At 68.7% G+C, this 56,697-nt stretch carries 50 protein-coding genes and 2 pseudogenes (2 of these 52 only partly in view); 19 read left to right on the top strand and 33 right to left on the bottom strand.

Annotated features, from left to right (window positions below; translation table 11 throughout):
- Both ACEZHJ_RS07385 and ACEZHJ_RS07390 read right to left on the bottom strand, forming a co-directional pair.
- Positions 1–255, bottom strand: partial view of a hypothetical protein gene (locus ACEZHJ_RS07385; RefSeq protein WP_375036384.1) — the start only. 339 nt of this gene lie to the left of the window's left edge; 255 of the gene's 594 nt are visible here — the first part of the coding sequence; its start codon is at positions 253–255; the stop codon falls past the left edge of the window.
- A 1-nt stretch (position 256) separates the two neighbouring features.
- Positions 257–1,744 carry an IgaA/UmoB family intracellular growth attenuator gene (locus ACEZHJ_RS07390; RefSeq protein ID WP_375036385.1) on the bottom strand — a complete coding sequence of 496 codons (1,488 nt, stop codon included), beginning with the start codon at positions 1,742–1,744 and terminating at the stop codon, positions 257–259.
- A gap of 527 nt (positions 1,745–2,271) precedes the next feature.
- On the opposite strand from ACEZHJ_RS07390, the gene ACEZHJ_RS07395 reads away from it, so the two are divergent.
- The 3 genes from ACEZHJ_RS07395 to ACEZHJ_RS07405 all read left to right on the top strand — a co-directional run bounded on the left by ACEZHJ_RS07395 (position 2,272) and on the right by ACEZHJ_RS07405 (position 4,539).
- Positions 2,272–3,147, top strand: coding sequence for a squalene/phytoene synthase family protein (locus ACEZHJ_RS07395; RefSeq protein WP_018718603.1), 876 nt, complete (start codon positions 2,272–2,274; stop codon positions 3,145–3,147).
- Entirely contained in the window at positions 3,144–3,926 is a 783-nt protein-coding gene (locus tag ACEZHJ_RS07400; protein ID WP_259202183.1) for an SDR family NAD(P)-dependent oxidoreductase, read from the top strand. The genes ACEZHJ_RS07395 and ACEZHJ_RS07400 overlap by 4 nt, the downstream gene beginning before the upstream one ends.
- Positions 3,927–4,080: 154 nt before the next feature.
- Positions 4,081–4,539: a hypothetical protein gene (locus ACEZHJ_RS07405; protein ID WP_018718605.1), complete on the top strand. Its 459-nt coding sequence runs from the start codon at positions 4,081–4,083 to the stop codon at positions 4,537–4,539.
- 10 nt (positions 4,540–4,549) lie between these two features.
- On the opposite strand, the gene ACEZHJ_RS07410 is transcribed toward ACEZHJ_RS07405, so the two are convergent.
- From ACEZHJ_RS07410 to ACEZHJ_RS07435, 6 genes are all read right to left on the bottom strand, one after another.
- Positions 4,550–5,203, bottom strand: coding sequence for an endonuclease III domain-containing protein (locus ACEZHJ_RS07410; RefSeq protein WP_026321138.1), 654 nt, complete (start codon positions 5,201–5,203; stop codon positions 4,550–4,552).
- Position 5,204: 1 nt separating this feature from the next.
- Entirely contained in the window at positions 5,205–6,032 is an 828-nt protein-coding gene (gene rluB, locus ACEZHJ_RS07415; protein WP_018718607.1) for a 23S rRNA pseudouridine(2605) synthase RluB, read from the bottom strand.
- Entirely contained in the window at positions 6,029–6,619 is a 591-nt protein-coding gene (scpB, locus tag ACEZHJ_RS07420) for an SMC-Scp complex subunit ScpB (RefSeq protein WP_163138919.1), read from the bottom strand. The genes rluB and scpB overlap by 4 nt, the downstream gene beginning before the upstream one ends.
- Positions 6,612–7,451 carry a segregation and condensation protein A gene (locus ACEZHJ_RS07425; RefSeq protein WP_375036386.1) on the bottom strand — a complete coding sequence of 280 codons (840 nt, stop codon included), beginning with the start codon at positions 7,449–7,451 and terminating at the stop codon, positions 6,612–6,614. The genes scpB and ACEZHJ_RS07425 overlap by 8 nt, the downstream gene beginning before the upstream one ends.
- 16 nt (positions 7,452–7,467) lie before the next feature.
- Complete coding sequence (locus ACEZHJ_RS07430) at positions 7,468–8,661, bottom strand: tryptophan--tRNA ligase (RefSeq protein WP_018718610.1); 1,194 nt, start codon at positions 8,659–8,661, stop codon at positions 7,468–7,470.
- Between the two features lie 103 nt (positions 8,662–8,764).
- Positions 8,765–9,391, bottom strand: coding sequence for an L-threonylcarbamoyladenylate synthase (locus tag ACEZHJ_RS07435; RefSeq protein ID WP_018718611.1), 627 nt, complete (start codon positions 9,389–9,391; stop codon positions 8,765–8,767).
- A 128-nt stretch (positions 9,392–9,519) separates the two neighbouring features.
- Between ACEZHJ_RS07435 and ACEZHJ_RS07440 the strand changes: the two genes are divergently transcribed.
- Genes ACEZHJ_RS07440 through ACEZHJ_RS07450 form a run of 3 tightly spaced genes read left to right on the top strand, consistent with a single transcriptional unit; the run spans position 9,520 to position 10,965 of the window.
- The gene (locus ACEZHJ_RS07440; RefSeq protein ID WP_018718612.1) at positions 9,520–9,819 is read left to right on the top strand and encodes a YciI family protein; all 300 of its coding nucleotides are present in this window, start codon (positions 9,520–9,522) and stop codon (positions 9,817–9,819) included.
- On the top strand, positions 9,816–10,103 hold the full coding sequence (locus ACEZHJ_RS07445) for a BolA family protein (RefSeq protein ID WP_163138921.1): 288 nt from the start codon (positions 9,816–9,818) through the stop codon (positions 10,101–10,103). The genes ACEZHJ_RS07440 and ACEZHJ_RS07445 overlap by 4 nt, the downstream gene beginning before the upstream one ends.
- A 37-nt stretch (positions 10,104–10,140) precedes the next feature.
- Complete coding sequence (locus tag ACEZHJ_RS07450) at positions 10,141–10,965, top strand: peptidylprolyl isomerase (protein WP_018718614.1); 825 nt, start codon at positions 10,141–10,143, stop codon at positions 10,963–10,965.
- A gap of 52 nt (positions 10,966–11,017) precedes the next feature.
- Here the strand turns inward: ACEZHJ_RS07450 and ACEZHJ_RS07455 are convergent, their stop codons facing one another.
- The 14 genes from ACEZHJ_RS07455 to leuS all read right to left on the bottom strand — a co-directional run bounded on the left by ACEZHJ_RS07455 (position 11,018) and on the right by leuS (position 27,984).
- Positions 11,018–11,368, bottom strand: coding sequence for a hypothetical protein (locus ACEZHJ_RS07455; RefSeq protein WP_018718615.1), 351 nt, complete (start codon positions 11,366–11,368; stop codon positions 11,018–11,020).
- Between the two features lie 134 nt (positions 11,369–11,502).
- Positions 11,503–12,855, bottom strand: coding sequence for a metalloprotease PmbA (pmbA, locus tag ACEZHJ_RS07460; protein WP_018718616.1), 1,353 nt, complete (start codon positions 12,853–12,855; stop codon positions 11,503–11,505).
- A 13-nt stretch (positions 12,856–12,868) separates the two neighbouring features.
- Positions 12,869–14,326 carry a metalloprotease TldD gene (tldD, locus tag ACEZHJ_RS07465; RefSeq protein ID WP_375036387.1) on the bottom strand — a complete coding sequence of 486 codons (1,458 nt, stop codon included), beginning with the start codon at positions 14,324–14,326 and terminating at the stop codon, positions 12,869–12,871.
- Positions 14,327–14,385: 59 nt separating this feature from the next.
- A complete protein-coding gene (locus tag ACEZHJ_RS07470; protein ID WP_163138922.1) occupies positions 14,386–15,222 on the bottom strand; it encodes a carbon-nitrogen hydrolase family protein in 837 nt (278 codons plus the stop codon).
- The gene (locus ACEZHJ_RS07475; RefSeq protein WP_018718619.1) at positions 15,191–18,949 is read right to left on the bottom strand and encodes a YhdP family protein; all 3,759 of its coding nucleotides are present in this window, start codon (positions 18,947–18,949) and stop codon (positions 15,191–15,193) included. The genes ACEZHJ_RS07470 and ACEZHJ_RS07475 overlap by 32 nt, the downstream gene beginning before the upstream one ends.
- A 45-nt stretch (positions 18,950–18,994) precedes the next feature.
- Positions 18,995–20,449 carry a ribonuclease G gene (rng, locus tag ACEZHJ_RS07480; RefSeq protein ID WP_018718620.1) on the bottom strand — a complete coding sequence of 485 codons (1,455 nt, stop codon included), beginning with the start codon at positions 20,447–20,449 and terminating at the stop codon, positions 18,995–18,997.
- 14 nt (positions 20,450–20,463) lie between these two features.
- Positions 20,464–21,069 (bottom strand): nucleoside triphosphate pyrophosphatase, encoded by a 606-nt coding sequence (locus ACEZHJ_RS07485; RefSeq protein WP_018718621.1) that lies wholly within the window; start codon positions 21,067–21,069, stop codon positions 20,464–20,466.
- Between the two features lie 30 nt (positions 21,070–21,099).
- The gene (gene rlmH, locus ACEZHJ_RS07490) at positions 21,100–21,567 is read right to left on the bottom strand and encodes a 23S rRNA (pseudouridine(1915)-N(3))-methyltransferase RlmH (RefSeq protein WP_375036388.1); all 468 of its coding nucleotides are present in this window, start codon (positions 21,565–21,567) and stop codon (positions 21,100–21,102) included.
- A gap of 9 nt (positions 21,568–21,576) precedes the next feature.
- On the bottom strand, positions 21,577–21,951 hold the full coding sequence (gene rsfS, locus ACEZHJ_RS07495) for a ribosome silencing factor (RefSeq protein ID WP_240466082.1): 375 nt from the start codon (positions 21,949–21,951) through the stop codon (positions 21,577–21,579).
- Between the two features lie 81 nt (positions 21,952–22,032).
- On the bottom strand, positions 22,033–22,689 hold the full coding sequence (gene nadD, locus ACEZHJ_RS07500; protein ID WP_018718624.1) for a nicotinate-nucleotide adenylyltransferase: 657 nt from the start codon (positions 22,687–22,689) through the stop codon (positions 22,033–22,035).
- Positions 22,686–23,969, bottom strand: a complete 1,284-nt coding sequence (locus ACEZHJ_RS07505; RefSeq protein ID WP_018718625.1) for a glutamate-5-semialdehyde dehydrogenase — start codon at positions 23,967–23,969, stop codon at positions 22,686–22,688. The genes nadD and ACEZHJ_RS07505 overlap by 4 nt, the downstream gene beginning before the upstream one ends.
- A 6-nt stretch (positions 23,970–23,975) precedes the next feature.
- Positions 23,976–25,022, bottom strand: coding sequence for a DNA polymerase III subunit delta (gene holA, locus ACEZHJ_RS07510; protein ID WP_018718626.1), 1,047 nt, complete (start codon positions 25,020–25,022; stop codon positions 23,976–23,978).
- A 2-nt stretch (positions 25,023–25,024) separates the two neighbouring features.
- Positions 25,025–25,537, bottom strand: a complete 513-nt coding sequence (gene lptE, locus ACEZHJ_RS07515; RefSeq protein ID WP_018718627.1) for an LPS assembly lipoprotein LptE — start codon at positions 25,535–25,537, stop codon at positions 25,025–25,027.
- Complete coding sequence (leuS, locus tag ACEZHJ_RS07520; RefSeq protein ID WP_375036389.1) at positions 25,534–27,984, bottom strand: leucine--tRNA ligase; 2,451 nt, start codon at positions 27,982–27,984, stop codon at positions 25,534–25,536. Before leuS ends, lptE begins: the two co-directional genes overlap by 4 nt.
- 155 nt (positions 27,985–28,139) lie before the next feature.
- Here leuS and ACEZHJ_RS07525 point away from each other — a divergent pair, with 155 nt between their 5' ends.
- The gene (locus tag ACEZHJ_RS07525; RefSeq protein WP_018718629.1) at positions 28,140–28,658 is read left to right on the top strand and encodes a zinc ribbon-containing protein; all 519 of its coding nucleotides are present in this window, start codon (positions 28,140–28,142) and stop codon (positions 28,656–28,658) included.
- 15 nt (positions 28,659–28,673) lie between these two features.
- On the opposite strand, the gene lnt is transcribed toward ACEZHJ_RS07525, so the two are convergent.
- From lnt to ACEZHJ_RS07560, 7 genes are all read right to left on the bottom strand, one after another.
- Entirely contained in the window at positions 28,674–30,179 is a 1,506-nt protein-coding gene (lnt, locus tag ACEZHJ_RS07530; RefSeq protein WP_375036390.1) for an apolipoprotein N-acyltransferase, read from the bottom strand.
- 2 nt (positions 30,180–30,181) lie between these two features.
- A complete protein-coding gene (locus ACEZHJ_RS07535) occupies positions 30,182–31,090 on the bottom strand; it encodes an HlyC/CorC family transporter (RefSeq protein WP_375036391.1) in 909 nt (302 codons plus the stop codon).
- A gap of 90 nt (positions 31,091–31,180) precedes the next feature.
- Positions 31,181–31,654: an rRNA maturation RNase YbeY gene (gene ybeY / locus ACEZHJ_RS07540; protein WP_259202176.1), complete on the bottom strand. Its 474-nt coding sequence runs from the start codon at positions 31,652–31,654 to the stop codon at positions 31,181–31,183.
- Positions 31,655–31,677: 23 nt separating this feature from the next.
- On the bottom strand, positions 31,678–32,673 hold the full coding sequence (locus tag ACEZHJ_RS07545; RefSeq protein ID WP_018718633.1) for a PhoH family protein: 996 nt from the start codon (positions 32,671–32,673) through the stop codon (positions 31,678–31,680).
- Between the two features lie 22 nt (positions 32,674–32,695).
- Positions 32,696–34,063: a tRNA (N6-isopentenyl adenosine(37)-C2)-methylthiotransferase MiaB gene (gene miaB, locus ACEZHJ_RS07550; protein ID WP_018718634.1), complete on the bottom strand. Its 1,368-nt coding sequence runs from the start codon at positions 34,061–34,063 to the stop codon at positions 32,696–32,698.
- Between the two features lie 139 nt (positions 34,064–34,202).
- Entirely contained in the window at positions 34,203–35,537 is a 1,335-nt protein-coding gene (locus tag ACEZHJ_RS07555; protein ID WP_018718635.1) for a UDP-glucose/GDP-mannose dehydrogenase family protein, read from the bottom strand.
- A 92-nt stretch (positions 35,538–35,629) separates the two neighbouring features.
- Entirely contained in the window at positions 35,630–36,631 is a 1,002-nt protein-coding gene (locus ACEZHJ_RS07560) for an AraC family transcriptional regulator (protein ID WP_018718636.1), read from the bottom strand.
- Positions 36,632–36,863: 232 nt separating this feature from the next.
- On the opposite strand from ACEZHJ_RS07560, the gene ACEZHJ_RS07565 reads away from it, so the two are divergent.
- From ACEZHJ_RS07565 to ACEZHJ_RS07595, 7 genes are all read left to right on the top strand, one after another.
- Complete coding sequence (locus tag ACEZHJ_RS07565) at positions 36,864–37,649, top strand: SDR family oxidoreductase (protein ID WP_163138931.1); 786 nt, start codon at positions 36,864–36,866, stop codon at positions 37,647–37,649.
- Positions 37,650–37,769: 120 nt separating this feature from the next.
- On the top strand, positions 37,770–38,999 hold the full coding sequence (locus ACEZHJ_RS07570; RefSeq protein WP_018718638.1) for a styrene monooxygenase/indole monooxygenase family protein: 1,230 nt from the start codon (positions 37,770–37,772) through the stop codon (positions 38,997–38,999).
- Between the two features lie 3 nt (positions 39,000–39,002).
- Positions 39,003–39,632, top strand: a complete 630-nt coding sequence (locus tag ACEZHJ_RS07575; protein WP_163138932.1) for a flavin reductase family protein — start codon at positions 39,003–39,005, stop codon at positions 39,630–39,632.
- A 36-nt stretch (positions 39,633–39,668) separates the two neighbouring features.
- Entirely contained in the window at positions 39,669–40,601 is a 933-nt protein-coding gene (locus ACEZHJ_RS07580; protein ID WP_163138933.1) for a transporter, read from the top strand.
- 26 nt (positions 40,602–40,627) lie between these two features.
- A complete protein-coding gene (locus ACEZHJ_RS07585) occupies positions 40,628–42,223 on the top strand; it encodes an NAD(P)/FAD-dependent oxidoreductase (protein ID WP_163138934.1) in 1,596 nt (531 codons plus the stop codon).
- 76 nt (positions 42,224–42,299) lie between these two features.
- Positions 42,300–43,244 carry a LysR family transcriptional regulator gene (locus ACEZHJ_RS07590; RefSeq protein WP_259201673.1) on the top strand — a complete coding sequence of 315 codons (945 nt, stop codon included), beginning with the start codon at positions 42,300–42,302 and terminating at the stop codon, positions 43,242–43,244.
- A 183-nt stretch (positions 43,245–43,427) separates the two neighbouring features.
- Positions 43,428–44,648 carry a hypothetical protein gene (locus ACEZHJ_RS07595; RefSeq protein ID WP_375036392.1) on the top strand — a complete coding sequence of 407 codons (1,221 nt, stop codon included), beginning with the start codon at positions 43,428–43,430 and terminating at the stop codon, positions 44,646–44,648.
- Positions 44,649–44,680: 32 nt separating this feature from the next.
- On the opposite strand, the gene ACEZHJ_RS07600 is transcribed toward ACEZHJ_RS07595, so the two are convergent.
- From ACEZHJ_RS07600 to ACEZHJ_RS07610, 3 genes and pseudogenes are all read right to left on the bottom strand, one after another.
- A complete protein-coding gene (locus ACEZHJ_RS07600) occupies positions 44,681–45,526 on the bottom strand; it encodes a hypothetical protein (protein WP_259201675.1) in 846 nt (281 codons plus the stop codon).
- Positions 45,527–45,828: 302 nt separating this feature from the next.
- Positions 45,829–46,761, bottom strand: a complete 933-nt coding sequence (locus tag ACEZHJ_RS07605) for a zinc ABC transporter substrate-binding protein (RefSeq protein ID WP_375036393.1) — start codon at positions 46,759–46,761, stop codon at positions 45,829–45,831.
- A gap of 303 nt (positions 46,762–47,064) precedes the next feature.
- Positions 47,065–48,290, bottom strand: a pseudogene (locus tag ACEZHJ_RS07610) (IS3 family transposase).
- 236 nt (positions 48,291–48,526) lie between these two features.
- On the opposite strand from ACEZHJ_RS07610, the pseudogene ACEZHJ_RS07615 reads away from it, so the two are divergent.
- The 5 genes and pseudogenes from ACEZHJ_RS07615 to ACEZHJ_RS07635 all read left to right on the top strand — a co-directional run.
- Positions 48,527–48,658, top strand: a pseudogene (locus ACEZHJ_RS07615) (transposase); the annotation flags it as partial.
- 2,157 nt (positions 48,659–50,815) lie between these two features.
- A complete protein-coding gene (locus ACEZHJ_RS07620; RefSeq protein WP_371807612.1) occupies positions 50,816–51,247 on the top strand; it encodes a hypothetical protein in 432 nt (143 codons plus the stop codon).
- A gap of 215 nt (positions 51,248–51,462) precedes the next feature.
- Positions 51,463–53,346, top strand: a complete 1,884-nt coding sequence (locus tag ACEZHJ_RS07625; RefSeq protein ID WP_163139906.1) for a DEAD/DEAH box helicase family protein — start codon at positions 51,463–51,465, stop codon at positions 53,344–53,346.
- A complete protein-coding gene (locus ACEZHJ_RS07630) occupies positions 53,333–53,527 on the top strand; it encodes a hypothetical protein (RefSeq protein ID WP_163139904.1) in 195 nt (64 codons plus the stop codon). Before ACEZHJ_RS07625 ends, ACEZHJ_RS07630 begins: the two co-directional genes overlap by 14 nt.
- Positions 53,527–55,464: an AAA family ATPase gene (locus ACEZHJ_RS07635; RefSeq protein WP_163139902.1), complete on the top strand. Its 1,938-nt coding sequence runs from the start codon at positions 53,527–53,529 to the stop codon at positions 55,462–55,464. Before ACEZHJ_RS07630 ends, ACEZHJ_RS07635 begins: the two co-directional genes overlap by 1 nt.
- A gap of 444 nt (positions 55,465–55,908) precedes the next feature.
- Here ACEZHJ_RS07635 and ACEZHJ_RS07640 read toward each other — a convergent pair.
- Positions 55,909–56,697 (bottom strand): IS3 family transposase gene (locus ACEZHJ_RS07640; protein ID WP_163139900.1); it runs 332 nt beyond the window's last position. Within the gene, positions 55,909–56,697 belong to an annotated coding region that runs on past the window's edge; the region does not span the whole gene.

Consider the following 56,697-nt stretch of genomic DNA (forward strand, 5'->3'; position numbering starts at 1 on the left):
CTGCGTACGGACCTGCCCGGAGCGGGACCGGTTCCAGGCCTGGAACGGTTCTTCGACCTCTTTGACGTAGGCGGGAAGGAGAACCTTGAGGAGGAGTCTGGAGAACCAGACGGCGTCTTGCCGGGAGAGCAGCGCCGCATCGTCAGCCGCCAGCAGCGGCGACGACTCGTCGATGCGGTCGAACACGCGCTCCGCCCGGTAGCACCCGTCGGAGACATAGTACTCGTCGCACAGCGCCTTCACATCAGCCTTCAACTCACCCAGCCCGCTGAGAAGGCGGCGGTCGTACCGGCGCATGAGCGCACGCTGGTACCGCGGCAGGTCCACGTCCTCGGCGGGACTGCCGGTATAGAGCCTGAAGATCGCCTCCTGCAGACGCTGGAGCTCGGGCGAAACCGTCACCTCGGGCAGCGCCCGCGCCGGCGCCCCCCCACACCAGGCGCGAGCAGTCGAGCATCGAGGTCACCGCCGAACTCGGGCTGCTCAGCCGGCAGCCCGCCTGCCCGGAGATCGCCACAGTTTCCCCCGGCCACAGCGTCACGTCGCGCAGCGCCTGCGGCCCGTCGGCATCGATCTCCTCCGGACCGCTCAGCAGATTCCAGGCCATGGGAAGGGAAACGCTCAGCGGCGAGGCGAGCACCCAGGCCAGGATCAGCAGCAGGGCGGCACCGATGGCGAGAACGGCATGGCGAATCCAGTGGTGGATGGGGAAACGCCGTCGCTGTTCATACAGTGACAGCGAGCCGTGCTGGAGCACGTGCCGTTCCGCGTCGACCTCGACCTCCGCCGCCGTCATCGGTAGGCGCTCCCACAGCGGCGGCAACCACGAACCCGGGTAGGTCAGGTCGAGATACTCCATGCGGGGAACGGCAACACTGATGTTCGTCTCCTGGACGGTCTGCCGCGTCATCACCCGCTCGAGCGGCCCCCTCAGGCGCTTCACGTCCACCGCTTTGCCGCCGATGGGCCACTTCGGCGCGGCGAGATAGCGCCAGACGCCGAGCAGGGCCACGACGAGCGAGGCCGCACAGCCCCAGGCCAGATCGGCATAGGCGAAAACGAGCGCCCCCAGCATCCCCAGAAGACACACAAGCGCGCCCGCGCTGCCGCGCGTCTCGGCGTCCAGTCTCAGCCGGGCCTCCTCACGGGTTTCACGACGCTGCCCGAGCAGGGTCACCGCGCTCTCTTCGGCGCCGTTCCCTCCGTCCCGCGAAGCCGTCGCCGAAGCGCTCGCACCCGTGGTCGCCGTCGCGGAGGAGGAGGAGGAAGAGGCGGCGGAGAAGTCGTCGGAGGCCACGCGGGCCTCGGCGCGCTCGCTGCGCCGGTCGAGCTCGACGGCCTCGGTCAGCGTCCGGCCATTGAGCTGCACCACCAGCGCCGTCCGCTTGGCCAGGACGACCTCCGCCTTGTTGTAATTCGCAAGGACGTTGCGCAGCCGCTGATGCAGCTCGACCTCGACGCCGTCGATGAGGTCGTGATACTGCCCCTGACCGGCATTGTTGCCCGTGATGCCGTGGCGTGCGTACAGCCCGTTGAGCTGACGAACCTCGCCGCCGTACTTGCGCCCGCTGTAGACCTCGCCGAGCGCCGCACGCTCTTCCTCGCTCAGCCCGCGGGAGGGGGCACTGTCCTGAAGCACACGGAATCGGCGCTTCGACGCCCGTCGCCGGCCTTGGTAACTGATCACGCTGACAATCGAGACAATCAGCACGACCCCGAACAAAAGGATCTGTAACCCTTCCATGAGACATCCTGCATCATCGAACGGGGGGACCGTCCACGAACCTGCAAACGGACGAGGCACCGAGGTCCGGCCCGGGAGGTCGACGAACGATAACCGGGCCATAAACCGACGCCCCGCCCTGTTCACGACGGCACGCAAAACACGAAGACAGGCTGCATCTCCTCCTTTGAGAACCATCGTCGCGGGTAGAAACGACGCTGCCGGAGAGGAACGCGCGCCAAGCGCGAAACTCTATCTTTCCCGATGCCCCCCCGCAACGGCGCCCGCCCGCGATGCACACGTCCCCGTCGCACGTCCGCCATCGCCTGACAATCGCCCGTGCTCGCCGCTGCCCGCGGCGACCGCCATACTGCAAGACACGCCTCCCGGCACGGGCCTCCGGGTTTCCCGGTGCCGCCGGCCGCCCCCGGGAGGGCACTCAAAAGCACTGGACCGGGAGGAGTCGGGACGCAGCGACACCCGTGCCTCGCTACGTGGCCGCCTGGCCCGGTATACTCCCCGGCCACCACGCCGCAGCCCTTGGACCCATGCAGCCCCAGCAGTACTGCCGCGACAAGGCCGCCCCGCCGGGCTCCAGCCTCCACTACGCGCTGCTGTTCGCCGACGACGCGGACAGCCGCGAGGCGCTGCTCGCGGTCAACGCCGTGCACGCCGAGCTCACCGCCATCCCCCGCGAGGTCTCCGACCCCGGGGTCGCTGCGGCCAAGCTCGCGTGGTGGCGCGAGGAGGTGGGACGCGCCCTCGACGGCGGCGCCCAGCATCCGGCCGCCCAGGCACTGGCCGCGGCGAATGCGCGCCGGGCCCTGCCGCGGGACGATCTGGAGGCGCTGCTCGACGGGGTCGCCATGGATCTGGAGTACGGCGGCTACCCGAGCTTCCGCGAGCTCAGTGTTTACTGCCACCGCCTCGGCGGCGGGTCGGTACGGCTCGCGGTCGCCGGGTGCGGCGCTGCACCGGACACCGCCGCGACCCTCGCCCACGACCTGGGCATGGCCCTACCCCTGCTCCGGGGCCTGCGCCGGCTGCGCCCGGAGCTGGAGGCCGGACGGCTGCACCTCCCGGAGGACGAGCTGGCGCAGGCCGGTCTGGAGCGTGGGCAACTGCTGCGCGAGCCCGACAGCGAACCCGTGCGCGCCTTCCTCGACGGGCAGGCCGCCCGGATCATGGACTTTCTCGACAACGCCCTAGCCGCGGTCCCCGACGCGGAGCAGCGGCGCCTGCTGCCGCTGACCGTCCACGCGCGGCTGTACCGTACCCTGCTGGAGCGCCTGCGTGCCGAGGGCATGCCCGTGCTTCAGCAACGCCACCACCTCACGCCCGTGCGCAAGCTCTGGCACGCCTGGCGGCACGCCCGTCGGGCGCGGGCCGCACACCGGCGACACAGCAACGGAGACACACAATGACCGCCCTCCCCGTCCAGCCGCTGCCGATCCCCGACGGGCCCGCCGCACTGTCCGGCCACCGTGTGCTGATCACCGGCGCCGGCAACGGCCTGGGCCGCGCCACCGCGCTGGCAGCCGCGGCCTCCGGCGCCACGGTGGTGCTGCTCGAGCGCACGGTGAAGGCCGCCGAGGCAGTCTATGACGAGATCGTCGCCGCCGGCGGCCCGGAGCCCGCGATCTACCCCATGGAGCTCGCCGGCGTGGGCCCGGACGATCTGGCGGAGCTCGCCGAGCGTCTGCGCGAGGGCCTCGGCGGTCTGGACGCACTGGTCCTCAACGCCGCGGAGATCGGCCAGCCCGCACCGCTGACCCAGTACGACCCGCAGGTCTGGCTGCGCACCCTGCACGTCAACGTCAACGCGACATTCCTGCTCCTGGCCCACTGCGCACCGCTGCTGCTGGAGTCCCCCGCCGGCCGGGTGCTGTTCATCAGCGACGAGGCCGGCCGTGAAGGCGTTCCGTTCATGGGGGCCTACGGGGTCTCCAAGTGGGCGCTGGAAGGGCTCATGCACACCTATGCCGCGGAGCTGCCGGATGACACCCCGCTGCGCCTGGCAAGCGTGGACCCCGGGCCGGTGCGCACCCTGCTGCGGCGCACCGCCTTCTCCGCGGAGACCGAGGGCGCGACCCCGCTGCCGGAGGCGGTGGCCCCGGGCATCGTCGAGCTGCTGGATCCGGCCACCCCGCTGGAGCAGGCGGCGCGGTTCACCGCAATGAGCGCCGCCGACGAGGAGGAGTAACCCCCCGCGTTGGCTTGAAAAATATTGACACCCTTCACAGTCGGGGGACGGCGATCGGGCCTATGGTGGCCGGGATTACATTGGGGGCGGGGTTCGGCGTACCCACGTGAGCCCGCCCGGAACAATCCCAACCCACGGCAATGGACGCGACGACATGGACGCAGCACGCGCTGTCGAGAGGATTATTGGGTCCGGCTACCGCCTGGCCAGCATCCACACCACGGACGGAGACCGGCTCGTGGCGCTGTTCAAGCGCCTGACGCTGACCACGGGCCGCGCGGTCTACCACTGGCGCGCCGGCGCCGGACTCTACCGGCTGGGGATCGAGCATATCCTCATCCCCCGCACCCGCACCCCCTCGGAAGTCCTCTCCTACATCCGGGCGAGCCGCCACTTCGGGATCTACGTCCTGGAGGGCTTCGACGAGGCGCTCCGGCGCCAGTCCGTCGCCGACGACCTCACCGCCATTGCGGACGGCGCCGGCGACACCCAGCGGCTGGTCGTGTTCGTCGGTGAGGCCCCGCCGATGCCGGCATCGCTGGAGGGCCGCGTCGCCCGCGTCCGCCACAACGGCACCAGCGAGGCCCCGCGGACCGCCGGCACCCCGGGCTGACACCGACGCCTCACCCCTGCCCGGCCGCCACACCGCGCTTCCCGCACAGGTCCGTCACCGGGCACTCCGCGCAGCGCGGCCGCGGCCGGCAGTGCTCCTTGCCCAGCTCGACCAGATAGGCATGGTAGTGCTGATACGCCTGCGGCGTGCCCGCCAGGGTCGTTTCCAGGCGCTCACGCAGCCCCTCGTAGGGCGGCTCGTCGTCGAGCCAGCCGTAGCGCCCGAGGATGCGATAGGTGTAGGCGTCCACCACGAAGACCGGACGGTAAAAGGCATAGAGGACGATGTCGTCCGCCGTCTCCCGGCCGACGCCGTGGATGTCCAGCAGATACGCCCGCAATGACGGCGTCTCCCTCGCCGCCAGCCCCTCGGCGCCGCCGGCGGCCCGCCAGGCGGCGCACAGGGCCTGAAGCCGCCGCGTCTTCACGTTGAAGTAGCCGGCCGGGCGTATCGCCTCCGCCAGGGTCTCGTGGGGGGCATCGCCCATGGCGGCCGGGTCCAGAAGCCCGGCCTCGGTCAGCCCGGCCATGGCCCTTTCGACGTTACGCCAGGCGGTGTTCTGGGTGAGCACCGCGCCCACCGCCACCTCGAAGGCATCGCGTGCGGGCCACCAGCCGAGATCGCCGTACGTGGCCTCCAGCCGCTCGAAAAGCCCGGCGAGCACGTCAGCGCCGTCCCTGGCGGCGCCCTCCGCCGCCACGCCCGGTACGGGGCCGGCGCCGCTCCGCGGTGTCGGCCACGGGCAGGCCGACGAGCTCGTAGAGTTGACGCACCTCGCCGGGCTTGAGCGTCGCGTGCTGTCCCTGGCGCAGCCGCGGCGGCAGCTCCACCGGTCCGAACTGCACGCGGATCAGGCGGCTGACCTGCAGCCCCTGGGACTCCCAGAGCCGGCGCACCTCGCGGCGACGCCCCTCGCGCAGGCGCACCCGGAACCACTCGTTGGCCGCCTCCTCCGGCGACAGCGGCTCCACGGACTCGAATCGCGCCGGGCCGTCCTCCAGGGTCACCCCCTCGGTGAGCCGGGCGATGACATCGTCGCCCACCCCGCCGAACACGCGGACCGCGTAGTCCCGGGGCAGGCGATAGCGCGGATGCATCAGGCGGTTGGCGAGCTCGCCGTCGGTGGTGAACAGCAGCAGCCCCGAGGTGTTCACGTCGAGGCGCCCCACCACCACCCACCGCCCCCGGCGCAGCTGCGGCAACCGCTTGAACACCGTCGGCCGGCCCTCGGGGTCGGAGCGAGTGGTCACCTCGCCGGCGGGCTTGTGGTAGATCAGCACCTGCCGCGGCGGCGGCTCCACCGCGGTGCGGCCCAGCGGCCGGCCGTCCACCGTGATCCGGGCGTGCGGGCTGACCCGGTCGCCCAGGGTCGCGGCACGGCCGTCCACGCGGACCCGGCCGTCGCGAATCAGCGCCTCCATCTGCCGGCGCGAACCCATGCCCGCGCGGGCGAGCACCTTCTGCAGTTTCTCGGTCCCGGCGGTGTCGGTCATGTCGTCTCCCCGTCGTCCCCGGCCTCCGGCAGCCGCAGGTCCAGCTCCGGGTGCTCGGCGTCCGGGTCGCGCAGCTCCATCAGCGTCGGCAACTCGTCCAGCCCCTTGAGGTTGAAGTAATCCAGAAAAGCCCGGGTCGTGCCGAACACCGCCGGCCGCCCCGGCATCTCGCGGTGCCCGACGACGCGCACCCAGCCCCGGTCCTGGAGGGTGCGCATGATCGAGCTCGCCACGCTCACGCCGCGGATCTCCTCGATCTCGCCGCGCGAGATCGGCTGGCGGTAGGCGATGATGGCGAGGGTCTCCAGCAGCGCCCGGGAATAGCGCCCGGGGCGCTCCTCCCACAGCCGCGACACCCAGGGCGCCAGGTCCTCGCGCACCTGGATCCGGTAGCCGCTCGCGACCTCCGAGAGCTCGATGCCCCGGCCCTCGTAGTCCGCCGCCAGCGCCGTCAGGGCCTCTCGCACCGTCGCCGGTGCGGGCATCTCATGGTCGGCGAACAGCCCCCGCAGACGCTCCACGGACAGCGGCTCGTTGGCGGCGAGCAGCGCGGCCTCGAGGATGTGACGCAGCTCGGGCTCACTCATCGTCGTCGTCCTCCGGGGCATCAGCGGTCCCACCGCCGCCGGCACGCAGGTGGATGGGCGCGTAGGGCTCGGCCTGCACGATCTCCACCAGCCCGGCCTTGAGCAGCTCCAGGATGGCGAGGAAGCTCACCACCACACCGTCCCGGCCCTCCTCCGGGGTGAACAGCTGCGTGAACGGCGTGAACCGCTCCCGGGACAGCAGCGCCAGGGTGTCGGACATGCGCTGGCGCACCGACAGCGCCTCCTCGCGGACCTGGTGATGGGTGTACAGCCGCGCGCGCTCCAGCACCCCGGCAAAGGCGGAGAGGAGCTCGCGCAGCGACACCTCCGGGTCCGCCCGGGTGCGCCGCCGATCCGGCGCCCGGGCATGGGCCGGGAAGATGTCCCGGGCCACCCGCGGCAGGGCGTCGATGCCCTCCGCCGCCTGCTTGTAGCGCTCGTACTCCTGGAGCCGGCGCACCAGCTCGGCGCGGGGATCGGCCTCCTCGTCCTCCGCCGCCGGCGGCCGCGGCAGGAGCATCCGCGACTTGATCTCCGCGAGCATGGCGGCCATCACCAGGTACTCCGCGGCCAGTTCCAGGCGCATGTCGCGCATCAGCTCGATGTAGCGCATGTACTGCCGCGTGATCTCGGCGATGGGGATGTCCAGGACGTCCAGGTTCTGGCGCCGGATGAGATAGAGCAGCAGGTCCAGCGGCCCCTCGAACGCCTCGAGGAACACCTCCAGGGCATCCGGCGGGATGTAGAGGTCCCGGGGCAACTCGGTGACCGGCTCGCCCCGGACATGGGCCAGGACCTCCTCCGCCGTCGGCAGCGCCTCGGAATCGTTCACCGGCGCCCGTGCCCCGTCACCGGTAGTCCAGCCCCATGGCGCCGCGGACCTCCTTCATGGTCTCCCGCGCCACGCCCCGGGCCTCGGTGCAGCCCTCGGAGACGATGCTGCGCACCCGCTCCGGGTCCTGCTCCAGCTCCCGGGCGCGCTCGCGGATGGGGTCGAGTTCCGCCTGCACGGCGTCGATCACCCGCGACTTGCACTCCAGACAGCCGATGCCCGCCGAGCGGCATCCCTCCAGGACCCACTCCTGGGTACGCTCGTCGGAATAGAGCTTGTGGAAGTCCCAGACCGGGCACTTGGTCGGCTCCCCGGGATCGGAGCGCCGCACCCGCGCCGGATCGGTGGGCATGGTGCGCATCTTGCGGTCCACCTCGTCCGGCTCCTCGCGCAGCGAGATCGCGTTGCCGTAGGACTTGGACATCTTGCGCCCGTCCAGCCCGGGCATCCGCGGCGAAGGCGTCAGGAAGGCCTCCGGCTCCGGCAGGATGGTCCGCCCGCCGCCCTCGAGGTAGCCGAACAGCCGCTCGCGATCGCCGAAGGTGATGTTCTGCTGCTCGCCGAGCAGCGCCCGGGCCTGCTCCAGGGCCTCGATATCGCCGTGCTCCTGGTAGCGCCGGCGCAGCTCGTTGTACTTCTTGGCGTTGCGCTTGCCCATCTTGCGCACCGCCGCCTCGGCCTTCTCCTCGAAGCCGGGTTCGCGGCCGAACATGTAGTTGAAACGCCGCGCGAGCTCGCGGGTGAGCTCCACGTGGGAGACCTGGTCCTCGCCCACCGGCACCGCGGTGGCGCGGTAAATGAGGATATCCGCGCTCTGCAGCACCGGGTAGCCGAGGAAGCCGTAGGTCGCCAGGTCCTTTTCACGGAGGTTGGCGATCTGGTCCTTGTACGTCGGCACCCGTTCCAGCCAACCCAGCGGCGCGATCATCGACAGCAGCAGGTGCAGCTCGGCGTGTTCGATTACCCGCGACTGGATGAACACGTGGGCGAGCGACGGGTTCACACCGCAGGCGAGCCAGTCGATGACCATGTCCCAGACGTTCTCGGCGATGATCTCGCGCTCGTCGTAGGCCGTGGTCAGCGCATGCCAGTCGGCGATGAAGAAGAAGCACTCGTGCTCGTGCTGGAGCTGCACCCAGTTCTTGAGCACCCCGTGGTAGTGCCCCAGGTGAAGCCGACCGGTGGGGCGCATGCCCGAGAGCACCCGCATCCGCTGCGCGTCGTGGCTAGTCAAACCGCCTCCTCTGTCTCGTGGTCCGTCGCGTCGGGGCGACCATGATAACCGCGCCCGCGCGGGAACGCAGCGTCGGCGCTCAACCGCCCTCGAACAGGCTCGCGTCGCCGGCGCCGCGGCGCACCACCTCCGGCGCCGGCCCGGTGAGATCGACCACCGTGCTCGGCTCCATGCCGCCGGGGCCGCCGTCGACCACCACGTCCACGCGGCTGCCGAGGCGCTCGCGGATGAGTTCGGCGTCGGTCATCGGCAGCTCCTCGCCGGGCAGCAGCAGCGAGGTCGACATCAGCGGCTCACCGAGCTCGGTGAGGATGGCCTGGGCGACGCGGTGATCCGGCACGCGGATGCCGATGGTCTTGCGTTTGGGGTGCTGCAGCCGCCGCGGGACCTCGCTGGTCGCGGGCAGGACAAAGGTGAAAGGCCCGGGGGTATGGGCCTTGAGCAGCCGGAAGGTGTTGTTGTCCACCCGGGCGTACACGCCAATGTCGGAGAGGTCTCGGCACGCCAGGGTGAAGTTGTGATCGTCGCCGAGCCGGCGGATCTCGCGAATGCGGTCCACGGCATCCTTTTCGCCCATGCGGCAGGCCAGGGCGTAGGTGGAGTCGGTGGGATAGACGATGACGCCGCCCTGGCCCAGCACCTCCACGGTGCGCCGCACCAGGCGCGGCTGCGGGGTCTCGGGGTGGATCTGGAAGAACTGGCTCATCGCGCCTCCTTGTGAGCGTTGCCGGCATGGCCCGGGGCACGGGCCCGGTCCCCGCAGTGTAACGGCACGGCCGCGGGCAGGCGATGTGGTATGGTTCCGGGCATTTCCACCCCGAGCGGAGGGCGGCCATGTACTACGTAATCTACAGCACCGATGTCGAGGACAGCACGGCGGCCCGCGCCAGCGCGCGACCCGACCATCTCGCGCGGCTGGAGGCGCTGCGCGACGAGGGCCGGCTGCTGCTCGCCGGGCCGATGCCCGCCATTGACAGCGAGGATCCGGGGCCCGCGGGCTTCGCCGGCAGCGTGGTGATCGCGGAGTTCGACTCCCTGGACGACGCCCGGCGCTGGGCCGACGACGATCCCTACGTCGCCGCCGGCGTGTACAGCGGTGTCACCGTGCAGCCGTTCAAGCGGGTGCTGCCGTGAGCGCGGAGCGCCAGCGCATGATCGAGGAGCGGCTGCGCGCGGCGATCCAGGTCGAGAGCATCGGCGTGCGCGATGACAGCCACCTGCACGCCGGCCACGCCGGCGCCCGCGCCGGCGGCGGTCACTATCACGTGCACGTGGTGAGCCCGGATTTCGAGGGCCGGGGAACTCTCGCCCGTCACCGCATGGTCTACGCCGCCATGGGGGACGCCATGCGCAATGACGTCATCCACGCCCTGGGCATCACCGCCCTCACCCCGGCGGAGGCCGGGGAGGACGGGTGACGCCCATACATCAAAGTCCCAGCAACCGGGAGAGAGCATGAAAAGACAAATCGTTGCGGGCCTCGGCCTGGCCCTCGCCATCGCGGCGTCCGGGGTTCAGGCCGACGAGCCGGTCGTGAGCGTCAACGGCGACGTGCTCACGCAGACCCAGTTCGACCAGGCCGTCAACCAGAGAACCCGTGGCCAGGGCGGCCAGCTTCCGGAAGGGCGCAAGCAGGCCTTCCTCCAGCAGCTGGTGGACCTCGAGATCCTCGCGCAGAAGGCCGCGGAGCGGGGCGTCGGCGACGACCCGGCGGTTCAGGCCGAGCTCGCCAACACCCGCCGTGCGATCCTCGCGCGGGGGCTGATCGAGCGGATCGCCAAGGAGGACATCGACGAGGACGCGATCAAGGCCGCGTACAAGAAGCAGTACGCCGACAAGGCCAAGGGCAAGGAGTACAAGGCGAGCCACATCCTGGTGAAGGACGAGAAAACCGCCAAGGAGGTCATCGGCAAGCTCGACGACGGTGGCGACTTCGCCGACCTCGCCAAGGAGTACTCCACCGGGCCGACCGGCAAGCGCGGCGGCGATCTCGGCTGGTTCGGGCCCAACCAGATGGTGCCGGCCTTCAGCAAGGCGGTGCAGGCCCTGGAGCCGGGCAACTACACCAGTGAGCCGGTGAAGACGCAGTTCGGCTGGCACGTCATCCGGCTGAGCGACGTCCGCCAGGCGAAGGCGCCGAAGCTCGCTGAGGTGCGGGACCAGATCAAGCAGACGCTCGCCCGCCAGGAGATCCGCAGCCGCCTCGACGAGTGGCGCAAGGACGCCGAGGTCGACTACCAGGCGGACTGGGCCAGGCAGGACGGCAACGGCTCGAAGTAGCCGCCGCCCGCGCGACGGCGGTCACCGGCGCAGCCGGTGGCCGCCGTTTTCGTCAGCTCTGGCCCTGCTCGCCGTCCGCCGCGGCCTCGAGCCGCTCCAGGTGCTTGCGCGCCAGGGTCTGGAAACGCGGGGTCAGACCGGCATCCTCGTAGATGGGATCGCCCTGCTCGTCCTCGGCGACCACGCGGCCGCCCTGCACGTAGGGGAAGGCCGCCTCGATCTCGTCCAGGGCGGTGGAGAGCAGGTCCGTGATGATCTGCTCCTGGGAGCGCCCCGGGTACATCTCCTCCAGGGCCGCCAGCTTGGCGGCATCATGCACGGGCAGCCGCACGCAGTAGGCGTTGCGGGTTCTCGGCTCGCTGGCGGACTCCTCCCAGCTCTCCAGCAGATCGCGAAGCTTCACTCGACACCTCATCCAGCCGTTACTACTAATCTTCTCAGAGGTCTTGTCATGCGTCAGAGCGCCACAGCGGCCCGGTGGCGGCGTTGCGCCCACCGAGAACATGGCACCGCACCGGTGCGGATACAAGACCCGCGTTACTCGCCGGCGACGGTCATGCCCTCGACGACCAGCGAACCCGTGCGAATGCTGCCCCGGGTATCGACATCCCGGCCCACAGCGGTGATGTGGCGGAGCATCTCCTTGAGGTTGCCGGCGATGGTGATCTCCTCGACCGGGTAAGCGATCCGCCCGTTCTCGATCCAGAAGCCGCTCGCGCCGCGGGAATAGTCGCCGGTGACGGTATTCACGCCCTGTCCCATGAGCTGAGTGACCAGCAGTCCCTCGCCAACGTCGGCGACGAGCTCGTCCAGGTCCTTCTCACCGGGGGCGACGCAGAGGTTATGCACGCCGCCGGCGTTGCCGGTGGTCTCCATACCGAGCTTGCGCGCGCTATAGCTGGAGAGCACATAGCCGCGCAGCACACCGTCCACTACCAGCTCGCGATCGCGGGTCGCCACGCCCTCGCCGTCGAACGGCGTGCTGCCGAGCGCCCCCGGGAGATGCGGCCGCTCACTGATCGAGAAGCCGGCGGGGAAGACCTGACGGTCCAGGTGGTCCACCAGGAACGAGGCGCGGCGATAGAGGCTGCCGCCGGAGATCGCGCCGACGAAATGGCCGATCAGCCCCCGCGCTGTGGACGGGTCGAAGATCACTGGCACCTGGCGGGTGCTCAGCCGCCGCGCCCCCAGCCGGGCCACGGTGCGGCGCCCTGCCTGGCGGCCGACCTCGGCCGCCGACTCCAGCCACTCCGGTGCACGCGCCGCGGTGTACCAGAAGTCCCGCTGCATGGCGTCGCCCTCGCGGCCGAGGACCGCGCAGCTGATCGCGTGCTGACTGGCCGGGTAACCGCCGATGAAGCCGTGGCTGTTGCCGTAGACGCGCACGCCCTCGCCGGCGGAGACCTCCGCACCCTCGGAATTGGTCAGCCGCGAATCCACATCGAGCGCCGCACGCTCGGTCTCGCGGGCGAGCTCGATGGCCGCCTCGGCGCTCACGCCCCAGGGGTGGTGGAGCCCCAGGTCCGGGACGTCCCGGGCCAGGAGACCGGCATCGGCGAGGCCGCTGCAGGGGTCCTCGGAGGTATAGCGGGCGATCTCACAGGCGGCGGCCACGGTCTCGTCGATGGCGCCGGCGCTGTAATCCGCGGAGCTCGCCTCGCCCTTGCGCTGACCGAAGTACACGCTCACCGCAAGGCCGCGGTCGCGCATGTGTTCCAGGGTGTCCACCTCGCCCTGGCGCACCTTGACCGACAGCCCCTGACTGGCGTTCGCGGCCACCTCGGCGGCGCTCGCGCCGCGCTGGCGCGCCGTCTCCAGGGCGCGCTCGACCAGTGTCTTCAGCTCCGCCACCGAGGGCAGACCGCGGTTGCAGTCGCGTTCACTGCTCATGGAAGAGGCTCCTTCAGGTCTGGGTTCCGCCCACGGTGAGCGCGTCCACCTTGAGCGTCGGCTGGCCCACGCCCACCGGCACGCTCTGGCCGTCCTTGCCGCAGGTGCCGATACCGCCGTCCAGGGCCAGGTCGTTGCCGACCATGGACACGCGGGTGAGCACGTCGGGACCGTTGCCGATAAGCGTCGCGCCCTTGACCGGGCGGGTGACGCGGCCGTTCTCGATGAGATACGCCTCGCTCGCGGAGAACACGAACTTGCCGGAGGTGATGTCCACCTGGCCGCCGCCGAAGTTCACCGCGTAGAGCCCGCGGTCCACGGAGGCGACGATCTCGCCGGGGTCGTGGGGACCGGCGAGCATGTAGGTGTTGGTCATCCGCGGCATCGGCAGATGGGCGTAGGACTCGCGCCGGCCGTTGCCCGTGGGCGCCTCGCCCATGAGCCGGGCGTTGAGGCTGTCCTGCATGTAGCCCTTGAGGATGCCGCGCTCGATGAGGACGTTGTAGCCGGTGGGGTTGCCCTCGTCGTCGACGTTCAGAGAGCCGCGCCGCCCCGGCATCGTGCCGTCGTCCACCACGGTGCACAGCGGCGAGGCGACGCGCTCGCCACGGCGGCCGGCGAAGGCCGAGGTGCCCTTGCGGTTGAAGTCCCCCTCCAGGCCGTGCCCCACCGCCTCGTGGAGGAGCACGCCGGGCCAGCCGGGACCGAGCACCACCGGCATGGTCCCCGCCGGCGCCTCCACGGCGTCGAGCTTGAGCAGCGCGAGCCGCACCGCCTCGCGGGCATAGCCGAGGGCCTGGTCGCGCTCGGTGAACACGGCATAGCCGGTGCGCCCGCCGCCGCCGGCCATGCCGCTCTCGCGGCGCTCGCCGTCGGCGACGATCACGCTGACGTTGAGCCGCACCAGCGGGCGCACGTCCGCGGCGAGCCGGCCGTCCGAACCGGCGACCAGGACCACATCGTGCACCCCGGAGAGGTTGACGATGACCTGCTCCACCCGTGGGTCCTGACGCCGGGCCTCGGCGTCGACGCTACGCAGCAGCTCGACCTTCTCGTCCGAGGTAAAGGTCTCCAGCGGGTTCACGGGCTCGTAGAGCGAGCGCCCGCTGGCCGCCTGCCACGCCTGGAGCCGCCCGCTGTCACCGCTGCGGGCGATCGCGCGGGCCGCCCGCGAGGCCTCCAGCAGTGCGGGCATGACGATCTCGTCGGAGTAGGCGAAGCCGGTCTGCTCGCCGCTGATGGCGCGCACACCCACGCCCTGGTCGAGGTTGCGGCTGCCGTCCTTGATGATGCCGTCCTCCAGCACCCACGACTCGTGGCGGCGCTGCTGGAAGTACAGGTCCGAGGCGTCCACGCCGGGGCCCATGAGCTGGCCGAAGACCCGGTCCAGATCGGACTCGGCGAGGCCCGCGGGCGCGAGCAGGCACTCGCGCGCGAGGCCCAGGTTGCGCTCCATGACTTCGCTCGTCATCGCTTACCTCCGCATACCGCCGGCCCGTGGCCGGCGTTGTCGTTCCCCGGCGCGGGCGGTCAGGACCGCCGCGCCGCGTAGGCTGCCGGACGCCGGTGCTCGAGGGCGGGGATACGCCGGCGCGCGGCCGCCACCGCGTCCGGGTCGAACGCCGCGGTCACCGCCCCGGGTCCCTCGCCCTCGGCGAGCACCACGCCCCAGGGATCGACCACCAGGCTGTGGCCCCAGGTCCGACGGCCGCCGGGATGGGAGCCGACCTGGCCGGGGGCGAGCAGCCACATGCCGTTCTCGATCGCGCGGGCGCGCACCAGCACCGTCCAGTGCGCCTGCCCCGTGGGTACGGTGAAGGCCGAGGGCAGCGCCACCAGCTCGCAGCCGGCATCCGCCAGCCACCGGAAGAGTTCCGGAAACCGGACATCGTAACAGACCGCCAGGCCCAGCCGACCGAGCGGGGTGTCGACCCAGGCCGGGCGGTCGCCGGGCTCGAAGGTCGCGGACTCGCGATACCCCTCGCCGGCACCGAGGTCCACGTCGAAGAGATGGATCTTGTCGTAGCGCGCCCGGCAGTGCCCGGTATCGTCGTACACCAGGCAGGCGGCGCGTACCCGCGCCCCGTCGTCGCCGTGCAGGGGAATGGTGCCCCCCACCAGCCACACGCCGCTGGCCGCGGCGGTGTCGGCGAGCCAGCGCTGGATCGGGCCGTCCCCGGCATCCTCGGCCACGGCGAACTTCGCCTGCGCGTCGGCGCCGAGAAAGGCGAAATTCTCGGGCAGCACCACCAGCCGCGCCCCGGCCGCCGCGGCGTCGGCAACCGCCGCGGCGGCGGCGTGCAGGTTCGCGGCGACATCGTCACCGGAGTTCATCTCAACGAGCGATACTTGCGCTTTCACCGTCATTCAGCCCCCGTCCGGGCGTACTCCTGCTCTGGTTCCCCCTGTCGATCTCCAGGGGCTCGGTCTTCGGGTCGTCGAATGACCCCGTGACCCGATAACGGTAGCGGTTCAGCCGATCGACGTCGTCACCGAACACCCGCTGGGCGAGGAAGAGGAGAACGGCCCCCGGCGGGCCACCCGCCAGGCCGCCGATCAGCGGCAGTGCGGAGGAGACGCGGGGCGTGACCGTCACCGTCTGGTCGAGACGCTGGGTGACCAGGTTCACCGGCCCGGCGATGTCGATCCGCCCCGCCGGCCCCTCCAGGAAGAACTGCTCCGGCGTGAGCACCCCATCGCTCAGGTTCAGCGCCGCCTTCACCCGGTCGACGGCGAGCCCCTCGTCGGTAACGTCCGAGAAGTCGAGCAGCAGGCGCCGCGGCAGCAGCGGCAGACTGAGCAGCCCGAGCACCCGGCCCGCCCCGGGCTCCACCGAGGGGAGCACCGCATCCTTGACCTCGAAGCCCACGCGCCCATCCATCGTGGCGACCTCCGGCTCCAGAAGCCGGCCCGGCCAGCGCAGGGTCGCATTCAGCCGCCCGGAACCGCCCTCCAGCGCCCCGGGGTAGCCGAGCCGCTCCAGCGCCGCGCCCGCATTGCTGGCCTGGACCTGGACCTTCAGGCGCACCCCATCGGCCCCGCCCTCACCGGTCACGGTCGCCTCCATTACCGGATTTTCGACATGCAGCCGGCGCAGCCGGTTCCCCGCCCCGGGGGGCGCCAGGTCGAGCTCGACGCGGCCGAAGCGGTAGTCACCCACGGTGAGATCACCGACGCGCACCTGCGCCGCCGGCAACCGCTCGACCGTCTCCCGCGGCCCGCCACCGCCCTCTCCTCCGCTGTCGACAGGAGACAGGCGGGCGCGCTCGAGGTTGACGGACAACGGATCACTCCCGTCCGTCGGTGGGATGCGGAGCTCGCCCAGCAGGTCCGGACCGCTGAACGCGACCCGCCAGCCGCGGTCCTCCGGGCGGGCGGATAGATCGACGTCGCGGGCCTGGTAGCCGTCCAGGTGCAGATGGGCGACGCGCAGCGAGACCGTCAGCGGCGACGGCAGGGCCTGGACCCCGGCCGGTGCCGCACCGGCCAGGCCGCCCGGAGCGAGGGTGTCCAGGCTGCCGGTGATACGCGTGCCGGCCTCCGGCAGGGCCGGCACGTCGCCACCACCGAGGGCAATGGCGGCGGTGGTCACGTCGGTGCCGTCCAGCGCCAGGCGCAACGCCGCGCGATCGCCCCAGACGACGGAGACCGGACCGGCGAGGCCATTCCGGCCGGCCGCCGCCTCGGCACGCAGGGCCAGGGCCCCGTCCGCGGCCTTGCCGAAGCCACCGGGCAGATCCACGGCCATGCCGCGCAGATCCGAGCGTACGCTCACGTGCATGTCCCCGTCGCGGCCGTGGGGCGGGAAACCGGGGGCGTCGAGGCTCAGGCGCCAGTCCGCCTCACCCTCCGTCCGCCCGGCGAGCGCCGGCATCCCCGGCAGCAGCTCGGCCACCCCGGCACGCCCTGCGGCGTCGATCATGATGCGCGAGCCGCGACTGTCCAGGCGGGTCTGCGCACTGCTGCGCCAGGGGGCACCGGCGAAGGTCCCGGTGAGCCCGTCCCAGGCGAGGCCGCGCTCGCTGAAGGCAATACGCCCGGCAACGCCGGTCAGCCGGTAGGGCTCGCCATCGAGCGTGACCGTCGCCCCGTCCAGGTCCACGCGGCCGTCGACATCGCCCCGCTCCACCTCCTCGAGGGGCACGTCCAGCTTCAGGGACAGCGGCACCGCCGCATCGCTGACGTGCAGGGCGTCGAACAGCGGCGGGGCGTGCGCGCCCACCGGCGAGTCGCGGAGGAAGTCCAGCATGTCCTCCGCCGGGCCGCGGCTCTCCAGCGAGAGCTGCAGCTGGGCGTGCTTGCCCAGGCGCGGGATGAGCGCCTCGCCGGAGACGAGGTGCGTGCCCTGGTAGGTCCCCGCCTCGGCGGTGACGGTCATGCGGTCGTTGAGGAAGCGCAGGTCGGCGACACCGTCGCCGATCGCCGGCCACTCGGGGTGGAAACTGAAGCGCACGCCCTCGCCGTGGACGCGCACCCGGAACAGCCCCTCGCCGTCGCGGAAGGGCATCGCCCGGAGCGGGCCGTACAGGCGCAGATCGCCGCTGGGCACGCGCCCGTCGACAAAGGCCTGGTCCAGCCAGGCGACGAGCTTGTCGTCCTTCATCACCCGCGCCGGGATGTAGTGGGAGACCCGCGAGACCACGCCGTCGCGCAGGCTGGCGCTCAGGTCGAGGAAGGGGCCGTTCTCCATGCCAAGCCACAAGGCTGCGCCGCCGGTGATCGTCCCGTCCGGCGACTCCCACGCCAGCTCGGGGACGTGGATACGCCACAGGCCGTCCTCGCGGTGGCGCCACTCGCCGCTGACGCGGGCGGCGTCCAGGGGCAGCGGCTCACGGAAGAACGCCGGCAGCCTCAGGGTGCCAGTGCCGGTCCGGAGCTGGAAGCGTCCGCCCTGGTCGGCGGCCACGAACCGCCCGCTGATCCCGCCGATACCCGGCCAGCGTCCGTTGGCGGTCAGGCCGGCGTCCTTCAGGTTGGCGCTGACGCGCCAGTCCGTCCCGGAGAGCGAGGCACGCAGGTCGGTGACCGCACCTTCCCCGGAGAGGGACTCCAGCACCTCTGACAACCGCCCGGGCAGCCCCGGCACTGAGAGCATCAGGGTGCGCAGGGGGCCGACCGCCAGTCGCGGCACGCCCAGCCGCCATTCCCCGGGATCGCGCGCCAGGGCCGCCACCGCCATGACCCCGTCGGTGTCGTCGTGACGCCAACGCCAGTCCCACAGGTCCACGCGCCAACCGTCCCCGGCAGGCTGCCAGCGCGCCTGGCCGGTGAGGCGCTGCACGGCAACGCCGTGCAGGGTCATGTCACTGGCGCGCAGGCGGGCACGGACGTCGCTGATCCGGCCCTCCTCGCGCCATGACCACAGCTCCAGGTCCACCCGGCCACTAAGCCCCTCGGGACGCACCGCCGGCGGCAGCCAGCCGGCAAGCCGCGACAGGCGCGCGGCCCGGGCACGCACGTAGGCCACGCCCTGGCCACCATCCGCGGCACCCTGGTAAGCGATGCGGACGTCTCCCTCGACGATGCCCGGGGCCTGGCCCTCGGCGGCGACGCGCAGCTCACCGTCATCGCGCACCAGGTCGGCACTGACCCCGGTGAGGACGACATTGCGCAACCCGCCGCGGCCGATCAGGCGCACGACCCCGTCGCGCAGTGCGATCCGCGACGGCAGCGCCGCCAGTGGCAGCGACGCGGATTCCGCCGGCGCGAGCCCGCCGCCGGGCTGCTGAACCAGCGTTAGCGCGCTCCCCTCGGCAGTGATGCGGGAGGCACGCAGCGCCCCTTCGGTCAGCGAGCGCCACGGGTCGATGTCGACCGTCACCGCCGGCAGCTCCAGCCGGGTGTCACCGCCGCCGATGCGCACGTCGGTGAAGCGCAGCTCCGGGCGCCAGCCGTTCATGCGGCCGCTGACGCGCCCGACCTCGACCTCACGGCCGAGGGCCTCGCCGGCGAGGCGGGTCAGCGTGTCCTGGTAGCGGTCGACATGGCTGACGGCAAGACGCGCCCCCACCCCCGCGAGCGCGACGAGGCCGAGGACCAGGGCGAGGGTGTAGAGGACGATTCCCGTCAGACGGCGTGGCGGCGTGGTCGGCACGCGGGCGGCTCCCTCCCGGGGCAACGGCGCGCCCGGGGGCGCGCACTACATGAGGACGACGTCGAACTGCTCCTGGGTATAGAGCGGTTCGGCCTGGAACTCGATGGGCTTGCCCACGAATTCCTCCAGCTCGGCGAAGCTGTCGCTCTCCTCGTCGAGCATGAGATCCACCACCTCCTGGGCGGCGAGCACCAGCAGGCGCTGGGCGTCGAACTGCCGCGCCTCGCGCATGATCTCGCGCGCGATCTCGTAGCACACCGTCTCCGGTGTGCGCAGCGTCCCCCGCCCGCCGCAGGTGGTGCACGGCTGGCAGAGCAGGTGCTCCAGCGACTCGCGGGTGCGCTTGCGCGTCATCTCCACGAGTCCGAGCGCGGAGACCCCGCTGATCTGGCTCTTGGCGTGGTCGCGCTCCAGCGCCTTCTCCAGCGCGCGCAGCACCTGGCGGCGGTGCTCCGACTCCTCCATGTCGATGAAGTCGATGATGATGATACCGCCGAGATTGCGCAGCCGCAGCTGGCGCGCGATGGCCTGGGCCGCCTCGAGGTTGGTCTTGAAGATCGTCTCCTCGAGGGTGCGGTGGCCCACGTAGCCGCCGGTGTTCACGTCGATGGTGGTCATCGCCTCGGTCTGGTCGATGATAAGGTAACCACCGGACTTGAGATTCACCCGCCGGTCCAGCGCCTTCTGGATCTCGTCCTCGATGCTGTAGAGATCGAAGATCGGCCGCTCGCCCGGATAGTATTCGATATACGGGGCAATTTCGGGAAGGAACTGGCGCGCAAAACCGACGACCTTGTCGTAGTTCTCCCGTGAATCGATTCGCACCCGGTCGACCTGGTCGACGAGCAGATCACGCAGCGCGCGCAGCACCAGCGGCAGATCGGCATGCACCAGCGAGCCGGGCTGGGCGGCGGCGGCGCGCAGGCGGATCGAGCGCCACAGCCGGCGCAGGAAGTCGAGATCCCGGGCGAGGTCGGCCTCGTCCACACCCTCCGCGGCGGTGCGCAGGATGACGCCGGCGACGTCCTCGCCCTCCCCCTCGGCGACGAAACGCTCGCCGAGCTCACGCAGCCGGGCGCGCTCGCCGTCGTCCTCGATGCGTGCGGAGATGCCCACGGTCGGGTTGCCTGGCAGCAGCACCATGTAGCGCGAGGGCACGGTGATGTGGGTCGTCAGCCGCGCGCCCTTGGTGCCGATGGGGTCCTTGATCACCTGCACGAGCACGGACTGCTGCTCCTTGAGCAGCCGGGTGATCTCCGGCACCCGCGGCGCCTCCGCCAGGGCCTCGTCGGCATGGGCGATGTCGGAGGCATGGAGGAAGGCGGTGCGCTCCAGGCCGGCGTCGATGAACGCCGCCTGCATCCCCGGCAGCACCCGGGAAACCGCCCCCTTGTAGATGTTGCCCACCAGCCCGCGCTTGCGGGCACGCTCGATGTGCAGCTCCTGGAGCGAACCGTTCTCCACCAGCGCCACCCGCGTCTCCCGCGGGGTGATGTTCATGAGCAGTTCCTGGCTCACGGGCGGCGCCAGTTGGCCAGGTAGTCGATCCCGAACTCGCCGAGCAGATCGCCGGTCTCGAACAGCGGCAGCCCCATGACCCCGGAGTAGCTGCCGTCGATGTGCTCCACGAACACCGCGCCCCGACCCTGGATGGCATAGGCCCCGGCCTTATCCGCCGGCTCACCGCTCGCCCAGTAGGCGTTGCGCTCGTCGTCGGCGATCGAGCGCAGGGTCACGTGGGTGACGGACAGCCGCGTCGCCTCCTCATCGGTGCCGACCAGCGCGACCCCGGTGAGCACCCGGTGACACTGCCCGGAGAGGCGTTCGAGCATGTCCATCGCCTCGGCCTCGTCCCGCGGCTTGCCGAAGACCTCGCCGTCGAGCACCACCACGGTGTCGGCTCCGAGCACGGGCCGGTCACCGGAGACATTGGCCCGTCCCGCGCGCGCCTTCTCCAGGGCCAGGCGGATGACGAAGACCTCCGGGCTCTCGCCGGGCTCCAGGGTCTCCTCCGCGTCCTGGGAGACGCTCGCGAACCGCACGCCGAGCTGCTCGAGCAGCTCGCGGCGGCGCGGGGATTGCGACGCGAGATAGATGTCTACATCAGCCTGCGGGTCCATACCCAGTCCTCTCGGGTTGTGCGCGCGGGTTCAGTCTCGATGATAGGGATGATTGCTGAGAACCGTCCAGGCGCGGTAGAGCTGCTCTGCCAGGATCACCCGCACCAGCATGTGGGGGAAGGTCAGCGCCGAAAGCGACCACACCAGCCCGGCACGCTGCCGGCACTCGCGCGCGAGCCCGTCCGCGCCGCCGATCAGGAAGGCGACGTCGTCGCCGTCCATCCGCCATTCGTCCAGGTACGTCGCCAGCGCCGCGGTGGTCAGCGACCGCCCGCCCTCGTCCAGGGCGACGATGCGCGCCCCCTTCGCCGCGGCGAGCAGGCGTTCGCCCTCCTCCGCGGTGGCGCGGGCCGTGTCGCCGCCCCGCCGGGCGCGGCTCGCGGGGATCTCGACGATCTCCAGCGGCAGCTCCCGGGGCATGCGCCGGGTGAACTCCTCCACCCCCGTCGCCACCCAGCCGGGCATGCGCTGGCCCACGGCGGCGATGCGCAGCCTCATGCCGCGCCGTCACTCGCCCTGGCCGGCGCCGTCGGCCTCGTCCGCGTCGTCCACCGCCCAGATGTTCTCCAGGCGGTAGAAGTCACGCACGTCGGCAAGCATGACGTGCACCACGGCCTCGCCGAGATCGACCAGGATCCAGCCCGAGGTCTCATCGCCCTCCCGGCCCAGGGGATCGTGGCCCGCCTCGCGGGCGCGTTCGACCACGCGGTCGGCGATGCTCTTGAGGTGGCGGCGGGAGGAGCCGCTGGCGAAGACCATGAAGTCCGTGATCGCGGTGCGCCCGCGCACGTCTAACACGCGGACATCCTCCGCCTTCATGTCCTCCGCCGCATCCACGACCAGGTCGCGGACCGCCTCGGGTTCCATCGTCTGATTGGACATGGCCTTCTCGTTGCTCATCGTTGCGGAAACGGTGCATCGCGCCTCACGCGCCACGCACCCCTCGGTGCCCCGGAAGAGGCACTAGACCTGGGGATAACCATACCAGCCGTTCTCGGCGATCAGCCGCCATGCGGGCTCGGGCATCAGACAGCGCGCGGACTCGCCGCAGGCGAGCAGCCGGCGCACGCCGGTCGCGGAGATGTCGAGCTGGGTGACTGGCATGAACAGGATCCGCCCCGCGGGGGCGTCGCGCAGCGCCGATGCCGAATCCGCGCGGCGCGCCATCGCCCACTCGCCGAACCCGCCCCCGAGCCGCGTCGGGTGACCGGGGCGCTCCATCACCACCAGGTGAGCGTAGTCGGTGAGCGCCTCCCAGCGGTACCAGCGCGGCAGCCCGAGGAAGGCATCGCTGCCCAGCGCGAAGCACAGGGGACGCTCGCCGATCTCCTCGCGCAGGGTGCGCAGGGTGTCCACGGTGTAGGACGGACCACCGCGGTGGAGCTCGCGGTCGTCCACGCGCAGCCCCGGCATCGCCCGCACCGCCTCGGTGAGCACCTCCAGGCGCCGGTGCGGGGAGACCCGCGGCGGCGGGCGGTGGGGCGGGATGCGTCCGGGCACCAGGCGCAGCTCGGCGAGGTTGAGCGCCTCGAGCAGCTCCACCGCCGGCCGCAGGTGGCCGTAATGCACCGGGTCGAAGGTCCCCCCGAGGATGCCCAGGGGCGCGCGGCCCGGGATCATTCGCGGATGTGACCGTCGCCGAAGACCACGTACTTCTCCGTCGTAAGCCCCTCCAGCCCCACCGGTCCGCGGGCATGGAGCTTATCGGTACTGATGCCGATCTCTGCGCCGAGCCCGTACTCGCCGCCGTCGGCGAAACGGGTCGAGGCGTTGACCATCACCGATGCCGAGTCCACCTCGCGGAGGAAGCGCTGGGCGTGGCTCCAGTGCTCGGTAACGATGGCGTCGGTGTGGTGGGAGCCGTAGCGCTCGATGTGCTCGATGGCGGCATCCAGGTCGTCGACGACGCGCACGGCGAGCACCGGCGCGAGGTATTCCGTGGCCCAGTCCTGCTCGGTTGCCCCGGCCATCGCGGGGACCGCGGCGCGGGCACGCTCGCAGCCGCGCAGTTCCACGCCGGCCTCGCCGAAACGCGCAGCCAGCCCCGGCAGCAGCGTACCGGCGACGGCCTGGTGGACCAGCAGGGTCTCCATGGTGTTGCAGGTGCCGTAGCGCTGGGTCTTGGCGTTAAAGGCGACGCGGTCGGCCTTGGCGAGGTCGGCATGCTCGTCCACGTATACGTGGCAGACGCCGTCCAGGTGCTTGATCATTGGCACCGTGGCGTCGCGCATGATGCGCGCGATCAGCCCCTTGCCGCCCCGCGGCACGAGCACGTCGACGTACTCGTCCATGGTGATGAGCGCGCCCACGGCGGCGCGGTCGGTGGTGGTCACCACCTGCACCGCGGTCTCGGGCAGCCCGGCGGCGGCAAGCCCCTCGCCGATGCACGCGGCGATGGCCCGGTTGGAGTGGATCGCCTCGGAGCCGCCGCGGAGAATCACGGCGTTGCCGGACTTCAGGCACAGGCCGGCGGCGTCGGCGGTCACGTTGGGGCGCGACTCGTAGATGATGCCGACCACGCCGAGGGGCACGCGCATCTTACCCACCCGGATCCCGGAGGGCATGCTGTTGACCTCGCGCATCGCGCCTACCGGGTCCGGCAGCGCCGCGATGTGGCGCAGGCCGGCGGCCATGTCCGCGATGCGCGCGTCGGTGAGCTCCAGCCGGTCCAGGAGTGCGGCGTCCAGGCCCGCCGTCCGGCCCGCCTCCAGGTCCTTCGCGTTCTCGGCGCGCAGCTGCGGGGCCGCGGCCTCGATGGCGTCCGCGGTCGCCTGCAGGGCGTGGTTGCGCGGCCCCGGCTCCACCCGGGCGAGCGCCCGGCCGGCCTCGCGGGCCGCCCGGCCAAGGCCGGTCATGTACGCATCGATGTCGAGATCCGTTCGCTCCGCGCTTGCACTCATCGCTGGTCATCCGCTCCGGGCACCGGCGCGACCCGCACCGGCGGCCAATCGTGTCATCTCGCTGGCCAAGTGTAACAGTTCGTCCCACGGCCGGCCCCGGGCCGCGCCCTTGATCACCCGGTCGACCCGCGCGGCGTCCACCAGCAGCGCCTGCCAGCGCGAGGCGGGCACCGCCCCGGCGAGCTGCCAGAGGGGACGCTGTTCCGCCTTGCGGATGCGGTGACGCCGGAACACGGCGTCCGGCGACTCCCGGCGGCTGGCATGCGCGGCACGCAGCTCCAGCAGCACGCGCAGCATCCGCGCGAGCACGCCGAGCACCAGCACCGGCTCGTCATCCTCCTCGCGCAGGCCGTCGGTGATCCGCCACACCCGGGCGAGGTCGCCGGCGGCCACCGCCCGCGGCAGGTCGAAGGTGACGAAGCGGGCGCTGTCGCCCACCGCCTCCCGCACCTCGGCGGCACCGATGCGCCCGCCGTCGTAGAGCAGCGAAAGCTTGTCCACCTCCTGCGCGGCGGCGAGGAGATTGCCCTCGGCCCGCTCGGCGAGCAGCGCCAGCGCCTCCTCGTCCGCCTCCAGGCCCCGGGCACGCAGCCGCCGGGCGAGCCAGCCGGGAAGCTGGCCGGCGGCGACCGGCCACGCATGCACGTGGACCCCGGCACCGGCGAGGGCCTTCACCCAGGCGCTGCTGCGCTGGCGCGCGTCGATGCCGGCGGCCGCCACGACCAGCAGCGTATCCGCCGGCGGATCGCCGGCATACTCCTTGAGTGCGGCACCGCCGTCACGGCCGACCTTGCCGTCCGGGCAGCGCAGCTCCACCAGCCGGCGGCTGCTGAACAGCGACAGGCTGCGGGCGGCCTCGCGCAGACGCCCCCAGTCGAAACCGGCCTCGACCTGGAGCACCTCGCGCTCGTCGAAGCCGGCCGCGCGGGCGGCCTCGCGGATCTGCGACAGGGATTCCTCGACGAGCAGGGGCTCGTCGCCGGTGAGCAGGTACACCGGCGCGAGCCCGGCGCTCAGCTGGCGGGGGAGCTGCTCCGGGCGCAGCTCGGCCATAGTCAGGGCTGCCCCTGCTCCGGCGATGCCGCGGCCAGTCGCGCGAGCATCAGCCGGACCGCCTCCACGCGCAGGCTCTCCACCAGGCGGTTGCGGCGCGACTGCTCGGCGAGCGCGTCGTTGCCGTCGGCGCGGTAGGTGCCGTCGGTGGTGGCCACCATGGAGCGCGGCGGGGTGTCGCTGCCCGGTGTGCCGATGCGGTAGCTCAGGCGGTAGGTGAGCTCGTACTCCTCCGCCCGGCCACGGTCGTCCTTGGCGAGCACGCGGCGGTTCTGGTTCTCGGAGACGAGCTCCAGGCTCTGCTCGCCCGCGCCCTCGGCCACCATCCGGCCGCCGAGGGCGTTGAGCTCGCGGCGGACCACGCGCTCCAGCGTCGACAGGCCGTTGGGTGCGGTCACCGCGACCGCCCGTCCGGACAGTCCTTCCATGCCCGCACCGCGCAGCTGCCAGCCACAGCCGGCAACGATCACGGCAGCCAGGCAGACGGTGAGCGCTCGGGTGAATGCACGCATCATTTCGCCACCACGTTGACCAGGCGGCCCGGGACGACGATGACCTTGCGCACCGTCTTGCCCTCGGTGAACCGCTGCACGTTCTCGTCGGCGAGCGCCGCGGACTCGATGGTGTCGTTGTCCGCGTCCGCCGCCACGTCGATACGGCTGCGCAGCTTGCCGTTGACCTGGACCACCAGCTCGACGGTCTCGCGGGTCAGGGCCGCCTCGTCCACCGCCGGCCAGGGGCGGTCGACGATGGCATCCTCGTGGCCGAGGACCTGCCACAGCCGGTGGGTGATGTGGGGCACGATGGGCGCGAGGATCAGCAGGGTGATCTCCAGCGCCTCCTGGCGCACGGCCCGGGCCCCGTCGCCGTCCGCCTGGAAACGTCCGACGTCGTTGGTCAGCTCCATCACCGCGGCGATGGCGGTGTTGAAGGTGAAACGCCGGCCCATGTCGTCGCCGGCCTTGCGCAGGGTCTCGTGGACCTTGCGGCGCATGGCGCGCTCGTCGTCGTCCAGGGCCTGCGGGTCCAGCGCCGGTGCCGGGCCCTCCGCCGCGTGGGCGGCGACGAGGTTCCACAGCCGGCGCAGAAAGCGCGACGCCCCCTCGACACCGGAGTCCGACCATTCCAGGGACTGCTCCGGCGGCGCGGCGAACATCGTGAACAGCCGCACGGTGTCGGCACCGAAGCGGTCCACCAGGGCCTGCGGGTCCACCGTGTTGCCCTTGGACTTGGACATCTTCGCGCCGTCCTTGAGCACCATGCCCTGGGTGAGCAGGTTGGTGAACGGCTCGTCCGAGTTCACCAGGCCCTCGTCGCGCATCAGCTTGTGGTAGAAGCGCGCGTAGAGCAGGTGGAGGATGGCGTGCTCGATGCCGCCGATGTACTGGTTCACCGGGGTCCAGTAGTCGGCACGCTCGTCGAGCATGGCAGTGTCGCTGTCCGCGCAGGCGAAGCGGGCGTAGTACCAGCTCGACTCCATGAAGGTGTCGAAGGTGTCGGTCTCGCGCTCGGCCTCGGCGCCACAGCGGGGGCAGGCGGTACGGTAGAACTCCGGCATGCGCTTGAGCGGCGAGCCGCCGGCCTCGATGGTGACCTCCTCGGGCAGCACCACGGGCAGGTCCTCGTCCGGCACCGGCACGTCGCCGCAGTCCGGGCAGTTGATCATGGGGATCGGCGCGCCCCAGTAGCGCTGGCGCGAGACGCCCCAGTCGCGCAGGCGGTAGTTCACCCGGCGGCGCCCGCGGCCGTCGGCCTCGAAATGCGCCGCCAGCCGCTCGAAGGCGTCGTCGGAGGACAGGCCGGTGTAGTCGCCGGAGTTCACCAGGGTCCCCCGGGCGGTGACCGCGCCCTCGCCGACGTCGCCGCCCTCGCCCTCCGGATCGATCACCTGGCGGATGGGCAGCTCGTAGGCGCGGGCGAACTCCCAGTCGCGCTGGTCGTGGGCCGGCACCGCCATGACCGCGCCGGAGCCGTACTCCATGAGCACGAAGTTGGCGACGTAGATGGGCAGCGCCTCGCCGGTGAGCGGGTGGCGGGCGCGCAGGCCGGTGTCCATGCCGCGCTTGTCCATGGTCGCCACGTCCGCCTCGGAGACCGTGGTGTGGCGGCATTCCTCGACGAAGGCGGCGAGCTCCGGGTTGCCCGCCGCCGCCTCGGCGGCCAGCGGGTGCTCGGCGGCGAGCCCCATGTAGGTGACACCGTAGAGGGTGTCCGGCCGGGTGGTGAACACGTGCAGCGGCTCGTCGTGGCCGATGACCTCGAAGGCTAGCTCCAGGCCCTCGGAGCGCCCGATCCAGTTGCGCTGCATGGTGCGCACCTGATCCGGCCAGCCCGGCATGGCGTCGAGGGCGTCGAGGAGCTCGTCGGCATAGTCGGTGATGCGCAGGAACCACTGCGGGATGGCGCGGCGCTCCACCGGCGCGCCGGATCGCCAGCCGCGGCCGTCGATGACCTGCTCGTTGGCCAGCACGGTCTGATCCACCGGGTCCCAGTTCACCGTGGCCGTCTTCTTGTAGGCCAGCCCCTTCTCGTAGAGGCGGGTGAACAGCCACTGCTCCCAGTGGTAATACGAGGGGTCGCAGGTGGCGAACTCGCGGGACCAGTCGTAACCGAAGCCCAGGCGCCGGAGCTGGCCGCGCATGTGCTCGATGTTCTCGCGGGTCCACTGCGCCGGCGGCACCCGGTTCTGCATCGCCGCGTTCTCGGCGGGCAGGCCGAAGGCGTCCCAGCCCATGGGCTGGAGGACGTTGCGGCCCTGCATGCGCTGGTAGCGGGCGACCACGTCGCCGATGGTGTAGTTGCGCACGTGCCCCATGTGCAGCTTGCCGCTGGGATAGGGGAACATGCACAGGCAGTAGTAGGTCTCCGCCCCGGGCCGCTCGACGGCCCTGAACGACTCGTGGCGCTCCCAGTACTGCTGGGCCTCGGCCTCGACCACCTCCGGCTGGTATTGCTCTTCCATTTGGGCTCGTTCGATCCAGTGGGTCTGTTCGGTTGGGCCGCCGCGACCGGCGCCCGGCTAAAGCGCAGAGGATACCGTGACCCGCGAGGGGTTTGCACCAGTCGCCGCGAACGGCATATTGACGGATCATCTCCATACGACGGCGAGGAACGCTGATGAGCGACGACAAGCACGAGCGCGAACTGCGCGGCTACGAACGCATGCTCGAACGCCTGCGCGACCGACTGGACACGGCGGAGAAGGAGCTCGGCCCGCATGTTCGCGAGGCGCTGGAGCACGCCCGCGACCGCGCCGTGGAGCTCGGCGAGCTCACCCGCGAGGAAGCGGATCGGGTGGCGGAATGGCTGCGTCGCGACCTCGAGGAGGCCGCCGACTACACCGCGCGCAACAACCGGGATCTGAGCGCCTGGCTGCACATGGACGTCCAGCTCATCGAGAACTGGCTGCTCGACCGTTTCACCTCCGTGGCGGACCGTACCCGGCTGGAATGGCTGGAGTTCCAGCAGTTCCTGGAGCGGGCCTCGGAGTATCACACCGGCGAGATCGCCGGCCCCGGGCGCCTGCGCTGCCAGGCCTGCGGCGAGCACCTGACCTTCACCCGCCCCGGCCACATCCCGCCCTGCCCCAAGTGCCGGGGCACGGTGTTCGTGCGCGCCAGCGCCGACGCCGCCTGAGCCGCCGCGGGGATCTCAGTCCGCGCGCCGGCGGGGCGCGCGGGCGAGCCCCGCGGCGAGCACCAGCACCGCCAGCACGAGTGCGACCGCCGGCACGTCGCGGTAGACGACGTAGGGCGTCTCCCCCCGGCGCGGGCGCACCGAGGCCTCCAGCACCGTGCGCTCGAACTGCGGCGCCTGCGCCCGGATCGTGCCGTCGGCGCCGATCACGGCGGTGATCCCGGTGTTGGTGGCACGCAGCATCTCCCGGCCGGTCTCCAGCGCGCGCATGCGCGCCATCTCCAGGTGCTGGTGGGGCGCGGCGGAGTCGCCGAACCAGCCGTCGTTGCTGACGTTGAGCAGGACCTGCGCCTGCGGCAGGGCATCGGCGATGAGCGGGCCGAAGGTGACCTCGTAGCACACCGAGGCGCCGATGGTGACCCCGTCGACGGTGAGCGGCGCCGGCTCGGTGCCGGCACTGAAATCCCCCAGTGGCGCACCGATGAAATCCAGCGCCCCGCCGAGCAGCCCCCGGAACGGGACGTATTCGCCGAACGGCACCAGGTGGCGCTTGAAGTAGCCGGTGGCCGGCCCCTGGCCGAGCACCACCACCGCGTTGTAGGCGCCGCCGTCCGCGCCCCTCGCGGGCACGCCCGTGACGATATGGCTGCCGGCGTCCGCCGCCTCCTCCGCCAGCGGGTCGAGGAAGTTCTCCGCCACCGCGTCGTAGAACGCGGGCACCGCCGCCTCCGGCCAGACGATCAGCGGTGTCCCGTAATGCCGGCGGCTCGCCTGTGCATAGTAGCGCAGGGTGTCGACGCGGTTGTCCACCAGCCACTTCTTGTCCTGCGGGACGTTCCCCTGAACCAGTGCGACGTCCATCGCCGGGCCCGCGGGCCGGCTCCAGTGCACGCCCCAGAGCGCGCCGCTGGCGAGATAGGCAGCGATCAGCGCCGCCGCGACGCCCAGCCGCCGCGCATCCGGGCGCAGTGCCAGCCAGGCGAGACCGCCGGCGGGGGCGCACACCAGCACACCGACGCCGTAGAGGCCCAGCACCGGAGCCAGCGCACCGGGGGGCAGGTCCACCTGGGTATAGCCGACGGCGAGCCAGGTCGCGCCGGTGAACAGCCAGCTGCGCACCCACTCGACCAGCAGCCAGGCGGCGGGCAGGGCCGCCAGGGTGGTTACCCCCCGGCGCCCGGCACCCACCCAGCGGCCCAGCATCAGCGCGGCCAGGGGATAGAGCGCGAACAGCGCGATCATCAGCGGCGTCACCGCGCTGGCGGCGAGGGGGCCGCCGCCGTAGCGGCTGATGCTGATGAAGATCCAGTACACGCCGGCCCCGGCGTAGCCGAGGCCGAAGAGGTAGGCACCGAGGGCCGCACGGCGGCGCGGGGCCGCGGCGACCTGGGCGAAGGCCACCGCCAGCGCCGGCGGCACGATCCAGCCGTGGCCGTACGGGGCGAAGCCCAGCGCCATGGCGAGTCCGGCCAGCAGGGCGAGGAACGGGCCCGCCCGGCCCGCGAGCACACGTACCGGCATGGTCAGCCGGCCTGGGAGTGGTCTTCGTCCTCCACCGCGACCGCCACCGGGAAGCGGCTGACGCGGAGCAGGTAGATCCGGCGGCTGTCGGCGCGCACCACCTCGAAACGGCAGCCGCCGAGCTCCAGCGCCTCGCCCCGCCGGGGGACGTGGCCGAAGCCGTTGGCCACCAGCCCGCCGACGGTGTCGAACTCCTCGTCGCTGAAGTCAGTGCCGAAGTTCTCGTTGAATTCGTCGATGGGCGTGAGCGCCTTGACCACGAACTCGCCGTCGTCGCCGCGGGAGAGGATCCAGCCGTCGTCCTCGTCGTCGTGTTCGTCGTCGATCTCGCCGACGATCTGCTCGATGACGTCCTCGATGGTCACGATGCCGGCGAGGCCGCCGTACTCGTCGACCACCACCGCCAGGTGGTTGCGGCTGTCCTGGAAGAGCTTGAGCAGCGCGTCCAGCCGCTTGCTCTCGGGGATGAACAGCGCGGGACGCAGCAGCTCGCGCAGGTTGAACTCGCGCTGGGTGTCCGGATCGAGATAGCGCAGCAGATCCTTGGCGATGAGGATGCCGATGACGTCGTCGCGGCTCTCCCCGGTCACCGGGAAGCGCGAATGCCCCGTCTCGACGATGGTGGGCATCAGGTCCCAGACCCGGTCGCTGCGCTGGAGCACCGCCACCTGGGAGCGCGGGATCATGATGTCGCGGGCCTGCAGCTCGGAGACGTGGAGCACGCCCTCGATCATCGCCAGGGCGTCGTGGTCCAGGATCTCGCGCTCGGTGGCCTGGCGCAGCACCTCGACGAGATCCTCGCGGTCGCGGGGCTCGCCGGAAAGTGCCTGGCCGATACGCTCGAGCCAGCTACGGTGATGGCCGTTGTGCGATTGGCTACTGCTGCTACTGCCTGATCGGTCCTCGTTCATCAAGCTCTCGATGGTTGCCTCGGAAAGCGCCGGATGCGTTGATTGGTTAGCGGGCCCACCGGCCGGCTAACCGATCCACGCCGGGCCCGGCTAGTCGCCTTCCGGCACCTCCACGGACTCTGCGTAGGGATCGGGGAAACCCAGGGCGGCGAGCACGGTGCGCTCCTCCGCCTCCATGAGCTCGGCCTCGTCGTCCTCGATGTGGTCGTGGCCGAGCAGATGCAGGATGCCATGGACCACCATGTGCGCCCAGTGCGCCCGCGCGGGCTTGCCCTGCTCCGCGGCCTCGCGCTCGACCACCGGCGCGCAGATCACGAGATCGCCGAGCATGGGCAGGTCCACGCCCTCGGGCAGCCCGGCGGGGAAGGAAAGGACGTTGGTCGCGTAGTCGCGGCCCCGGTAGGTGGCGTTGAGCTCGCGGCCCTCCGGCTCGTCGACGATGCGCACGCTCACCTCCGCCTCCAGCCGACGGCCGGCCAGCGCGGCCTCGACCCAGCGTCTGAAGTCGTCGTCGTCGGGGACCTCCGCCACTGCGGAGGCGAGCTGTATGTCCGTATCGATCATCGGGGCACCCACCCTGGACCCGTTCAGTGCGCGGCCTCGCCGCCGTCACCGGAGCGGGCATCGTAGGCCTGCACGATCCGTTGTACCAGATCATGGCGCACGACGTCGCGCGCACCGAAGAACGTGAAGCTCACCCCGGTAACGCCCCGGAGGACGTCGATGGCGTCGCGCAGCCCGGAGGTCTTGCCCGGCGGCAGGTCCACCTGGGTGACGTCGCCGGTGACCACGGCGGTGGAGCCGAAGCCGATGCGGGTGAGGAACATCTTCATCTGCTCGACGGTGGTGTTCTGGGCCTCGTCGAGGATGATGAAGGCGTTGTTGAGTGTGCGCCCGCGCATGTACGCCAGCGGGGCCACCTCGATGACGTTGCGCTCGATGAGCTTGTTCACCCGCTCGAAGCCGAGCATCTCGAAGAGCGCGTCGTAGAGCGGGCGCAGGTACGGGTCCACCTTCTGGGCGAGGTCGCCGGGCAGGAAGCCCAGCCGCTCGCCGGCCTCCACCGCCGGGCGCACCAGCACCAGGCGCTGGACCAGGTCGCGCTCCAGCGCGTCCACGGCGCAGGCCACGGCGAGGTAGGTCTTGCCCGTACCCGCGGGACCGACGCCGAAGTTGAGGTCGTGGGTGATGACGCTGTGCAGGTAGCGGCGCTGGTTCGGGCCGCGCCCGCGCACCTGGCCCTTGCGGGTGTGGATGACCACGTCGTCGCCGGCGGCGCCTTCACTGGCCTCGGGCTCCGTGCGCGCCTCCACGTCCGCCTTCTGCAGGTAGAGGTGGACGTTCTCCGGGCTGAGCGGGCCCTCGCCGGAGGCGTCGTAGAGGGCCTGCAGCACCCGGCTCGCCGCCAGCGCGGCGCTGTCCTCGCCGATGATGCGGAAGCGGTGGCCGCGGTTGCTGATCTCCACGCCGAGCCGGCGCTCGACCTGGCGGATGTGCTCGTCGAACTGTCCGCACAGGCTCGCCAGTCGCTCGTTGTCCGGGGGGTCCAGGGTGAAGTCGATGGCCTCGGGGGTGTCAGTCACTATGCGTTCGCCCTCGCTGCGATCAGGCACTGGCGGCGGCCAGTCCGGGCTCGAGGGCCTCGTCGAAGCCGACGAACTCGCCGCGCAGGGAATTGGCCAGGGCCTCGGTGATGCGCACGCGCGCGAACCGGCCGATCAGCCGCTGCGGCCCCGGGAAGTTGACCACACGGTTGTTCTCCGTGCGCCCCGCCACCTCGCTGGCGTCCTTCTTGGAGACGCCGTCGACCAGCACGGTCTCCACCGTGCCGACCATCGCTTCGCTGATGCGCCGGGCGTTGTCGTTGAGCAGGGCCTGCATGCGCTGCAACCGCTCCTTCTTCTCCGCCATGGGCGTGGCGTCGGGGAGCTGGGCGGCCGGCGTGCCCGGGCGCTTGGAGAACACGAAGCTGAAGGACTGGTCGAAGCCCACCTGCTCGATGAGGTCCATGGTGTCCTCGAAGTCCTGGCGCATCTCGCCGGGGAAGCCGACGATGAAGTCCGAGGACATCACCAGGTCCGGGCGCGCCTCGCGCAGCCGGGCGGCGAGATCGAGGAAATCGTCCCGGGTGTGGTTGCGCTTCATCAGCCGCAGGACGTTGTCGGAGCCGCTCTGCACCGGCAGGTGCAGGTGGCCGACCAGCTCCGGGACCTCCGCGTAGGCCTCGATCAGCGCATCGTTGAAATCCAGCGGATGGGACGTCGTGAAGCGGATGCGGTCGATGCCGTCGATGGCGGCGATGTAGTGGATCAGCAGCGCCAGGTCCGCCGGCGTGCCGTCGTCCATGGCGCCGGCGTAGCCGTTGACGTTCTGCCCCAGCAGGGTGACCTCGCGCACGCCCTGCTCGGCGAGCTCCGCGCACTCGCCGAGGATGTCCTCGAACGGGCGCGAGATCTCCTCACCGCGGGTGTAGGGCACCACGCAGAAGCTGCAGTACTTGCTGCAGCCCTCCATGATCGAGACGAAGGCGGTCGGCCCCTCGGCCCGGGGCTCGGGCAGGCGGTCGAACTTCTCGATCTCCGGGAAGCTGACGTCCACCACCGTGCGCTGCGCCCCGCCCGCGCGGTCCACCATATCCGGCAGACGGTGCAGGGTCTGGGGCCCGAAGACCATGTCCACGTAGGGCGCGCGCTCGGCGATGGCCGCGCCCTCCTGGCTCGCCACGCAGCCGCCGACGCCGATCATCAGCCCCGGGCGCTCGGCCTTGAGCGCCTTCCAGCGCCCGAGCTGCGAGAACACCTTCTCCTGCGCCTTCTCGCGCACGGAGCAGGTATTGAGCAGGATGAGGTCCGCCTCCTCGGCGGTACGCACGCGCTCGTAGCCGCGCTCGGCACCGAGCACCTCCGCCATCTTCGCGGAGTCGTACTCGTTCATCTGACAGCCGTGGGTGTGTACGTAGACCTTGGGCGCCATAAACCTCGTCACTGAATGCGCTATGCGGACCGGCCGCGCGCGGGCGCGGGAGACAGTCCGGATGAGTATTGCCGAAGGATACTAGGTCGTCCACCGGGGGGTAAACGCATGGCGACGGGCGGACCGCCGCCGTCCCGGTTCAGGGCCGCGCCACCGGCCGGCCCACGGCGTAGTAGGTGAAGCCGTGACGGCGCAGCGCCGCCGGGTCGTAGAGGTTACGGCCGTCGAAGATCACCGGCTCGCGCAGGCGCTCGCGGATGGCCTCGAAGTCCGGGCTGCGGAAGAGGTTCCACTCGGTGACGATCGCCAGCGCGTCGGCCCCCTCCAGCACCGCGTCCGGGTCGTCGCACAGGGTCAGCCCGGGGCGGTCGCCGTAGATCCGGCGGACCTCGTCCATCGCCTTGGGGTCGAAGGCCCGCACCGACGCCCCGGCCTCCCACAGCGACTCCATGAGCCGGCGGCTGGAGGCCTCGCGCATGTCGTCGGTGTTGGGCTTGAAGGCCAGGCCCCAGAGGGCGATGGTCCGCCCGGAGAGGTCGCCGCCGAAGTGCTCACGCAGCCGGGTGAACAGATAGCTCTTCTGGCGCTCGTTGACGTCCTCCACCGCCTGGAGCATCTGCGGCGCGTAGTCCACGTCGTAGGCGGTGCGTACCAGCGCGCGCACGTCCTTGGGGAAGCACGAGCCGCCGTAGCCGGCCCCGGGATAGATGAAGTGGTAGCCGATCCGCGGGTCCGAGCCCATGCCCACGCGCACGCGCTCGATATCCGCGCCGACGCGGTCGGCGAGGTTGGCGAGCTCGTTCATGAAGCTGATCTTGGCGGCCAGCATCGCGTTGGCGGCGTACTTGGTGAGCTCCGCGGAGCGCACGTCCATGACGATCAGGCGGTCGTGGTTGCGGTTGAAGGGCGCGTAGAGCTCGCGCATGCGCTCGCCGGCGGCGGCGTCGTCGGTGCCGACGATCACCCGGTCGGGCTTCATGAAGTCCTCCACCGCGGCGCCCTCCTTGAGGAATTCCGGGTTGGAGACCACGTCGAAGCCGATCTCCTCGCCGCGCTCGGCGAGCACCGTGGAGACCGCCTCGCGCACACGGTCCGCGGTGCCCACCGGCACCGTGGACTTGTCGACGATGACCCGGTGCCCGTTCATGTGCCCGGCGATGGTCCGGGCCACGGAGAGCACGTACTGCAGGTCCGCGGAGCCGTCCTCGTCGGACGGCGTGCCCACGGCGATGAACTGGAAGCTGCCGTGGTGCACGCCGCGCTCGGCGTCGGTGGTGAACTCCAGCCGCCCGGCGGCGCGGTTGCGCGTCACCAGGGTCTCCAGACCGGGCTCGTAGATGGGCACCTCGCCGGCGTTGAGCCGGTCGACCTTGGCGGCGTCGACGTCCACGCAGACGACGTGGTTGCCCACCTCCGCGAAGCACGCGCCGGTGACCAGACCCACGTAGCCGGTGCCGAAGATGGTGATGCGCATAGCCTCTCCCGATCGGATGCTGTCCCGGAAAGCGCGCCATCATACCGGAAATGACCCAGCCACGGTGACGCCCGGGCCACGGTTTCGCCGCCTCAGCGACGAGCGCGGGCGAGGGTCTGGGACGGCGGCTCGCCGAAGCGCTCGCGGTAGCGGGCGGCGAAGCGGCCGAAGTGGGCGAAGCCCCAGGCCAGGGCGACCTCGCCGACCCGCGGCGGATCGTCCGGGTCGGCATCCGCAAGGGCGGCATGCACGCGCCGCAGACGCACCTCGCGCAGGAAGCCCATCGGGGTACAGCCGCGGTGACTGCGGAAGCCCTGTTGCAGCGCCCGGGCGCTCACCGCGCAGGCGCGGGCGACGTCCTCCAGGGTCAGCGCCTCGGCGGCATGCGCCTCGATGTACTCCTCGGCGCGGCGGACGTAGCGCGGGCACGCACCCTGCTCCGGCACGAGCAGGCGGCTGGCGACGTCGCCGGCCTGGCCGCAGACCAGCGCGGAGAGCAGCATCTGGCGCAGCTGCGCCGCCACCAGGGGATTGGCGGCGGCCGCGGGATCGGCATCCAGGCGCGCGGTGACGAAGCGCACGGTGTCCATGAGCATCCGCCCCGGGCCGGCATCCATCGGCACCGCCAGGTCGAAACGCGGGACGCCCGGAGCGGCGCCACCGAGAAGCGCCTGGACGTAGCCGCTCATCACCTCCCGGCGCACCTGCACCAGCAGCTTGCCGCAGTCGCCGCTCCAGCACATGCGCACCCGTCCGGCGGGGCCGAGCAGCGTCCCCCGCCGGGGACCGGCGGAGACGCTCTCGCCGCCGCAGGTAATCTCCGCACCGCCGGCGAGCGGGAGCTGGAGGAGGTAGTACGAGCCCAGTTCGCCAGGGTCGATGGACACGGTGGCGCCGTAGCGCAGGTAGTTCACGCTCACGCCGCCGAGGTCGACGCGGTTGTGGTGGGCGTCGAGGTCCGCCGGCCCCCGCACCGGCGCCAGCCGGTGAGCGGAGAACACGCGGGCGACGCACTCCCGCGCCTCGTCGACGTCGCCCGTCTCGAACAGGCCGTAGCCGGCCAGCGGCAAGGCGCCGCCCGGAGACTCGGTCATGATGCCTCTGCCTCCGCCGGCGGCCGCGAAACGGCCCCCGGCTCCTCCCCTTCGGAATCAACAACGACGCGGGGCTTTCCGCCCTTCTCCGCCCCCGTCCGCCGCTTCTCTGCGCATACCGGACAGCGGATGCGCAAAGCGGATTGTGGCCGGGCGGGGGCGCTGAAATATTTCAAACATAAAACAACGAAACGCGACGGGACGTCAACGACCCGCGAGGAGGAAGAGGCTCATGGCATCACTGGATAACAAAGTCGCCATCGTCACCGGCGGCGCCACCCGCATCGGCCGCGCCGTGGCCGCTGCACTGTGCGAGGCCGGCGCCCGCGTCACCCTCGCCGACATCGACACCGACGGCGGTGAGAGCGCGGCGCAGGCCATCGGCAACGGCGCACGCTTCATCGCCACCGACGTCACCGACGACGAGGCGATCCGCCGCTGCGTGGACACGGTGGTCTCCCGCGACGGCGGCGTGGACATCCTCGTCAACCTGGCCTGCTGCTACGTCGACGACGGCGCGGACTCGACGCGCGAGGACTGGCACACCGCCTTCGACGTCAACCTCATCGGCGCGGTCATGATGCTGCGGGCGGTGCGCCCCCACATGCGCGGGCGCGGCGGCGGCAGCGTCGTCAACTTCGGCAGCATCAGCGCCAGGGTCGCCCAGTCCGGGCGCTGGCTCTACCCCGCCACCAAGGCCGCCATGCTCCAGCTCACCCGCTCCGCCGCGGTGGATCTCGCCGGCGAGGGCATCCGCGTGAACAGCGTCTCCCCCGGCTGGACCTGGTCCAACGTCATCGAGGCGCTCGCCGGCGGCGACCGGGAAAAGGCGGACCACGTGGCCGCGGACTACCACCTGCCCGGGCGCCTGGGCGAGGCCGGGGAGGTGGCGGCGGTGGTGCGCTTCCTGTGCTCGCCGGAGGCGAGCTTCGTCACCGGCGCGGACTACGCCGTGGACGGTGGCTACACCGCGATGGGACCCGAACAGGCCGCCGCGGCCATCACCCGGCTCGGCTAGGCCGGCGAATTCCGGCCCGGCGGCGAACCGCCCGCACCGGACACCCCGCACGCGCCACCGCCGCTCACCCCCGGGCAATCCGGTGGCGGGTGCGGACCAGAACCTGAGGAGGAGAGAACCATGCGTCGCATCATGATCATCGGCGGCGGCCAGTCCGGGCTCCAGCTCGGCATCGGCCTGCTCGACAACGGCTACGGCGTCACCATCGTCTCCAACCGCAGCGGCGAGGACATCCGCAACGGCCGCGTCACCTCCAGCCAGTGCATGTTCGACGCCGCGCTCCAGCACGAGCGCGACCTCGGGCTGAACTTCTGGGAGGAGGACTGCCCGCCGGTGGAGGGGATCTCGTTCACCGTCCCCGCCGAGAACGGCGGCGGCAAGCAGCTCGAATGGGCCGGACGGCTGGACAGTTACGCCCAGTCCGTGGACCAGCGCGTGAAGATGCCGGCGTGGATGGAGGAATTCACCCGCCGCGGCGGTGACCTGCGCATCCAGGACGCCGGCGTCGAGGACCTCGAGTCCTACGCCCGGGACTACGACCTGGTGATCGTCGCCTCCGGCAAGGGCGAGATCGGCCGGCTGTTCGAGCGCGACGCCGAACGCTCGACCTTCGACAAGCCCCAGCGCGCCCTGGCGCTGACCTACGTCCACGGCATGACCCCGCGCCCGGAGCACTCCGCGGTGTGCTTCAACCTCATCCCCGGCGTGGGCGAGTACTTCGTCTTCCCGGCGCTGACGCTCACCGGCCCGTGCGAGATCATGGTGTTCGAAGGCGTGCCGGGCGGCCCCATGGACTGCTGGGGCGACGTGGACGGCCCCCGCGGCCACCTCGAGCGCAGCCTCGAGATCCTCGACGCCTACCTCCCCTGGGAGGCCGCACGCTGCCGCAACGTCGAGCTCACCGACGACCAGGGCACCCTCGCCGGGCGCTTCCCCCCGACGGTGCGCCACCCCGTGGCCCGCCTGCCCTCCGGCGCCGCCGTGATGGGCATGGCCGACACCGTGGTGCTCAACGACCCGATCACCGGCCAGGGCTCGAACAACGCCTCCAAGTGCGCCGCCGCCTACCTCGAGGCCATCCTCGCCCGCGGCGACGCCCCCTACGACACCGACTGGATGCAGGCCACCTTCGAACACTACTGGGACTACGCCCGCTACGTCGTCGACTGGACCAACGCCCTGCTCCAGCCCCCGGCCCCGCACATGCTGCAGCTGCTCGGCGCCGCCCAGGAGAACCCGGCCCTGGCCCGGCGCATGGCCAACGGTTTCAACGACCCGCGGGACTATTTCCCCTGGTTCATGGAGGCCGGGGCCGCCGAGGCCTACCTGGACGCCCTGCAGGCGGCGTAATCCATGGCGGCCGCGCCCGCCGGGCACGGCCGCCGCGAGCCCGAGACACCGGAGGACAACGCCATGGCCAACGCCAACATCCGCATGCAGCACACCCGGCACTTCCCGCCCCCGGCCAACGAGGGACTGTCCGCCTTCGCCCGCGACCACGCCGCACCGGCGGCGGACTTCAAGGGCGGCATGCGCCGCCTCGCCGGGGCGGTGAACATCGTCGCCACCGCCCACGAGGGCGAGCGCAACGGCCTCACCGCCACCGCGGTGACCTCGCTGTCCGCCGAGCCGCCGCGGCTGCTCGCCTGCGTGAACCTCGGCGGGCGGACCTTCCAGCTCATCGCCGCGAGCCGGCGCATGTCCGTCAACGTGCTCAGCCGCGAGCAGGAGACGGTCGCCCGGCGCTTCGCCGGCATGCTCGGCGAGCCCGGCGAGAACCCCTTCGAGGCGACGGCCTGGGACGTCTCCTCCCACGGCATCCCGATGCTGCGCGGGGCGCTGGCGAGCTTCGAGTGCGTCGTCGAGGAGATGCTGGTCACCCACACCCACGCGGTTCTCATCGGCGAGGTCAAGGAGGTCGTCACCAGCGAGCCGGAGAGCCCGCTGCTGTACATGAACGGCGCCTTCGGCGCGTTCGAGTGAACCGACTGACACAATAATCACGGGGAGGAGAGAACCATGACCCACTGCAACCGCCTCGTCGCGGCCGGCCTCGCCACCGCGATCGCCGCCGCCCTGCCCGCCGCCGCCTCGGCCGACGCCACGCAGCACTATGTCCCCGGCGTGGAGGGCAGCCTGGGGGCGTCGGTGCCGCCGCCGGGCTTCTACCTGCGCACCTACGGCGTGTACTACGACTCCGACAACGTCAAGGTCGACGCCATCAGCGACAACGACGGCGAGATCCCCGGCGGCGACGACAGCGCCACGGTCCGGGCGGTGGTGCCCCGCGCGATCTGGATCACCGACAAGCAGTTCCTCGGCGCGGACTACGGCATGGAGGCCATCGCCCCGATCCTGGACAAGGACGTCGACGCCATGGGCCTGAGTGAGAGCGACAGCGGCCTCGGCGACGTCTTCCTCAGCCCGCTGATCCTCGCCTGGCACGGCGAGCGCTACGACACGGTCCTCGCCGCCGGCTACTGGACCGACGCGTTCAGCGACTACGACGACGACAACCCCGTGGCCGCGGCGGCCTCCGTGGGCCAGGGCTACTCCAACGTGATGGTCACACTCGGCGGCACCTGGTATCTCACCGCCGACCGCACCTGGGCGGTCTCGCTGCTCAACCGCTACGAGACCATGGCCTCGGAGATCGAGGGCACCGACATCGAGCCCGGCGACAACTGGGTGGCCGAGTGGGGCATCAGCCACAGCTTCAACCCCGCGCTCACCGTGGGGCTGGTGGGCTACGACAGCTGGCAGCTCACCGAGGACGACGCCCCCGCGGGCGTGCCCACGCCCAAGGACGAGGTCCATGCCGTCGGCGGCCAGGTGACCTACCGCTCGAAGTCGCTGGGCATGAGCTTCGACGCCGCGCTCTACGACGAGTACCACAGCGAGCACCGCCCCGAGGGCACCACCGCTCGGGTGATCGTCACCATCCCGTTCTGATCCACGGAACGACAGGAGGCAGCGCCGTGAGCGATACCGCCAGAGACCGCAACGCCGACTGCGTGATCGTCGGCAGCGGCATCAACTCGCTGGTCTGCGCCGCGGGGCTCGCGCGCCGGGGCCGGCGGGTGATCGTGCTCGAACGCAACGACCGCCCGGGCGGGTGCATCCGCACCGAGGAGGCCACCGTGCCGGGCTTCCACCACGACACCCTCTCCGGCTTCCACCCCCTGTTCGTCACCTCGCCGGGGTATGCCGCCCTCGGCGAGGCCCTCCACGCGCAGGGCCTGGAGTACGCGAACACGGACACGCCCACGGGCGTGATCCTGCCGGACGGCAGCCACTTCATCCTCTCGCGGGATCGCGGGCGCAACATCGAGGCGATGAACGCCCTCGCCGCCGGCGACGGCGAGCGCTTCGACGCCGCCATGAACGCGGTCGCCGCCCACGCGGACACCACGTTCACCCTGCTCGGCAGCGAGCTCAAGAGCTGGGGCGTGGCGAAGACGCTGTTCCGCCATGGCCGCCGCGAGGGCCACCGCGGGCTGATCCGCTACTTCGGCGAGAGTATGGAGAGCGCGCGCACCTGGCTGGAGCGGACCTTCGAGTCCGGGCACCTCCGTGCCTGCCTCGCCCCATGGATCCTGCACACCGGCCTGGGGCCGGACAGCGCCCTGGGCGGACACATGCTGCGGCTCATCGCCTTCACCCTGGAGGGGGCGGGCATGCCGGTGGTCCGCGGCGGCAGCGAACGCCTGGTGGACGCCTTCCGCGGCGTGGTCGAGGCCAACGGCGGGCGCTTCGTCACCGGCGCCGACGTCGACCGGGTGGTCGTCGAGGGCGGCCGCGCCCGGGGCGTGGAAACCACCGCGGGCGAACGCTACACCGCCGGGCGCGCGGTGGTGTGCAGCACCACCCCCACCCAGCTCTACGGCCGCCTGCTCCGCGACGCCGCCGTGCCGGCGCGGGTGCGCGACGATGCCGCCCGCTACCGCTACGGACGCGGGTGCATGCAGATCCACCTCGCCCTCGACGAGCCCCCGGAATGGCCGGACCCGGCCCTGCACGAGGTCGCCATGCTGCACCTCACCCCGGGGCTGGACGGGGTATCCCGCGCGGTGAACGAGGCCGAGCGGGGACTGCTGCCGGCGGAGGCCTCGGTGGTGGTCGCCCAGCCCACCGCCCTGGACCCCTCCCGCGCCCCGGAGGGCAAGTGGATCCTCTGGATTCAGCTCCAGGAGCTGCCCCGTCACATCCGCGGGGATGCCGCCGGCAGCATCCCCGCACCCGCCGACGGTGCCTGGGACGAGGCCACCCGCGAGGCCTACGCGGACCGCATCGTCGCCCGCCTCGCGGCGCACGTCCCCAACCTGGAGCGCGCCCTGCTCGGCCGCCGCGTGCTCTCCCCCGCCGACCTGGAGGCCATGAACATCAACCTCGTCGGCGGCGATCCCTACGCCGGCGACTGCCAGGCGGACCAGTTCCTGCTCTGGCGCCCGCTCAACGACGGCGACGGCCACCGCACCTGCATCCGCGGGCTGCACCACATCGGTGCCTCCACCCACCCGGGACCGGGCCTGGGCGGCGTCTCCGGCCACCTGGTGGCCGAGCGGCTCGGGTGAGGCGCGATCGTTCCAATAAAAAACACTTTGATTTAGAGTCAAAGCAATCATCGGAAATGATGGATATGCCGGGACCATGGACATCCGCCAGCTGCGCTACTTCGCCGCCATCGCCGACGCGGGGTCCATCACCCGGGCCGCGGAGCAGCTCGACGTCGCCCAGCCGGCACTGAGCCAGCACGTCCGCCAGCTCGAGGAGGAGCTCGGCACCCAGCTGCTCGTGCGCAGCGTGCGGGGCGTGCGCCTCACTGAGACCGGCACCCGGCTGCTCGGCCACGCCCGCAAGCTGCTCAGCGATTTCCAGGCCATCCGCGACGACATCCAGGACACCGAGGCCCGCCCCGCCGGACCGACCCACATCGGCATCCCCACCTCGCTGGGCATGCTGCTGAGCGTGCCCCTCGCGCTGCAGGTGCGCCGCGAGCTGCCGGAGGTCCAGCTGCGCATCGCCGAGGGCCTGTCCGGCCACACCCTGGAGTGGCTGCGCCAGGGCAACCTCGACCTGGCGCTGGTCTTCGGCGCGGAGACCGTCTCCGGGCTGGCAATGGAGCTCATCGCCACCGAGGAGCTGCACGTGGTCGGCCCGGCGGGGGACGAACGCCTCTCCGCCCTGACCAGCGGCCCGGAGGGCAACCTGCCGCTCTCGGCACTGGACGGTCTGCCGCTGATCATGCCGGGGCGCCCCCACGGCGTGCGCGAGGAGCTGGAGGCCGCGGTACGGCGGCGGGCCGTCGGCCTGGACATCGTGCTGGAGATGGACGCGCTGGAGCCGATCAAGGCGCTGGTCGCCGAAGGCGCCGGCTACACCGTGCTCTCGCCGCGCCTCGCCCGCCACGGCAGCGTGGGCGCCGGCCTGCAGACCTACCCCATCCGCGACCCGGAGATCCAGCGCAGCATCTACCTCGCCCGGGTCGCCGACCGGCCCCTGTCCATCGCCGCGCGGCACGTCCGCGACCGCCTGCGCACCCTCCTCGCCAAGCTCACCGACGGCCGGCGCTGGCGCACCGATCTCACCGTGTGACCGCACCCGGTCCGGGGGACGCCGCCTGCCCGCAGGCCACCGGCCTGCCGCACCGCGCCGGCGGCAACGCCGCACCAACATGACGGCCCACGATACTTCAGGCAGGGTTGTCTCCCGGAGAGACGCCGCCCGCCGGACACACACGGGCGGCACGACCCGCGAGCCGGCGAGAGGGGAAGACGCGTGTCCACGGTGATGATCTGCTGGGGTATGGGCGAGGGCTACGGCCATGCCAACAAGATCGCCTGCGTGACCGGCGGCCTGGAGGCCACCGGCCTCCACGTGGTCATCGCCGCCAGGGACCGGCGGCTCATGGAAGGGGTCGCGCGCCGCAGGGGGCTCGCCTGCGAGGTGGTGCAGGCACCGGTGCTGCCCGCCACCCGTTCGCCGGACGTGGCCACGGTGTTCTACTCCGATCTGCTGCTCTCCCGCGGCTACTCGGACCCGGACCGCCTCGTCGAAGCCATCGCCGGGTGGCGCGCGCTGTTCGAGCAGCATGCCCCGGACGTGATCGCCTTCGAGTACGCGCCGACGGCCATCCTCGCCGCGCGGGGCGTGGACACGCCCCGGCTCGGGTTCGGCACGGGCTTCTACTATCCCCCGGCCCCGCTGCCCCGGCTCATCCCGGAGCACATGACCGGCAGCGGGGTGGCGCATGACGCCGGCTACGACACGGCCCTGGAGTCGGTCAACCAGGCACTGCACGCGAGCGGCCTGACACCGGTCGACGGCCTCGAGGCGGTCTTCGACCCCGGGCCGGTCTTCATCACCGGCGCCCCGGAGGTCGATCACTTCGGCCACATACGCCGCGACGGCCGGTACACGGGCCCGGTCTCCGAGAACCTCTCCCCCGGATCGGCGCTCGAGTGGCCGCAGGGCAAGGGGCCGCGGATCGCCGGCTACCTCAAGGCCGGCGCCCCCGGCATCGAACGGGTGCTGCTCCGCCTCAACCGGGTCCGCGCCCGGTTCGTGCTGCACCTCTCGCCGAAGAAGGGCGAGCGCCCGGAGGCGCTGGCCCGGCGGCTGCCGCGCAGCACCAACGTCCAGATCACCCTGCGGCCCTTCGATATCGACGCCATGGCCCGGCAGGCGAGCTGCTTCGTCTGCCACGCCGGCAACGGCGCCACCATCGCGAGCCTGATGGCCGGGACACCGGTATTCGGGCTGGACCTCCACCCCGAGCAGGGGCTTCAGGTGGACGCGCTCCGGCGCGCGGGACTCGGCGACGGCACGCATTTCCACGCCGCCGCCGGGGACATCGGCGAACGCATCCTGGCGCTGACCCGGCACGGGAGCCGGGAGCGGCAGCGGGCGAGGAACTTCGCCAGAAAGTACGGCGGGGCGACCCCGTCGCCCTACCGCGAGCTCGTCAGCGGGGTCGCCCGGCTCGCCGGAGGCGCCTGAGGCGGGCTCCGGCGCCGGGCGGATGGCCGCCGCTAGAACGCCACGCCGAGACGGATCCCGTACTGGTTGCGCTCGCTGGAGGTGTCGTCAGCGCTCCACCGGGCCACGTAGGGCGTGGCCCGCAGCTCGATCGGGGTGCCGCCGTTATCCACCCGGTACGCGAGTGTCGCCTCGGCCTGGAGCCCGTAGACGCTGGGGCTGTCGTCGAAAGATCCCTGGCCGCCTTCGACGTCCCGCTCCAGGTCGGAGTCGATCACCGCGCGGTATTCGGCCCTCGCCTCCCAGCGCCACGGCGAGCCGGCCACGTCCCCGCCCACGATCACGCCGGCGGGGATATACCAGTTCCTGATCGTGTCCTTGTAGCGGTTGCGCGTGTCGTCCTCGTACGAGGGTGAGGGGATACGCCCCTCCATCTTCACGTGCGCCAGCCCGATCCCGCTGTAGACACCATAGAAACTGCTGGCGGCAAGCGAATCGCGCAGCATGACGCGAACACCGCCGGCGTAGGTGGTGCTGTCCGCGCTCATGTCGAATTCCTGGCTGGTGAGCCCGTAACTGCCGTAGCTGCCATAACTGCCGTAGCTACCGTAGTCGACGCTCTGCTCTTCCAGCTCGTAGTCGACGTCGCCCTCGGTCATGGCGAGGCGGCCCTCGACCATCCAGTGCTCCTCGGCGTAATCGATCTCGAGCATTGCCCCGGAGTGATGGCCGTCACCGGTGTCGTCGAAGCCGGAGATATCCGCCTCCGTCGTGCCGTAGATGCCGTCCACGCCCAGGGTGAGCGTGCCCGCGGCGGCCGCCGGAAACGCCGCCGCACTCATCAGCAGTCCCGCCGCCGCGAGCGCGTTCGGCCTGTTGGCAATTGCCTTCCCTTTCACTCTCGTCTCCTTTCCGGATGAGCTATCCAATACGCCGGGTGGCATGCCCGGCCTCCCCCGCCCCAGGGGGCGTCGCCAACCGTTATACCGGCAAGGCGTTAGCTGACCGTTAATCCGGGAGACATTGGGGGGGGAATAGAACCGGAAAGGAGCCACACCGGAAACGCCGGATGGCAGCGACTGGCCTGCCACCCGGCGTTGCGGAGCGAATGAGCGTCGGCTCGAAACCGCGGGACGCCGACGACGCATACCGCGATCCGCTGGCAGGGCGCCCCCCTCTCAGAGGGGAGCGCGATGGTGCTTCAACGGGTCTGCGCGCATTCACTCACCGCGTTCGCGAGCTTGCGCAGCAGCTGCGGATACAGCTCGCCGTCGAGCGGCAGATCCGTGCCCAGGGGATCGATCACAATGGAGGTATTGGCCCCGGTGCCACCGAACACGCTCTTCACCAGCTGCGGGTTGAACTGCGGCTCACTGAACACGCAGTCGACATTCTGCTCCACCACCCGGTTACGCAGCTCGTCGACCCGGGCGGGGCTGGGCTGGGACGCGTCGCCCAGGGAAATCGCGCCCACCGCGGAGACGTCGAAACGGTTCTCGAAGTACTGGTAGGCGTCGTGGAATACGACGAAGCGGACATCCTTGGCATCCACGAGCTGCGCCTCCAGCTCGTTCGACAGCGCCTTGATGTCGGCCTTGGAACGGCGGGCGTTCTCCCGGTACGTCCCGGCGTGCTCGGGATCGGCCTTTGCCAGCGTGTCGGCGATGGCATCCAGCCACACCACCGCGTTGGCCGGATCGAGCCAGCCATGCGGATTACTGCCATGGTGGTCATGGTGGTGGCCGCCGTCGGCGTGGTGCTCGTGCTCGTGCTCGTGCTCGTGCTCGTGAGCATGATCCTCGTGGTCATGACCGTGGGAATCGAAGGTCGGCCCCTCGCGGTATTCAAGCTGCACCACCCCCGGGAGGCTCATCAGCTCCACGCTGAGCGCATCGCCGGCAAGGCTCTCGAGCGGCCCCTCGAACCAGGGCGTAAGGTCCTCACTGACCCAGAAGACCGCGTCAGCATGCTCCATGGCAGCCGCCTCCGAGGGGCGCATCGAATAGCGATGCGGCGACGCCCCCTGCTGGATCACCAGCTCTGGGGACCCCAGGTCGCCCATCACCCGGTCGACCAGTGAATAGACCGGTGGAATATCCACCGCGACCGACGGCACCGCCGCATATGCGGACACCGGAAAAACCACGAAAACCATCAATAACTTAAGCGCACGGAATCTCATGGGATGCTCTCCCGAATCAAGTGATGTCGTGAATTGACCGGGATATTGTTATGTTATAACGTTTGCAATTGTCAAACTCGGATCCCGGCCACGGCCATCACGCTTTTCTCCATATACGACCAGGAAGACCCCATGCCGCTGCTGTCGATCGAGCATTGCGACATATGGCTCGGTGGCCATATCGTTCTGGACAACATCACCCTGAGCCTCGAACGGGGTGAGTGTAGTTGCCCCCGCTAAACCGGACACCACCCTTTAGTCACTGCCGGTCTTCCCCAGGCTCTGGCGGTATTCCCATGGCGAGCACATTTTGAGCTCCTTGTGCGGGTGCCAGCGGTTGTAGTCCTCGAACCACGCCGGCAGCTTGGCCATGACAGTGGCCGCATCCGGCAGGTCGTTGAGATAGACGTAGTCGCGCTTGAACGTCTTCACGAATGCCTCGGCCATGCCGTTGCTCTGCGGGCTGCGCACGGCGGTGGTGCAGACCACGAAGCCCAGATCCTTGGCGAAGGCGCGCGTCTCCCGGTCGGTGTAACAGCTGCCGTTGTCGGTCAACCACTCGATGGGACGGGCCAGCTTGGTAACCGCGCCAAAGCGGTGCTCGACGCTTTCCGTCAGCAGGTCCTGGATCATCTGAGCGGTGACGCCGCCGGTGGTGGCCACGTAACGCATCGCCTCGCGGTCACAGCAGTCCAGGCTGAACGCCACCCGTACCGCCTCGCCGTTCCAGCAGCGGATCTCGAGCACATCCGAGCACCAGCGCAGATCCGGCTTGAGGGTGATGATCTTGCCCTCATGAGAGCGCACCTCGGGGCGGCCCGTGTAGCGGGCCAGCAGCAACCCGTCGGCCTTCATGATCCGGTAGATGCGCTTGGGGTTGACCCGTGCCTCACCGCGCTCATGCAACTGACGGTTGAGATGGGCGGTGACCCGGCGATAGCCGTTGGCCGCCCGCTGCGAGCAGATCTCGCGGACCTGCGGCAATAGCCGCTCATCATCCGCCTTGCAGTAGCGTGGTGGCCGTCCACGCTGGCGGCCGGCCAGCCGCTCGATCAGGTTCGAACGGGCTACCCCCAGCACCTCAGCCACCCGCTTCACCGGGTATCCTCCGGTGGCAGCAATGGCATGCGCGAGATCAACTTTTTTTCCGGAGCCACCTCCAGGGCTTCCTTGAGGATCTCGGTCTCCATGGTCTTACGCCCGAGCAGCCGCTCCAGCTCACGCACCTAGCGCTTGAGCGCCTTCACTTCCGAGGCACTGACCACCTCCTCGCCCGCACCCACCGCCGCCATCCCGCCCTCGTGCATCAGCTTCCTCCACCGAAACAGTAGACTCGCTGATATACCATGGCGGTTCTTTATAGCAGATCCTGTGTACTTCCGTGAATGAATGAACGCGAGCCCTGCACCAGCGGGACTTTCGCCTTTCTGTAACCCATTACACAGTGTGTAAGAACTTAAGACCTTGGGGCTCTTCCCCAAACCCCGCTCGGTCGCCCGAGTGCTCGGGGATGGTGCCCGTTGGACAGCACCCCTCGTCATAGGCTGGGCATCTCCACGGCTGTAAACGCCAAGCCCTGCGGGTGCGCTACGCGCAGCGTTGACAACCGTTCCGCTGCCGCAAAAGGCTGCCAGTGTAGAAGCCCCCGTTTCGACCGGACACCTTGGTAGTAGCTGACAAGGCCTAGGCATGAGCCTAGTGCAAAGGAGTGACCAAGGTGGAACGCATTGAAGTGGTGACGGGTGTGCAGCGTCGGCGGCGGTATTCACCGCGGGAGAAGGCGGAGCTGGTGGCGCTGTGTGAGCAGCCGGGCATGTCGGTGTCGCTGGTCGCCGCCGGGCACAACATCCGGTTGCTGCTGCGGGCGATGGCGGCTCTTTTGCGCCAGTTGCTGGGCCGGCTCCTGGTGTTCCTCGGTGCCGGAATCGACCATCAGGACGCCCGAGCCGCTATACCGACCGCCGCGTAACGGGTTATTCAGAACCGACAGGGTAGCAACTGACAGTCGGCCTGACACCGGTGGTGTAATAACCCACCTGAGGGTATTTGCCGAGGGTTGACGATAATGCGGAAGCAGGGCTCGGGGGCAGATACCGGCCAGGAGCGGTCATTGCAATCCGAAACCGTGGTCTATCCCTCATTCTCGCCTCATTCTTCCGACCGAACGACTGCGACGTCACAGGTGCGATCATCCCGAGGGAATTCCCTTACGTGGCGTTCGATAACGCTCAGTACCGATGGAGCCACGTTTCGCTCTTTGGTTTCTATCGTGCATTGGCCTTCACGGCTTGCGGTGCGGCCTCAACAAGCCCGGTGTACAGGGCGATGGTTGAGAAGCTAGGCAGCGCTGGCGCGCTCGACCGAATGATCGAGCTCGGGGGTGACAAGTCAGAACCGCTTCGAACTCCATGACTACATCGGCCATAACCCCTCACACGGGTCTCTTGACCGCGGTAGGTTAAATGAGTGCGTGACCTCCGTCTCCGAAGAGCACCCGCCCCTCGAGACATGCAGTTAGTCGAAAGCTTCCTCCTTGCCCGGAGCGCAACCTGGGACGAATCCAAGCGGATTGATTGTCGGCCGACCAGAGAGATGACTTGGCAAAGACGGCGGGACGGGCGGTCGCCACACGCGAGGCGCAGCGCTACTGTGCTATTGCGCTACAGAATGGCTGGGCCTTCATGGCGGCACCTTGTATCCTGCTCATGTCAGCCTGATGAGGTTCACGCTCACGTCCCGTAGCAAGCCACCGCATAGGTCGCCGGAACGATGGCCGTAGGCGGGGCGGCCGCTTTGCCGCCGCTCGAGCGTACACTGGCGGCACGTGGCGTCCGGGTCAGGCAAAGCGGGGATGCGGATTTGTTCGCGCAAGGCGTGAACAGACAGCAATACAATACCGGCCGAGTCCGCCATATTGGCCATAGCAGTTACCCAGCTCGAGTGGCACAAAGCAACTAACTGGATAGAATTAAATTCAATCTACTGCTAACGGATCACCCTTGTTGGTAGCGTCCGAGAACATAGAACCGAAGCGGGAATCAGTTCCGATGCGGGTTATGCAAGAATCAGATACGAGAACAATAGAACCCTCAGGCCCCGGCGTTCGAGATGAGACCCCTGAGCCATTCGGCAAAGCAACTCAAAGAACACCTCCAATAAAAACAACACTTAGACCGTTTTTTGGGTTTTACGGGGGTAAATGGCGGGACGCCATCAAACACTACCCATTGCCCCGCTATGGGACTATTGTGGAGCCTTTTGCGGGATCGGCGGGATACGCGCTACGTTACGCTTCCTATAACGTCATACTATGCGAAGCGGACCCCATATTGGCTGCGGTATGGAGGTACTTAACACGAGTGAAATCAAAGGAAATTAGGTCTATACCCGATGTTTCTTTTGATGGGTCCGTTGACGATTTAAAGGTGTGTCAAGAAGCAAAATGGTTGGTCGGGCTTTGGTTGAATAGGGCGACAGGAAGACCAAGAAAACGGCCATCAAAATGGATGCGTGACGGTATTCGACCGGGAAGTTTCTGGGGCGAAAGGGTAAGGGAAACCATTGCTAGCCAGGTTGAGGCGATACGACATTGGAAGGTCTACAACTGTGATTATAGTGAGTGCCCATTCCGCGGAGTGGCGACTTGGTTTGTAGATCCTCCATACCAAAAGGCAGGAAAATACTACAAGTATAGTGCAGAAAAAATAGACTACGAACAACTGTCTGCTTGGTGCAGGACACGCCCGGGGCAGGTGATTGTCTGTGAGAATGCCGGGGCTACATGGCTACCTTTTAGGGATCTCGCTAGCGTTAAGACTACTCGGGCGCGCGCCCGATCCAACGAAGTGATCTGGACCTCAGATGACGATCAAGTCGTATCGGAGAATCTCGAGAACTCCTAGTGGTCGCACGTGCGGAGACACTCAACTCGTCGTTGCTAAGCGCCCTTGGTGACAAGGTGGTGTGGCACTCGTCTATTACAGAAAAGCCAATTTCCATAGACCTAATGGCGCCCCAAAGGCTCCCCCTTAGGGTCTATATATACTCTCTCGTCGGTGGCCTCGGAACGGTTCGACCAAACGAGTTCAAGTGCAATCTCCGGCTACGCGGCCAGCGTGTCGGAGAGTATCGAAGCTTCGACTATGCAGGAGAGAGATACGTACTGCTCATCGGCTGTGATCTTGGGCTAGATGTGTTTGTGTTATGGGATGCGAGCCTTCATCCAAAATTCAAAAACGGAACGAACGTTCAAGTGCGTGATAAAACTGTATATGCGGCGGCTGCCTCGGGGTTAGCCTACCAGACTCGTTCGCTAACACGCGGCGGAACAGAGCTGGTGGTTGCTTGTTCGTCCGACTACTTGGCGCGCGCCATAGATGATCGACTCGCTTGGACCGGCGGAATTGCGGAGGACGAGTGGGCGACCTTTCCGAATTAAGTCTGCATACCTCTTACCACAAGGGCCGCGACGATATTGCGGACCATTTCTATCTCCCATGCATGCGTAAAGCATCTGAGTATGATCGTGCTGTCGGCTTTTTTCGCAGCACGATCTTCATCGTTGCGTGGCCCGCACTGCAGGAATTTATTGCTAATGGCGGGTTTATGCGTGTGTTGTGTTCGCATGTCCTTGGACCTGACGATGTCGACGCGATGCACCAAGGATATAAAGCTCGTGTCGATGACGCAATTTCAGCGGCAATTGTGGAAGATGTGCGTGCCCTCCTAGAAGAGGAGGCGATGAGGGGGCCCACGAGAGTGCTCGCAGCACTGATTGCAAGAGGTGCCCTGGATATTCAAATAGCAACGCTGAAGCCGTCCGAGTATAGAGGTGCGAATGGCAGAATTTTTCACGACAAACTCGGGATCTTTCGTGATATACGCGGTAACTCCGTAATTTTCAAAGGTTCCATGAATGAAACCTGGACGGGGCTAGCGGCAGACGGGAACCTTGAATCAATCGATGTCGCGGCCAGTTGGATGGGCGCGAGAGATCTGGAAAGGACGCAACGCGAACAGAAGTACTTTCACGATCTCTGGGCAAACAAGTATCCAACTATTGATGTTCGTCCGTTCCCGAAAGTCGCTCGTTCAGAGTTAGAAAGGGTAGCTGATCCAGATTGGGAGTACACAGCGAGCAAACTAGCGGAAGAGGTCAACAAGAAGGGAAGTGGACGTTTGGAGGATTCTGAAAAACGGACTTTGCTGCCCCACCAGTCCGCAGGGCTCGCGTCATGGCGGTCTCAAGGGCGGAAGGGGATATTGGCTTTCGCGACCGGAAGCGGGAAGACGTTTACGGCCATAAACGCTGTCAGAGAAGCGATCTTTAGGTATAACGAGGTTGTCGTTATTGTCGTGCCGGATCGTGCACTGTTTGCGCAATGGTACAAAGAGCTTGCAGAAGAGTTATCTGGTGAAGGCGTTGGGATCCTGAGAGCAGGAGCGGGTTACGGAAAATGGCGCGGCAGCTTGAAGGTATGGACAGGACCAGGAAACGAGCCGAGGCTTGTCCTTGCGACGTTAAGGACGGCCGCGTCCCAAGATTTCAGGAGCAGGCTCTCCTCGGCGGGAGACCTTATGTTGGTGGTAGACGAGGTACATCGCGCAGGTTCGCACTACAATCGCCAGCTGCTTGCACCTGGGCTATTTGGGGCTAGATTGGGGTTGAGTGCGACACCTGAGCGGGCGGGCGATCCGGAAGGCACATCGGCGGTAGTTTCTTACTTCGGCGGTGTTCTCGAACCGAGATATGAGTTGGTCGACGCTATTCGTGACGGTGTGCTCTGTCGGTATTTTTACAGACCCCATACGGTGGTGATGTCAGAGACAGAGTCTGAGGAGTGGAGTGCGCTAACGCGCCAGATTCGTCAACTGTGGGCACGGACTAAGAGCGCGGGCCCCAAGGAGACGCAGAAAGAGCGCCTAAAGCACTTGCTGATAAGGCGGTCACGGATCGTTAAGAATGCAGCCGCTAAGACGGGTTTGGCGTTAGAGGTCATACGGGAAAACTATCAACGTGGTGGTCGATGGATAGTTTACTGTGACAACCTCGCTCAGCTTGAAGAAGTTAGTGGGCAGCTTCGAGAAGCGGGCTACCCAACGGTTCCTTATCACTCCAAAATGGAAGGTGACAGAGAGCAGACACTGCGGTGGCTTGATCTTCGCGGGGGTATTGTGGTGGCGGTAAAGTGTTTAGATGAAGGAGTTGATGTTCCGTCAGTTACTCACGCACTCATTCTCGCATCGTCAAAGAATCCTAGGGAGTTCATTCAAAGGCGTGGACGGGTTCTTCGAAAGTCTAAGAATAAACATCTTGCGTACGTTCACGATGCACTGGTTGTTCCGCCGCGTGGCGTAGACGCGGACGGTGCAGAGAAGTCTGACCCAATAACAGCCGGTGAGTTGGCGCGGGCTATTATGTTCGCGGAGAGTGCAGAAAACCCTGCGTGTGCGGCAGACCTTAAGCAAATCTCTATTCGATTGGGGATTGAGTACGAGACGACAAGTTTAGCAGGCATAGAAGATGAAGAAGAGTGAGCTAGAGGATCTCATTACTACAGTAGAGACGCTTCGGAAGCAGAAGTTTCAAAATATGGACCGGAAGTTCATCGAGGAGGTGATTCGGGCGGAAGAAGAAAACCCAGAGGATGATGGGGAAGCGTTCCGCCGAATAAAGGACGCCTTAGAAGGGTGTTTGGCTGATAAGGGCGTAGAGTAATGCTTAAGCTGCGCAGTATCGAAATGGAGGGTTTTGGCCCCTTCGCGGAAAGGGAAGTCATCGAATTTCCTAACGATCACGGCGTTACGGTGATCTATGGTGAAAACATGCGTGGGAAGACCACGCTTCTGAATGCTATCCGATACGCATTTTTTGGGAACGTCTTGGGACGCGCTTCACAACGACGCAAACTACACCACATAACGAACCGGCAACGCGCCGCTAATGGTGAGTTTGGGTTCAGCGTAACGCTAAATTTTGAGTATGACGGCGTCAATTACGAGTTGACACGGCTTTGCGAGCCGACCTGTGTCGTGCCGAGCAACGACGAACACTACCGGCAGGAACGAATTCTGCGGCGTGAGGGTAGTGTATTGGGGCCCCAGCAAGCAGAAAGAGAACTTCAGCACATTTTCCCGAGAGAGATTTCGCGATTCTTTTTGTTTGACGGTGAGTTGTTGCAGGAATATGAAGAGTTGCTGGCAAACGAAAGTGAAATCGGTTACAGGATCTCTGAGGCGATCGAACAGATCTTGGGTGTGCCGATCCTAAAACGCGGGCGGATGCATCTTAGGGCGTTGGCTGAGGACGCCGATAGGAGAGCGGACAAGGAAGCTCAGAAACATACCGAGACACAGGAAATAGGAAAGGCCTTGGAGCAAGCTCGTAATCAACGGAATGCTCACAGGGATGAGCGTGCGCGGCTAGAGGAGAAGCTTGAAAGCCTGACGGAGCAGAAGCGCGAGGCTGACACAGCGCTTAGCCGGTCAAAGCGGTATGAGTCGTTGCTGTATGAGAGGGACGATATTGAGAAGCAATTGAGCGCTGCGAAGAGAGAGATAGAGGAGGTTGAGTCAGAACTTAAGAGAGCGATGGCGGAAGCGTGGAGAACGGTGCTTAGAAAGCCTGTTCGTCAGGCGAGAGAGGCCGCTAGAAAGGAAACTTCGAGGCAGATGGAAGAGTTTCTCGCTGGATTGCGCAAGGAAAGTGTCGATGCTCGACACTGCAAGGTGTGTGAGCAGGAGATCGGCCCAGATCATGCTCGCCACTTAAAGTCCATGATGGACGCCAAGGAGGCACCAGGGGCCTATGGCTCTGATAGGATTTCGTCCATGGCTCGCCTTGAGAGGCTTAGTCACTTCTACGACGAGAACAACGTTGAACAGGTGAGGGGCTTGTGGAAGCGGCTTCAACAACTGAAGAAGGAGGAAATACGCCTCCGGGACCGTCATGCTGAGCTTCAGCTGGAGTTGAGCGACTCCGATCCCGATTGGATACGTAAGAACCGCGCGTCGTACAGTGAATTAACGGAAGAGATATTTGCCGTAAAACAAGGCATCGAGGCGGAAACCCAAAAGATACAACAGCGGGAAGAGGCCATCGACCGGCTAAGTGAGCGCTTGGACCACGCTAGTGCACCTGACCTTGCAGGGACACGGGTGCGTGCGAAGATGCTTCACGACGCTGGGGATCTCTTCAATGCCGCTATAGATGAGTATAAGTCACTGCTTCGCGGGCGAGTTGAGTCAACGGCTACACGCCTCTTCAGGAGCATGACCACTGAGAAGGCCGACTATAAGGGTCTCAGAATTAACGAAAACTATGGATTGGCTATTGAGCATCAAGACGGCCAGACTGAGGAAGCGCGGTCGGCGGGTGCGGAGCATGTCGTTGCCCTCGCTCTTATGGGGGCCTTGCAGAACAACGCGCCTCTGCGGGGGCCGATAGTGATGGATTCTCCGTTCGGACGGTTAGACTCGGGGCACACGGACAACGTCATCCGAGCGTTGCCAGAAATGGCCGAACAGACGGTGTTGTTGGTCTATGAAGAGGAAGTAGGAAAGTCAAGAATTCGAGAAATACTTGGGGCCAATCTGCTTAAGGAATTCGAATTAGAGAGGGTAACTTCTAGGCACACTAAGATACGGGATTTGTAATAGGTCTGAGGTATGGAAAAGGATCGGGAAAGTATTGGGCTTACTCACGAAACCCAGGAAATGCTGAATAGCATTTATGAATATGGTTGGTTCTCTGAGGGGCAAGACGTCGCGCGCTTCTGTATGGCGTACGCGATTAGGCAAGGTTGTCCTGAAGGGACAACGCATAATACGCATACTCGCTGGGCTGTGGGAAACTTCGATAAATCGGGAGAAATTAGGGCGTTGCTTAGCGCGCTATACCCAGCGTGTGAGACGCCAAATCGGCTGATGGAACATCTGGTGAATGTAGGCTTGAAGGAGGTCCACGGACGACTGGAACAAGAAGATTTAGGACCAAACGATCTGATGGAGTAGTGTTCTAAAGCCATTTGGTCGAGCGGGTGGGTTTGTGCGGAAAGTGCCGAGTGCATTCATTATTATTTGTACGACGTCCCCCCGTTTTCAGTAGCACTCTGGTATGGAGTCCGAGGTTAATGGTAGCGACTTCTGGCTGAGTCGCTCGGCATAGCCGCTCGGCGTCAGCCCATCGAGTACCTTCTTCGGTCGTTCCTGGTTGTATTCGCGTTGCCAGGCCGCGATCTCCGCCACGGCGTGGGCCATGCTGACGAACCAGTGTTCGTTAAGGCATTCATCGCGAAAGCGGCCATTGAACGACTCCACGTAGGCGTTCTGGTTCGGCTTGCCCGGTTCGATGGGCCGGAGCTGGACGCCGTTTTCGTAGGCCCAGCCGAGCATCGCCTTGCCGATGAACTCCCGCCCGTTGTCCGAGCGGATGACCTGCGGCAGTCCGCGGCTCTCGCCCAGTTGCTCCAGCACGTCTACGACCTGTCGTCCGCTCATCGCGTACGCCGGCACCAGGGCGACGCACTCATGGGTGGCATCATCGACAATGGCCAGGCACTTGATCGCCCGCCCGTCAGCGACACGGTCGAAGACGAAGTCCAGCGACCAGACCTCATTGGCGGCGCCCGGACGCACCAGCGGCTGACGATCCGCCAACGGCACCTTCTTGCGCTTTCGACGCCGCACCTGAAGCCCCTCCGCGGCGTACAACCGCTCAACTCGCTTGTGGTTGACCGTCCAGCCCTGCTGGCGCAGCTTCAGGTAGATCATCGCCGCGCCGTAGCGTCGATGACGGTGCGCCAGGCGCAGGATCTCTTCCCGCAACGCCCCGTTGCGATCGGCCGCCGGCCGATAGCGCAGCGCGCTCGCACTCATGCCGATCACCGC

Origin of the sequence: Arhodomonas sp. KWT2, from assembly GCF_041949875.1 — a bacterium.
GTDB classification, from domain to species: domain Bacteria; phylum Pseudomonadota; class Gammaproteobacteria; order Nitrococcales; family Nitrococcaceae; genus Arhodomonas; species Arhodomonas aquaeolei.

Coding starts and splice junctions, on each gene's coding strand:
- ACEZHJ_RS07570 (WP_018718638.1), top strand. CDS start 37,770: ATGCGTCGCATCATGATCATCGGCGGCGGCCAGTCCGGGCTCCAGCTC.
- nadD (WP_018718624.1), bottom strand. CDS start 22,689: ATGATCCCGGGCCGCGCGCCCCTGGGCATCCTCGGGGGGACCTTCGAC.
- ACEZHJ_RS07505 (WP_018718625.1), bottom strand. CDS start 23,969: ATGAGTGCAAGCGCGGAGCGAACGGATCTCGACATCGATGCGTACATG.
- lptE (WP_018718627.1), bottom strand. CDS start 25,537: ATGATGCGTGCATTCACCCGAGCGCTCACCGTCTGCCTGGCTGCCGTG.
- ACEZHJ_RS07390 (WP_375036385.1), bottom strand. CDS start 1,744: ATGGAAGGGTTACAGATCCTTTTGTTCGGGGTCGTGCTGATTGTCTCG.
- ACEZHJ_RS07625 (WP_163139906.1), top strand. CDS start 51,463: ATGCACCAAGGATATAAAGCTCGTGTCGATGACGCAATTTCAGCGGCA.
- rluB (WP_018718607.1), bottom strand. CDS start 6,032: ATGACCGACACCGCCGGGACCGAGAAACTGCAGAAGGTGCTCGCCCGC.
- ACEZHJ_RS07535 (WP_375036391.1), bottom strand. CDS start 31,090: ATGAACGAGGACCGATCAGGCAGTAGCAGCAGTAGCCAATCGCACAAC.
- ybeY (WP_259202176.1), bottom strand. CDS start 31,654: ATGATCGATACGGACATACAGCTCGCCTCCGCAGTGGCGGAGGTCCCC.
- ACEZHJ_RS07400 (WP_259202183.1), top strand. CDS start 3,144: ATGACCGCCCTCCCCGTCCAGCCGCTGCCGATCCCCGACGGGCCCGCC.
- ACEZHJ_RS07430 (WP_018718610.1), bottom strand. CDS start 8,661: ATGCGGGTGCTCTCGGGCATGCGCCCCACCGGTCGGCTTCACCTGGGG.
- tldD (WP_375036387.1), bottom strand. CDS start 14,326: ATGACGAGCGAAGTCATGGAGCGCAACCTGGGCCTCGCGCGCGAGTGC.
- ACEZHJ_RS07485 (WP_018718621.1), bottom strand. CDS start 21,069: ATGGACCCGCAGGCTGATGTAGACATCTATCTCGCGTCGCAATCCCCG.
- pmbA (WP_018718616.1), bottom strand. CDS start 12,855: ATGAGCAGTGAACGCGACTGCAACCGCGGTCTGCCCTCGGTGGCGGAG.
- ACEZHJ_RS07635 (WP_163139902.1), top strand. CDS start 53,527: ATGCTTAAGCTGCGCAGTATCGAAATGGAGGGTTTTGGCCCCTTCGCG.
- ACEZHJ_RS07565 (WP_163138931.1), top strand. CDS start 36,864: ATGGCATCACTGGATAACAAAGTCGCCATCGTCACCGGCGGCGCCACC.
- leuS (WP_375036389.1), bottom strand. CDS start 27,984: ATGGAAGAGCAATACCAGCCGGAGGTGGTCGAGGCCGAGGCCCAGCAG.
- miaB (WP_018718634.1), bottom strand. CDS start 34,063: ATGGCGCCCAAGGTCTACGTACACACCCACGGCTGTCAGATGAACGAG.
- ACEZHJ_RS07630 (WP_163139904.1), top strand. CDS start 53,333: ATGAAGAAGAGTGAGCTAGAGGATCTCATTACTACAGTAGAGACGCTT.
- ACEZHJ_RS07435 (WP_018718611.1), bottom strand. CDS start 9,391: ATGAGCCAGTTCTTCCAGATCCACCCCGAGACCCCGCAGCCGCGCCTG.
- ACEZHJ_RS07440 (WP_018718612.1), top strand. CDS start 9,520: ATGTACTACGTAATCTACAGCACCGATGTCGAGGACAGCACGGCGGCC.
- rng (WP_018718620.1), bottom strand. CDS start 20,449: ATGAACATCACCCCGCGGGAGACGCGGGTGGCGCTGGTGGAGAACGGT.
- ACEZHJ_RS07590 (WP_259201673.1), top strand. CDS start 42,300: ATGGACATCCGCCAGCTGCGCTACTTCGCCGCCATCGCCGACGCGGGG.
- holA (WP_018718626.1), bottom strand. CDS start 25,022: ATGGCCGAGCTGCGCCCGGAGCAGCTCCCCCGCCAGCTGAGCGCCGGG.
- scpB (WP_163138919.1), bottom strand. CDS start 6,619: ATGAGTGAGCCCGAGCTGCGTCACATCCTCGAGGCCGCGCTGCTCGCC.
- ACEZHJ_RS07555 (WP_018718635.1), bottom strand. CDS start 35,537: ATGCGCATCACCATCTTCGGCACCGGCTACGTGGGTCTGGTCACCGGC.
- ACEZHJ_RS07405 (WP_018718605.1), top strand. CDS start 4,081: ATGGACGCAGCACGCGCTGTCGAGAGGATTATTGGGTCCGGCTACCGC.
- ACEZHJ_RS07525 (WP_018718629.1), top strand. CDS start 28,140: ATGAGCGACGACAAGCACGAGCGCGAACTGCGCGGCTACGAACGCATG.
- ACEZHJ_RS07470 (WP_163138922.1), bottom strand. CDS start 15,222: ATGACGGTGAAAGCGCAAGTATCGCTCGTTGAGATGAACTCCGGTGAC.
- ACEZHJ_RS07395 (WP_018718603.1), top strand. CDS start 2,272: ATGCAGCCCCAGCAGTACTGCCGCGACAAGGCCGCCCCGCCGGGCTCC.
- ACEZHJ_RS07575 (WP_163138932.1), top strand. CDS start 39,003: ATGGCGGCCGCGCCCGCCGGGCACGGCCGCCGCGAGCCCGAGACACCG.
- ACEZHJ_RS07580 (WP_163138933.1), top strand. CDS start 39,669: ATGACCCACTGCAACCGCCTCGTCGCGGCCGGCCTCGCCACCGCGATC.
- ACEZHJ_RS07560 (WP_018718636.1), bottom strand. CDS start 36,631: ATGACCGAGTCTCCGGGCGGCGCCTTGCCGCTGGCCGGCTACGGCCTG.
- ACEZHJ_RS07450 (WP_018718614.1), top strand. CDS start 10,141: ATGAAAAGACAAATCGTTGCGGGCCTCGGCCTGGCCCTCGCCATCGCG.
- lnt (WP_375036390.1), bottom strand. CDS start 30,179: ATGCCGGTACGTGTGCTCGCGGGCCGGGCGGGCCCGTTCCTCGCCCTG.
- rlmH (WP_375036388.1), bottom strand. CDS start 21,567: ATGAGGCTGCGCATCGCCGCCGTGGGCCAGCGCATGCCCGGCTGGGTG.
- rsfS (WP_240466082.1), bottom strand. CDS start 21,951: ATGTCCAATCAGACGATGGAACCCGAGGCGGTCCGCGACCTGGTCGTG.
- ACEZHJ_RS07620 (WP_371807612.1), top strand. CDS start 50,816: ATGGCGCCCCAAAGGCTCCCCCTTAGGGTCTATATATACTCTCTCGTC.